Source organism: Streptomyces kronopolitis (genome assembly GCF_014646275.1).
Taxonomy (GTDB): Bacteria; Actinomycetota; Actinomycetes; order Streptomycetales; family Streptomycetaceae; genus Streptomyces; species Streptomyces kronopolitis.
Genome location: NZ_BMND01000013.1, coordinates 113,675 through 170,019, shown reverse-complemented (window position 1 = coordinate 170,019; position 56,345 = coordinate 113,675). Strand labels below are relative to the sequence as shown.

Genomic DNA, 56,345 nt, shown 5'->3' with positions numbered 1-56,345 from the left:
CAAGCGGGCTGCGAGACCGGCCGTGGCCGTACGCAGCACGGACAGGTAGGCACCCGCAGCGGGCAGACGGACTTCCACGAAGTCCTGAGTCCCGGGCTCGCCTGCGATCTGGGACACCCTCACCTCCAAGGTGGCACAAGCTGGTTGAGCTGGAAATGCGCGATATTCGCGTTGTTCGGGATGGGCGCCGGCCCTTTTCTCCCCTCGGGTGAAAGGAGAACGATCAGGCGCGACGCATGGTTCGGCTGTGACGCTATCGCGATCTGCGGGCCGGTGTCGCCCGGAAGGAGGACGACTGCCGTCCCGGGGCGATCCGGCCCCGGTTCTTCCGGCGCCACCGCTGTCACTGATTGTAAATCGACGGGTACGGAAAGTGGCTAGGGGTGTGCACTGCCAAATCGATGCCGATTACGCTCCGTTGACGCGCGAGGTGGCCGCGAGGTCGTGCAGCGCCTCCCCAGTGAGCCGGAAGACCGTCCATTCGTCCATGGGGCGGGCGCCGATCGACCGGTAAAGGCCGATGGACGGTTCATTCCAATCCAGGACCGACCACTCGAAACGCTCGTATCCGCGGGCCACACAGATCTCCGCGAGGGCCGCGAGCAGCGCCTTGCCGTGGCCGTCGCCGCGGGCCTCGGGGCGGACGTAGAGGTCCTCCAGGTAGACACCGTGTGTGCCCGTCCACGTCGAGAAGTTCCGGAACCACAGGGCGAAGCCGACCGGGGCGCCGCCGGCCTCCGCGATCAGCGCGAAGGCGGCCGGCTGCGGGCCGAAGAGGGCCTCTTCGAGCTGCGGCCCGGTGGCCCGGGCGGCCTGGGGCTCGCGCTCGTACGCGGCCAGCTCGCCGATCATGGCCAGGATGACGGGGACGTCGTCGGGGGTCGCTCGGCGGATCATGCCTGAAGGCTAGACCGATCCCGTCCGGCGGCTCACACCAGCTGCTGGTCGACGAAGCACCAGCGCCAGGAGTCGCCCGGCTCGAAGGTCCGCATCACGGGGTGGCCGGTCTCCTCGAAGTGCCCGGTGGCGTGCCGGAACGGCGACGAGTCGCAGCAGCCGACATGGCCGCAGACCAGGCACAGCCGCAGCTGCACGGGGTGGCTGCCGACGGCCAGGCACTCCAGGCAGGTGGCGCTCAGCGGGGCCGGCTCGGCGCGCGGCAGTCCGGGAACGTGCGTGCACTCGCTCATGATGGCCAGGTTAGATCGCCGGGCCGGCCGGCACAGGACATGGGGACGGGACGGGACCGATGGCTGTCATGCCGCTGTTGTTGCTGGTCGCGGGGAGCGCCGCGGTCGCCGGACTGGCGCGCCGCACGCCGGTCCCCGCGCCGCTGCTGCTGGTCGCCGCGGGGCTCGCGGCCTCCGCCGTCCCGGGCCTGCCGGACTACACCCTCGATCCGCACATCGTGTTGCCGCTGGTGCTGCCGCCCTTGCTGCACACCGCGGCGCTGGACAGCTCGTATCTGGACCTGCGGGCCAATCTGCGGCCGGTGGCGCTGCTGTCGGTCGGCTACGTCCTGTTCGCCACGCTGGTGGTGGGCTACGCGGCCTATCTCGTCATCCCGGACCTGCCGCTGACCGCCGCGCTCGTCCTGGGCGCCGTGATCGCCCCGCCGGACGCGGTCGCGGCCACCGCCATCGCCCGCCGGCTCGGGCTGCCGCACCGGATCACCACGATTCTCCAGGGCGAGTCGCTGGTCAACGACGCCACCGCGATCACCGCGTACAAGGTCGCGCTGGCCGCCGCCCTCGGCGCGGCCACCACCTGGGGGGAGGGGGTCAGGGAGTTCGCCGTCGCGTCCCTGGGCGGCATCGGCATCGGTGTCGTGCTGATGGTGCCGCTGCACTGGCTGCGGGTGCGGCTGTGCGAGTCGGCGCTGCTGGAGAACACCCTCTCGCTGCTCATCCCGTTCGTCGCCTACGCGAGCGCCGAGCAGTTCGGCGCCTCCGGGGTGCTGGCCGTCGTCGTGGTCGGCCTCTACCTGGGGCACCGGTCCTGGCAGGTCGACTTCGAGACCCGGCTCCAGGAGGAGGCGGTGTGGAAGGTGGTCTCCTTCATCCTGGAGTCCGCCGTCTTCGCGCTGATCGGGCTCCAGCTGCCGGTGGTGCTGCGCGGCCTGGGGCGGTTCGGCGGGCCGCAGGCCCTGGGGTACGCGGTGGTGCTGTTCCTGATCGTGATCCTGGCGCGCTTCGTGTGGGTCTTCCCGGGCACCTATCTGCCGCGCGCCCTGTCGGCCCGGATCCGGGCCCGCGAACCGGGGGTCAACTGGACCTCACCGGTCATCATCGGCTGGGCCGGGATGCGCGGGGTGGTGTCGCTGGCCATCGCGTTCTCCATCCCGGTGGGGCACGGCTCGGCGGCCTTCCCGGCCCGCAACCTCGTGCTCTTCCTGGCCTTCACCACCGTCATCGCCACCCTCGTCGTCCAGGGGCTGACGCTGCCGCCGCTGATCCGCCTGCTGAAGCTGCCCGTCCGGGACACCCAGGCCGAGACGCTGGCCGAGGCGCAGGCGCAGAACGAGGCCTCGCGGGCCGCCGAGGAGCGGCTGGCGGAGCTGCTGCGGGACGACCGCAACGCGCTGCCCGGGCCGCTCGCCGACCGGCTGCGCACGATCATGGAACGGCGGCGCAACTCCGTGTGGGAGCGGCTGGGCGCGGTCAACGAGGCGACCGGGGAGTCCGCCGACGAGACCTACCGGCGGCTGGCCCGCGAGATGATCGCCACCGAACGGCAGGTCTTCGTCCAGCTGCGGGACGCCCGGCGGATCGACGACGAGATGCTGCGCACCCTGCTGCGCCGGCTGGACCTGGAGGAGGCGACGGCCTACCGGGAGGTGGCGTCCTAGGGGGTGGGGCCCGGCGTGCCGGGCGTGCCGGTGATCACGGCGGCGACCGTGCTGCCGGGGGCGAAGGCGCCCTCCCCGGCCAGTGTCGTCAGCCCGTACAGCAGCTTGGCGACGTAGAGCCGCTCCAGCGGCAGCCCGTGCCGGTCCTCGAAGGCGTCCGCGAACGCGTCCAGCTCCGGGGTGCGGCGGGCGTAGCCGCCGCAGTGGAAGCGGTCGTCCAGCCGCCAGTCGCCGCGCGGGCCGCCGAACGCCGCGGTCTGCAGCGCCCCGATCGACTGCTGGAGGAAGTGCGGGCGGCCGCCCTTGAGGACGGGCAGGCCCAGGGCGCGCTGCCGCGGACCCAGCCCGGCGGCGAGCCCGGCCAGGGTGCCGCCGGTGCCGCAGGCCACCGCGACCGTGTCCGCCACCCCGCGCAGCTCCCGGCCCAGCCGCGTACAGCCCCGGGCGGCCAGCGCGTTGCTGCCGCCCTCGGGTATCACGCGGAACGCGCCGAAGCGGTCGTGCAGGTCGGCGAGGACGTCCCCGTCGCCGGCGCGGCGGTAGCGGGCCCGGTCCAGGAAGTGCAGCCGCATCCCGTCGGCGGCGCAGCGGGCCAGCGACGGATTGAGCGGCCGCCCGGCCAGCTCGTCGCCGCGGACCACGCCGATGGTGGTGAAGCCGAGCAGCCGGCCGGCCGCGGCGGTGGCCCGCAGGTGGTTGGAGTAGGCCCCGCCGAAGGTCAGCAGCGCGCGGTCGCCGGCCGCGGCGGCGGCCCGCAGATTCGGCTCCAGCTTCCGCCACTTGTTGCCCGGCAGGTCCGGGTGGATCAGGTCGTCCCGCTTGAGCAGCAGCCGCACCCCGCGGCGCGCGAACGGCTCGTCGGTGAGCTCCTGGACGGGCGAGGGCAGGCGCGGGCGCAGGGTGTGGGGGTCCGGCTGAGGGCCGGGGACGGTGCGGGTCACCCGGCCCATTGTCGCGGGTGCCGGCGCGGCGGGCCGGTGCCGTACCGCCGCCCGCTCATTTCAGCCGGTCGGCGATCCGCTCGCGCAGCCAGTCCATCGTGTAGCCGCGCGGGTCGATCTTGCCGGGCTGCCACTCCAGATGCCCGATCACCGAGCGCTCGGTCCAGCCGTGCGCCCGGCACAGCGCCGCCGCGGCCTTCTCCACGGCCTCCAGCTGCGCCGGCGGCCAGGGGTCCTTGCCGTCGCCGAGGTTCTCGCACTCGAAGCCGTAGAAGCAGGGGTTGCCGTCGGTGTCGGCCTCGTCGTCCGGCGGCAGCCGCTTCTCGGCGATCACCGCGCGCAGGACGTCGCCGTCGCCGAGGCCGGCGTGATTGGCGCGGCCGCAGCCGACCAGATGCACCGTGCCGTCCTTGGTGATCACGCCGTGGCACAGCGGCCCCGGCAGGTCCGGGCGGCCGTCGTAGCAGAGCTGGACGGTGCTGTCGGCGCCGGAGGTGCCGGTGTGATGCACCATCACCCCGTGCACCGGGCCCCAAGGGCCCTTGCTGTTGCGGTTGTGCGTCTCCCAGCCGTCGACCTCGGCGAGCCGCAGGCCCTCGGCGGTGAGCGCCTGGCGGAACCGGGCGGCGGACAGTGGTGCGGACATGGCCCACTCCGATGCGGACACGGCGGCCGCCGACGCGCACCGCCTCCTGTCTCGCTTGTACGGGACAAGGCCGTGCGGCGGGAGGGGAACGGACAAAAGCGGGCCGGCCGTTCGGAGGATGAGCGAGCGATTTTGGCCCCGCCCGTGCCCCCGGGCCGGACCCGCCCGGTCCGGCTATCCGTGCAGAAAGGCGTCGCCGTGCGCGTTGACGTGCGCCTCCAGGGCGTTGAGGGCGTCCTGGGTCGCCTCGGGGGAGCCGCTGCCCCGCCGTTCGGCGAAGTACGCGGCGCCGAGTCTCTTCAACAGGTCGTTGCCGGCCCGTTGCTGCTGCACCTCGTCGACCTTCTGCTTGCCTGCCTCCAGCCCCTGCCGTGCCTGCTCCTTGGCGCGGTCGAGAAACCCTGACATGTGCCACCTCCGTGAGGTCCGTGTCGTAAGGGATCAACGGCGCGGACCGCCGTGGGGTTCCCGTGCCAGGCTCGGCGATGCGGGCACGGGGCGCGAGACGGATGGGCCACCCGGCGTAGCCCTTGGGAACGGGGGGCTCCTCCGGTGCCGCAGGTCACGGCGGGTTAGCGTGTGCGCATGGACTACCAGGCCGTTCTCGAGGAGGTAGCGGCCTTTGCCCGGCCGCTGGTGCGCCACGGGCGCGTCGCCGACTACATACCGGCCCTCGAACGCGTCTCGGCGGACCGCTTCGGGATGGCGGTGGCCGACATCCACGGTGCGGTGTACGGCGTCGGCGACTGGGAGGTCCCGTTCTCCGTCCAGTCCATCTCCAAGACCTTCTCACTGGCGCTGGTGATGGCGCAGAGCCCCGGCAGCCACGGCGAGGACGGCATCTGGAAGCGGGTGGGCCGCGAGCCGTCGGGCACGCCGTTCAACTCGCTGGTCCAGCTGGAGGCGGAGAACGGCATCCCGCGCAACCCGTTCATCAACGCGGGCGCGCTGGTGGTCACCGACCGGCTGCAGACCCTGACCGGCGACGCCAGCACCTCGATGCTGCACTTCCTGCGGGAGGAGAGCGGCAACCCTGACCTCGCCTTCGACCAGGTGGTGGCGGACTCCGAGGCCGGGCACGGCGACCGCAACGCCGCGCTGGCCCACTTCATGGCGTCCTTCGGCAACCTGGAGAACCCGGTCCCCAGCGTCATCGAGCACTACTTCTGGCAGTGCTCGATCGAGATGAGCTGCCGGGACCTGGCGGTGGCCGGCGGGTTCCTGGCCCGGCACGGGCTGCGCGCCGACGGCAGCCGGCTGCTGGAGGCCCGCGAGGCCAAGCGGATCAACGCGGTGATGCTCACCTGCGGGACGTACGACGCGGCCGGGGAGTTCGCCTACCGCGTCGGGCTGCCCGCCAAGAGCGGGGTCGGCGGCGGCATCATCGCCGTGATACCCGGCCGCTGCACCCTGTGCGTGTGGAGCCCCGGCCTGGACGCCCGGGGCAACTCCGTGGCGGGCGCCGCGGCGCTGGACCACTTCACGACGCTGACCGGCTGGTCGGTGTTCTGAACCGGTGCGGGCGGGCGGCCCCGGCTGGCGTTGTGGCCCCCGGCCCGCTGGCGCATCGTGGGCGTAAGGAGGTGCAGCGCCCATGGAGCACGAGATGCGCGCCGAGTACGAGGAGGGCGTCCTGCCGCACGCGGACACCCCGGTGAAGATCTGGCACATGGTGCGGCTGGAGGGCACCATCGCGATGTGCGGGCGGGAGCTGCCCCCGACGTCCGCCACCCAATCGGCCCAGGTCTGGGGCACGCCCCGGGGGGAGCCGTTCTGCCACTCCTGCGGAGCGCTGTACCTGCGCGAGCACCCGGGCGACATCGGCTGACGGCCCGCCGCCGCGGTCCGGTGCCGCTCAGGGGCAGCGGATGACCTGGCCCGCGTAGGAGAGGTTGCCGCCGAAGGCGAACAGCAGCACCGGGTCGCCGGAGGCGATCTCGCGTCGTTCGACCAGCTTCGACAGCGCGAGCGGGACGGAGGCCGCCGAGGTGTTCCCGGAGTCGACGACATCCTTGGCGACCACCGCGTTGACCGCGCCGAGCCGCTCCGCGACCGGCTCGATGATCCGCAGATTGGCCTGGTGGAGCACCACCCCGGCGAGGTCGGCGGGCGTGAGGCCGGAGCGTTCGCACACCTGGCGGGCGATGGCCGGCAGCCGCGTGGTCGCCCAGCGGTAGACGGTCTGGCCCTCCTGGGAGAACCGCGCCGGCTCGCCCTCGATCCGGACCGCGCCGCCCATCTGCGGCACCGAGCCCCACAGCACCGGCCCGATCTGCGGCTCGGGAGCGGCACTGACCACGGCGGCGCCCGCCCCGTCACCGACCAGCACGCAGGTCGAGCGGTCGGTCCAGTCGACGACGTCGGTGAACTTCTCCGCGCCGATGACCAGCGCATGCGTCGCGGAACCGGCCCGGATGGCGTGGTCGGCGGTGGCCAGCGCATGGGTGAAGCCCGAGCAGACGACGTTGAGGTCCATCGTGGCCGGGGCGCCGAGGCCGAGCCGGGCGGCGACCCGGGCGGCGGCGTTGGGGCTGCGGTCGGCGGCCGTGCAGGTGGCGACCAGCACCAGGTCGATGTCCTCGGGGGCCAGTCCGCTCGCGGCCAGCGCCTTGGCCGCGGCGGCGGCCGCCATCGAGTCCACGGTCTCGTCCGGGGCGGCGACATGGCGGGTGCGGATACCGACCCGGCTGCGGATCCAGGCGTCGTCGGTGTCGACGATCCGTGCCAGGTCCTCGTTGGTGAGCACGGCGGAGGGCTGGTAATGGCCGAGGGCCAGGATGCGTGACCCGGTCATGAGTTCCCCTGTACGTCGTGGGCGGTATGTCACCAGTCTCACCCCTCGCCCCCGGCCGGTGGCTGCGTGAACTGCCAAGGTTCCGTCGTCAGAACTGGAGACAGTTGTCAGAACCGAAAGCCCGCCCTCCGCCGCGCCGGGCCCGCGGGCGCCCGTACGGTGCGGGCGGCCCGCGGGCGGCCCGCGGGCGGCGACGCGGGATCGCGCAGGGGCAGCAGCCCGCCCGATCCAACGGCAGAGCGGGGGCCCGCGGGGGGTATTGCTCCGCTCGCGGGCGCGTCCCCCCTTGGTTACCCGGCGAGCGGCCGGAAGCGGCGCAGCCGCAGGCTGTTGCCGACCACGAAGACCGACGAGAAGGCCATCGCGGCGCCGGCGATCATCGGGTTGAGCAGCCCGGCCGCGGCCAGCGGCAGCGCCGCCACGTTGTAGCCGAAGGCCCAGAACAGATTCGTCCGGATGGTGCCGAGGGTGGCGCGGGCCAGCCGGATGGCGTCCGCCGCGGCCCGCAGGTCGCCCCGCACGAGGGTGAGGTCGCCGGCCTCGATGGCGGCGTCGGTGCCGGTGCCCATCGCCAGCCCCAGGTCGGCGGTGGCCAGCGCGGCCGCGTCGTTGACGCCGTCGCCGACCATGGCGACCGAGCGGCCCTCGGACCGCAGCCGCTCCACCACCGCCACCTTGTCCTCGGGCAGGACCTCGGCGATCACCTCGTCGATCCCGACCTCGGCCGCGACCGACTCCGCGACGGCCCGGTTGTCACCGGTCAGCAGCACCGGGGTCAGCCCCAGCGCGCGCAGCCGGCGCACCGCCTCGGCGCTGGTGGGCTTCACCGCGTCGGACACCACCAGGACCGCGCGGGCCGCGCCGTCCCAGCCGACGGCCACCGCGGTACGGCCCCGGGCCTCGGCCTGCGCCCGGGCCGTCGCCAGCGCGGGCGGCAGCGGCTGCTCCCGGCGCTCCAGCAGCTGGGCGCGGCCCACCACGACGGCGTGCCCCTCGACCTCGCCGGTCACGCCCAGCCCCGGCACGTTCGCGAACCCGGCGGGCGCGGGCAGGGTGCCGGTGCGGGCTTCGGCCTCCGTGGCGACGGCGCGGGCGACGGGGTGCTCGGAGGCGTGCTCCAGCGCGCCGGCCAGCCGCAGCACCTCGGCCTCGGTGGCGCCCTCGGCGAGATGGATGCCGGTCAGCGTCATGATGCCCGTGGTGACCGTGCCGGTCTTGTCCAGCACGACGGTGTCCACCCGCCGGGTCGACTCCAGCACCTCGGGCCCCTTGAGCAGGATGCCGAGCTGGGCGCCGCGCCCGGTGCCGGCCATCAGCGCGGTGGGCGTGGCCAGGCCCAGCGCGCACGGGCAGGCGATGATCAGGACCGCGACCGCCGCGGTGAAGGCGGCCGCCGCGCCCGCGCCGGTGGCCAGCCAGTAGCCGAGGGTGCCCAGGGCGAGCGCGATCACGACCGGGACGAAGACCGCGGAGATCCGGTCGGCCAGCCGCTGCGCCGCGGCCTTCCCGTTCTGCGCCTCCTCCACCAGCCGCCCCATCCGGGCGAGCTGGGTGTCGGCGCCGACCCGGGTGGCCTCGACGACCAGCCGGCCGCCCGCGTTGACGGTGCCGCCGGTGACGGTGTCGCCGGGGGAGACCTCGACCGGCACGGACTCGCCGGTGAGCATCGAGGCGTCGACGGCCGAGGAGCCCTCCCGCACCGTTCCGTCGGTGGCGATCTTCTCCCCGGGCCGCACGGTGAAGCGGTCCCCGGGGCGCAGCTCGGCGGTCGGCACCCGGATCTCGCGGCCGTCGCGCAGCACCGTGGCGTCCTTCGCGCCCAGCTCCAGCAGCGCCCGCAGCGCCGCGCCCGCGTTCCGCTTCGCGCGGGCCTCGGCGTAGCGGCCGGCAAGGATGAAGGTCGTGACCCCGGCCGCGGCCTCCAGGTAGAGGGCGCTGCCGCCGTCGGTGCGGGTGAGGGTCAGCTCGAAGGGGTGGGTCATCCCCGGCATGCCGGCGGTGCCGAGGAACAGGGCCCACAGCGACCAGCCCATGGCGGCGAGGGTGCCCATCGAGATCAGGGTGTCCATCGTGGCGGCGCCGTGCCGCAGATTCGTCCAGGCCGCCCGGTGGAAGGGCCAGGCGCCGTACGCCACCACCGGCGCGGCCAGCGTCAGCGACAGCCACTGCCAGTAGGTGAACTGCAGCGGCGGCACCATCGCCAGCACCACCACCGGGACGGAGAGCACGAGCGAGATCAGCAGCCGCTGGCGGAGGGCGGCGAGCGGGTCGGCGGCACCGCCGGTCGCTTCCGCCCGGCCGTCCGCCCCGCCGTCAGCCGTGTCGCCGGTGGGCTCCGCGGGAGCCGGCGGCCGGGGGAGGGCGGCGGTGTAGCCGGTCCTCTCCACGGTGGCGATCAGGTCCGCGGTGCCGACGCCGCTGCCCTCGGCGAGGGTCACCTTCGCCCGCTCGGTGGCGTAGTTGACGGTGGCGGTGACGCCCTCCATCCGGTTGAGCTTCTTCTCGATGCGGGCGGCGCACGAGGCGCAGGTCATCCCGCCGATCTGCAACTCGACGCCGTGCTCTCCGATCGCGGTGGCCATGGCTGCTCCTCGGTGTGCTGCGGGTGCCTGTCCCCCGGGAGAACCATATACCCCCGAGGGGTATTCCCGCTGTGTCGCCCCTCACGCTCCGTTGTGTCCGCCCGTGCCGCCCCGGCCGACCGGCGCCGGCCCCGGGCATCGCCACCGGGGGTCCGCCTGCCGCCACGCCGAGTGAAAACGGGTGCTTCGCCGTACCGCTCCCGGGCCGTCGCGGGCCATACTGGCCCGGTGTCGATGATCAGCAACCTCCGCAAGGCCGTCCGGCTGCCGCAGCCGCGCACCCGGGGAGTCGACCTCAGCCACCCGGCCCGCTCGCCGCTCGGCACCGCGGTGGTGAACTGCGCGGTGTACGTGGACGGGGTGCGGCAGCACGGCGACCACCCGGCCGACGTGGCGATCCGGCGGGTCCGGCGCTCCGGCAACGGTTTTGTCTGGATCGGCCTGCATGAGCCGTCCGAGGCGGAATTCGCCGGAATCGTCGAGCTGTTCGGGCTGCACCCGCTCGCCGTCGAGGACGCGGTCCAGGCCCATCAGCGGCCCAAGCTGGAGCACTACGACGACTCCCTGTTCACCGTCTTCAAGACCGTCCGCTATGTCGAGCACGACCGGCTCACCGACAGCAGCGAGGTCGTCGAGACCGGCGAGATCATGGTCTTCACCGGCACCGACTTCGTGATCACCGTGCGGCACGGCGGGCACGGCTCGCTGGGCCCGCTGCGCGAGCAACTGGAGTCCGTGCCGGAGCAGTTGGCGCTCGGCCCGTCCTCCGTCCTGCACGCCGTCGCCGACCTCGTGGTGGACGACTACCTCGATGTGACGGCCGACGTGCAGATCGACATCGACGACGTCGAGAGCGAGGTCTTCTCGGTCCGCGGCAGCGGCGGCGCCGGCCGGATCTACCAGCTCAAGCGCGAACTGCTGGAACTGCGGCGCGCGGTGGCCCCGCTGGACGGGCCGATGCAGGAGCTGGCGACGCGGCCCATGCGGGAGGTCGACCCCCGGATCACCACGTACTTCCGGGACGTCGCCGACCACCTCGACCGGGTCACCGAGCAGATCACCGCCTTCGACGAACTGCTCAACTCCATACTCCAGGCCCACCTCGCCCAGGTCACCGTCGCCCAGAACGAGGACATGCGGCGGATCAGCGCCTGGGTCGCGATCCTGGCCGTACCGACCATGGTCTGCGGCGTGTACGGCATGAATTTCGACCATATGCCGGAAAAACACTGGACGTTCGGGTATCCGCTGGTGATGGCGCTGATAGTCGCCGCCTGCTGGGTGATCCACCGCGGCTTCAAGCGGAACGGCTGGCTGTAGCCGCGCACTCCATGTGAAAGCGGTAAGAGCGGTAAGAAGTGAGAAAGCGCCGCCCGGCCGTGGCGTGTTACGGCGACGCGGGCGGTTGCGCTGGACCACCATGCCCCTGACCAGTTCTCCGGTGCCCGGCCGTCGCGCCACGGGGCCCTCCCGCGCTCCCGGGCCCGCCCCGGACACCGGACCGGCCCTGGCTGCCGGTTCTGCTAAGGAGCACCACATTGCGGTACGGACCAGCGCTGCGCGACGAGATCGCGGCCGAGGGGACGACGCCCCTGATCGGCGTCCACGACATGTACTCGGCCTCGATCGCCGCCGGCCACTACGACGGCTTCTTCGTGTCCGGCTTCGGCTTCGCCGCCTCCTACTACGGGCTGCCCGACATCGGGTTCATCGCCTGGCCCGACATGGCCGCCTTCGTGGAGCGGCTGCGCGGCGCCTTCCCCCGCCACCATCTGCTGGTGGACATCGACGACGGCTATGTCGACCCCGAGGTGGCCTGCCATGTGGTGCGGCGCCTGGAGCGCAGCGGCGCGAGCGGGGTGATCCTGGAGGACCAGAAGCGGCCGCGGCGCTGCGGGCACGCGGACGGCAAGCTGGTGCTGCCGCTGGAGGAGTACCTGGAGAAGCTGCACCAGGTGCTCGCCGCCCGCAGCGACCTGGTCGTCGTGGCCCGCACGGACGCCACGGAGGAGGACGATATCCTGCGGCGGGCCGCGGCGCTGGCCGCCACGGACGCGGACGTGGTGCTCGTGGACGGGGTGCGCAGCGTCGAGTGGATCCGCCGGATCCGTGCCGTCACCGGCGCCAAGCCGCTGCTGTTCAACCAGATCGCGGGCGGGAAGTCCCCGCGGCTCTCGCTGTCCGAACTGACCGCGCTCGGTGTCGACGTGGCCATCTACAGCACCCCGTGCCTGTTCGCCGCGCACCGGGCCATGGAGGCCGCGATGGCCGAACTGGCCTACGCGGACGGGCGGTTGCCGGATGCCGGGGAGCCCGGCGGGGAGATCGGCGTCAAGGAGGCCACCGAACTGCTGGCCCGCAACCTCGGCCGGCCGCACCCCGTACCGGCGGCCCGGACGGTCTGACCCGCCCGGCCGCCGGCCGCGCCGGCGCCCAGGCGCTGTGGGGCTGACCGGCCGGCGGCGCTGACCGGGCGGTCGCGGACGCACGAAAGCGGTGGGGCTCGTCGGTGACGGGCCCCACCGCACGGGCGGCGCGTGGAAGCGAGGACTGGTGGGGTTACGAGCGCCGTCCGCCAGGTACCGGTACTCGTCAGTCCCAGGCCGTACGCGGTCCGGCCGGCGTCAGCCGGGCCGGGGCCGCCGGGCCACCGCCGGGACTCCGTCGTGCGCGGAGGTCTGCGGGCGGGTCAGGAGGCCGTGCCGAGGCGGATGCCCGCCAGGCCGTTGGCCCAGAGCTGGTCCACCTTGGCGCGCTCGTTGGCGTCCGGCTGGGTGTTCTGGCAGGACGTGCCGGGGCCGCCGCCGGACATCAGCTCGCTGCACGGGCCCTCGTAGTGGTCCGGCAGGCCCAGCACATGGCCGGTCTCGTGCGCGGCCACGCGGGTGGAGTTGTACTCCTGGTTCTGCTTGTGGTCCAGGAAGACGTAGCCCTTGCCGTGGCCGTCGGTGCTGGCGTACGAACCGCGCGGGTCGTCGCCCTCCTTGTACTGGAAGTCGCCGCCGCTGCCTTCCTGGAGCTTCACGTTCTGCACCGCGCCGTTCCATATGGAGGCGCTCTCGGCTATCTGGCTCTTGTACGTCGGGGCCGCGCTCGCGTCGTAGGTGACGGTGACCGAGGCCGCGTCCGGGTGGGCCTTCATCTTGGCCCGGGCCGACTTGATCACCGCTTCGAAGAAGGCCTTGGTGTCGGCCTTCTCGGCCGCCGAACCCTGGTAGGCGGCGATCGAAGCGGGGCTGCTGTGGTGGGAGTTGGCGTAGGAGGAGGGGGAGGCTGCCGACACCGGCGCCGCGGCGGAGAGCGCGGCGGCGAGGCCCAGGCCCAGCGCTGCCGACAGCACTGTCTTGGGAGATCTCATGTGGGGGGCTCCTTAATTTCCGAGGGCCGTACGGTCGCCGTGTGGGGCGGCGACCGGGGCCCTGCGGATTTCTTGGTGCCGTTGAGTCTGGACGCAGTTCGCCCGCCGGGCGGAGATGCCAGGTGGCGATAGCGCAGGCCAATACCCCGGAAAAAAGGGGAGTTCAGGCAGGTTTGAGAGTCTGGTGTGACGTGTGCCGACCTCGTTATGCTCCGGACGTGGAGCTAGAGGTCAGGCATCTTCGCGCATTGTGCGCCATCGCCGACACCGGCAGCGTACGCAAGGCGGCGCGGCAGCTCGGCATGACCCAGCCCTCCCTGACGACCCAGCTCCACCGCATCGAGAAGGCCCTTGGTGGCCAGCTGTTCTTCCGGGAGCCGACCGGCAGCCGACCCACCCCGCTGGGGCACTCGGTGCTGTGCCGGGCCCGTCCGATCGTGGCCGAAATGCGGGCACTTATCGACGAAGTCGCATCGGCCGCACACCACGAACGCGGCGCGCGGCTGCACATCGGCAGCACCAACAGCCCCGCCGTCGCCGGCTGGCTGCGGCGGCTGCGGGTGCGGCTGCCGGAGACGGACACGACGATAAGGGCCGATGTGTCCGCCAACGCACTGCTGCACATGGTGGCGACGGGACAGCTCGACGCCGCCTTCGTCCACGAGGTCGAGGGCGCGCCGCTGCGGATCCCCGACGGTCTGACCGAGCGGGAACTCGTCGTCCGGGAGCCGCAGTTCATCGCCCTGGCGGACAGCCATCCGGCCGCCGCCTCGTCGGTGGTGCGGGTGGCGGACCTCGCCGACGACCAGTGGATGGTCGACCCGACCGTGGACGGCGAGTGGGCCGGGCTGCGCCGCGTCTGGGGCGCGGCCGGCATCGCGCCCCGGGTCGTGCACGGCGACTACCTCACCGCGGTCGACCTCGTCACCGCCGGTGAGGTGGTCACCCCCTGCCAGCCGACCGCCCGCTCCCGCCACGGGATGGCGATCCGCCCCCTGTACGGCGACCCGCTGGCCGTCCGCCTCTTCATGGCCTGCCGCCAGGACGGCACCCCGGCCGCCTCCGCGGACGACCTGTTCGCCGACCTGACCGCCTCGTACATGGAGATCGCCTGGGCGAGCGAGGCGTACCGGGCCTGGCTGGTGCGCCATGACGGGCTGCTGTCGGTGGGGATCTAGGGGCTGTCGTCCGGATCAGGCCGGGCTCGCGGGTCCGGCCCTTCGGCCAACCGTGTGAAAGGCGGCGCCGCGGGCCGCCGCGCGGCGCCCGGTGCCGGGTGCGATGTCCGAGAGTGGAGTGCCCGAAGGCCGACGAGGCCGAGCCCTGGAGAGCCCCCGTGGACGGCACCCTTTCCCTGGTCCTGCTCCTGCTGTTCCTGTGGTGCCTGTGCTCCCGGCGGATGGAGCGCTTCGAACTCACCGCGCCGGCCGCCTTCGTGCTGCTGGGCCTGCTTCTGGGCGAGGTCACCGGGACCCTCCACCTCGCGCTGCCGCACGAAACGGTCAAGGCGCTGGCCGAGGTCACCCTGGTGTGGGTGCTCTTCACCGACGCCGCACGGCTCTCCTTCCGCGCCCTGCGCCCCGAACTCGGCCTCTACGTGCGGCTGCTGGGCATCGGCCTGCCGCTGTGCACGGCCCTGGGCGCGCTGCTGGCGGGCGTCCTGCTCCCCGGCGTCTCGGGCTGGGCCGCGCTGTACGTCGGGGCCGCGCTCGCGCCGACGGATGCCGCGCTCGGCGCCACGATGATGGTCAACCCCGAGGTGCCGGTGAAGATCCGCCGCGTCATCAATGTGGAGAGCGGCCTCAACGACGGCATCGCCACTCCGCTGGTGGTGCTCGCCCTGGCCGGGATGGCCGCGGCCGAGGGGGCCGCCGGACCGGGGGCCTCCGGCCGCGCACTGGTGGAGCTGGCCGTGGGCGCGGCGTACGGGGCGCTGGCCGGGCTGGTCGCCGGGTGGCTGCTGCGCACGGCGCTGCGCAGCGGCTGGGCGGCCGAGGACTTCGCCGGGGCGGGCGTCCTGGCCCTGGCCCTGCTCGGCTACACCTCCGCGCTCGCCGTCGGCGGCAACGGCTTCGTCGCCGCCTTCGTCACCGGGCTGGCCTTCGGCACGGTGCACGGGGCGCCGCAGCGGGTGCTGCTGTACGTCGAGCAGTCCGCGGCGCTGCTGTCGGTGCTGGTGTGGCTGGTTTTCGGCGCCCTCCTGCTCCCGGAGCTGGCCGCCCACCTCACGTGGCAGGCCGGGCTCTACGCCGTCCTGAGCCTGACGGTGATCCGGATGGTGCCGGTGGCGCTGTGCCTGGCCGGCAGCGGTCTGGACGCCCGGACGGTGCTGTTCGTCGGCTGGTTCGGGCCCCGCGGGCTGGCCTCGGTCATCTTCGGCCTGCTCGCGGTCGAGGAACTCGGCCCGGCCGGGGCGCGGCCGGTGCTCCCGGTGATCGCCTGTACGGTCCTGCTCAGCGTCCTCGCCCACGGCATCAGCTCCGCCCCGCTGGCCCGGCGCTACGGGAGGGCGGCCCGGGGCACCGGCCTCGCCGGCGCCCCGGCGGACGAACTGCCCGTGCGGGGCATGGCCGCCGGGGGACTCCACCTGCTGCGGCGGCGACGCGGCCCGGCCCCGCCGTGACCCCCGCCCCGCCCCGCCCCGGTCGTGGACGGGGCGGGGATCCGTGGGCGACTTCCGGACACCGGCCGTTCGGCACACGTTCCCGCGCTGTCCGCTCATGGCGTTCATGGCGTTCATGGCACTCACGGCGTCCGCATTTCACCCGGCGTTCAACCCGCGCGGGCACCATGGCCGCCGTCCCGACGAACTGCCCCTGAACCAGGGTGAGATGGCCGTGCTCCGCTCCCCGCTCCAGGCCGTTTCGCCACCCCTACGCCCTGATGGCGCCGCGAAGGAGAAACGCACCATGTCCCGAGGAACGAAGGCCGCTCTGATAGCCGGTACGGTGCTGTGCACCCTGGCCACGCTTCCCACGGCGGCACAGGCCGCCCCCGCCGCGGACTCGCCGCCCTCGAAGAGCCACTGGCTGCGGGACGTCGCGCCGGTGGCCGCCGATCTGCACCACTACCTGGAACAGCGCCTGGCGCAGGTCCCCAGCGGCGAGAAGCCCGCCGTCGTCCTGGACATCGACAACACCTCGCTGGCCACGTACTACGACGAGGGAAACCCCGTCGAGGCGGTCCTCGACGCCGCGGAGTACGCCCACGCGCACGGCGCGGCGGTGCTCTTCGCCTCCTACCGCGACGCCGACTCGCGGCGCTCCACGACCGAGCAGCTCACCTCGGCCGGATACACGTCGACGGGCTCTGCCTCAAGCCTGGCGGACACAGCCCCGGCAAGGCCCAGGTGAAGCTCGGCTGCCGCAAGCAGTACGAGGGGAAGGGCTACACCCTCATCGCGAACGTCGGCAATCGCAGCACCGACTTCGAGGGCGGCCACTACGACAAGGGCTTCAAGCTGCCGGACTACGACGGCGCACTGAGCTGACCGTCCGCCCACGGAGAAAAGCGAAAGAAGCCCACAAAGAAGAAGCCCGCAAAGAAGACCGCACCCGCTCCGTCAGGCGCGCCGTGGGTGGCGTGCTGCGGACCGGGTGCGGACAGGTGGCCGGGACGGCCTGCGAAGGTGCAGGTCGCACTGGCCGGACCGGGTCAGGCCTTCTTGGTCTCCCAGAAGATCCGGTCGATCTCGGCGATGAGCTCCAGCGCCTTCTCGCCCGTCTTCGGGTCGTTGGAACCCTTGGCGGCGCTGAGCGCCTTGAGGGTGTCGTTCACCAGCTGGTGGAGCTGGGGGTACTTCTCGAAGTGCGGGGGCTTGAAGTAGTCGCTCCACAGCACCGAGACGTGGTGCTTGGCCAGCTCGGCGCGCTGCTCCTTGATCAGAACGGCGCGAGTGCGGAAGTCCGCGTCCTCGTTGGCCTGGTACTTCTCCTGGACGGCCTTGACCGACTCGGCCTCGATGCGGGCCTGGGCCGGGTCGTACACGCCGCAGGGCAGGTCGCAGTGGGCGCTGACCTTCACCTTGGGGGCGAACAGGCGCGAAAGCATGTTCAGTCCTTCCTCGTGATCGTCTTCTCAGGTGCGAGATTACTCGGTGCGGGAAGGCTTTTCTCGGGCGGCCCGGGGGTCTTAGGGCAAAAGTCCGGTGTCACACCGCGACTGTTGGAGGATGGGCCGGTAAGCGGGTCGGACCGGGAGGTAAGGGATGCCGGAGCAGGTGCACGCGCGCGGCGCCGGGCAGGGCGAGGGCGCGGACGCGGGACGGGGGCGGGGCCGGCTGCTGCGGGCGTTCGGGCTGGCCGAGGTGTACAACCCGTCGATGGTGCCGACGCTGCGGCCCGGCGACCAGCTGGTGGTGCAGTACGGGGCGGCGGTGCGGCCCGGTGCCGTGGTGGTGCTGCGGCATCCGTTCCGGCAGGACCTGCTGATCGTCAAGCGGGCCGTGCGGCGGCTGGACGGCGGCTGGTGGGTGCAGGGCGACAACCCGTTCGTCGAGAACGACAGCCGGGAATTCGGGGTGGTACCGGACGAACTGGTCATCGCCCGCGCCTGGATCCGGGTGCGGCCGCCGCGCGAGGTTCAGCGCTCGGTGGCCGGGGTGCTGTCCTGGGCGGCCTCGGCGGTGCGGCCGGTGCGCGCCGAGCGCTCGCTCTCCAGCCGCTTGCGGGCACGGTAGGCGGCGACGTTGGCGCGGGTGGCGCAGCGGTCCGAGCAGTAGCGCCGGGAGCGGTTGGTGGAGGTGTCCAGGTAGACGTTGCGGCAGGGGCGCGCCTGGCAGATGCCGAGGCGGTCCACGCCCAGTTCGGTCAGGTGGAAGGCCAGGCCCATGCAGGCGGTGGCGGTGTAGCCGGCGGTGGCGTTGGCCGCCTGCTCGGCGATGTGCATGTGCCAGTCGGGGCGGCCTCCCGCGTCGTCGCGCTGCTCGTGGCCGGAGATCTGCGGGCTGACCGGGAACTCCATCATCAGGGCGTTGAGCAGGTCCACGGCCAGCACCTCGTCGCCGGCGTCGGCGGCCTCGAAGACGGCGCGCAGCCGGGCGCGGACCGTGCGCAGGCGGGTGACGTCGCTGTCGGTCGCGCGCCGGGCCGCCTGCTGGGCGGGGCCGAAGAGTTCCCGTACCACCTCGACCGAGGTCAGGCTGTCGGTGCCGCGTTCGGGCTGCTCGGTGTTGACCAGTCGCACGGCATAGTCCGAGTAATAGGCCAGTTCCACTTGTAGTCCTTACGAGCGGGAGTTAAGGTACGGAGTGCTGGGTGAAGTAATAGGCTCTATGGCTATCAGGGTATTACAGTCCGGAAGGGAAGCGATGACCGAGACCGTCGCCGGCGCCGACTGGCAGGCGTGGCAGCACAGTTGGGACCGCCAGCAGGAGTGGTACCTCCCCGACCGCGAGGAGCGGTTCCGGGTGATGCTGGACATGGTCGAGGCGCTGGTGGGCCCCGAGCCCCGGGTCCTGGACCTCGCCTGCGGCACCGGCAGTATCTCCGACCGGCTGCTGAAGCGGTTCCCCGGGGCCGAGAGTGTGGGCGTCGATCTGGATCCCGCGCTGCTGGCCATCGCGGAAGGGTACTTCGCCGGCGAGCGCCGGGTCCGCTTCGTACGGGCCGATCTGAAGGACCCGCAGTGGACGGCGGCGCTGCCGCACACGTCCTACGACGCGGTGCTCACCGCCACCGCCCTCCACTGGCTGCACAGCGGGGAGCTGCGCGGGCTCTACGGGCAGCTCGGCACCCTGGTGAGCGACGGCGGGGTCTTCCTGAACGCCGACCGGATGCCCGACGAGGCCACTCCCCGGATCAACGCCGCCGACCGCGCCCTGCGGCACGCGCGCCAGGACGCGGCGAAGGCGGCCGGCGCCGTCGACTGGGCCGAGTGGTGGCAACTGGCCGCCGCCGACCCGCTGCTGGCCGGGCCGACGGCGGAGCGCTTCGAGATCTTCGGCGAGCACGCGGACGGCGACACGCCCTCGGCGGCCTGGCACGCCCAGGTGCTGCGCGAGTCCGGTTTCGAGGAGGCGCGCACGGTGTGGTCCTCGCCCACGGACGCGCTGGTGCTGGGCCTGAAGTAGGCCCGGCGGCCGGGCCGCGGGGGAGTGCCCCCCCGGCCCGGCGGCGGTGCCCCGTGCGGACGCCGCCGCACCGGGCACCCCGCGGGGGACGGGCGCTACAGCACCTTCGACAGGAACGACTTCGTGCGCTCGTGCTGGGGGTTGCCCAGCACCTCGCGCGGATGGCCGGACTCGACGACCACGCCGTCGTCCATGAAGACCAGCGAGTCGCCGACCTCGCGGGCGAAGCCCATCTCATGGGTCACGACGATCATCGTCATCCCGTCCGCCGCCAGGTCCTTCATGACGTCCAGGACGTCACCGACCAGCTCCGGGTCGAGCGCCGAGGTCGGCTCGTCGAAGAGCATCAGCTTCGGCTCCATCGCCAGCGCACGGGCGATGGCCACCCGCTGCTGCTGGCCGCCGGAGAGCTGCGAGGGGTAGCTCGCGGCCTTGTCGGACAGCCCGACGCGGTCCAGGAGCTTGACCGCCCGCTCCCGCGCGGCGGACTTCGACTCGCCCTTGACCTGGATCGGCGCCTCCATGATGTTCTCCACCGCGGTCATGTGCGGGAAGAGGTTGAAGCGCTGGAAGACCATGCCGATGTCGCGGCGGCGGGCGGCGACCTCCCTGTCGCGCAGCTCGTAGAGCTTGCCGTTGTGCTCGCGGTAGCCGACCAGTTCGCCGTCGACGGACAGCCGGCCGGCGTTGACCTTCTCCAGGTGGTTGATGCAGCGCAGGAACGTCGACTTGCCGGAGCCGGACGGGCCGATCAGGCAGAAGACCTCCCGCGGCGCCACCTCCAGGTCGATGCCCTTGAGGATGTGGGCCGCGCCGAAGGACTTGTGGACGCCCTCGGCCCGCACCATCGGGCCGCCGCTGCTGCCCGCGGCCTTGTTCGTCGTCAGCTTGCTGGTCATGCCGCACCTCCGGCGGAGCGGTGGAAGCCGCCCGACAGCTTCGCCTTGGCGCGCTGGAGCGGGGTGGGCGGGAGCTGGCGGCTGGAGCCGCGGGCGTAGTAGCGCTCCAGGTAGTACTGGCCGATGCTCAGCACCGTGGTGGCGATGAGGTACCAGGCGGCGGCGAGGATCAGCATCTCCACCACGACGCCGGAGTCCCGGCCGACGTTCTGGGCGGCCTGCAGCAGGTCGTAATACTGCACGGCGATGACCAGCGAGGAGGTCTTCAGCATGTTGATGACCTCGTTGCCGGTCGGCGGCACGATCACCCGCATCGCCTGCGGCACGATGATCCGGCGCAGCGTCTTGGCGTGGCTCATGCCCAGCGCGTGCGCCGCCTCGGTCTGGCCCTCGTCGACGGCGTTCAGACCGGCCCGGCAGATCTCCGCCATGTACGCGGCCTCGTTGAGCCCGAGGCCCAGCAGCGCGCACAGGAACGGGGTCATGAAGTCCGACCACTCGTCCTTGTAGATCGGCATGATGTCGATGTACTGGAAGACCAGGCCCAGGTTGAACCAGAGGAACAGCTGGACGTAGACCGGCGTCCCGCGGAAGAACCAGACGTAGAACCAGGCGACCGTCGAGGTCACCGGGTTCTTCGACTGGCGCATCACGGCCAGGATCACCCCGAGGACGATGCCGATGATCATCGACAGCACGGTGATGATCAGGGTGTTGCGCAGGCCCTTGAGGATGTCCGCGTTGAACATGTACTGGGGGATCGCGTCCCAGTTGACGTTCCCGGAGGCGAAGGCCCGGCCGAGCAGGGCGACCAGTCCGAGGACGACGACCGCCGCCACCCAGCGCCCGTAATGGCGGACCGGGATGGCCTTGAGGGGCTCGGGCTGGGGCGGCGGAGCGTCCGCCGGCGGCTGGGCCGACTTGTCGACGTCAACTGACACGGGTGTTGCCTTTCAGCATTCGGCGGGAGGTGCGCGGAGCGGACGGGAGAGCGGCCGGCGGCTCAGGAGCCGCCATTGATCTGCACGTCCTTGACCGCGGCATCCTTGACGTCCCACTTGTCCAGGACCTTGGCGTACGAGCCGTTCTTGATCGCGAGTTCCATCGCGGCCTTGAGCGCGTCACGCAGCTGCTGCTTGCCCTTGGGCACCGCGATGCCGTACGGGGCCGCCTTGAGCGGGGCACCGCCGACCATCTGGAAATCCTTGCCGTGGCCGGAGACCTTCACCGCGTACGCCGCGACCGGGTAGTCACTGGAGACGGCGTCCACGCCGCCGGTACGCAGCCGGGTCTGGGCCTCGGAGTCGTTGTCGAACGCCTCGATGGAGATGGCCTGCTCGCCGTTCTTCTCACAGGCCTTCGACTTGTCCTTGGCCAGGTCGTCCGAGACCGTGCCGCGCTGCACCGCGATCGTCTTGCCGCACAGCGTCTCCCAGCCGTCGACGCCCTTGGTCTTGCCCTTCTGGGTGTAGAGCGAGACGCCGACGTTGAGGTAGTCGATGAAATCGACGCCCTGGCCGATCTTCTTGCCGGTGTTGCTGTCGATGCCCTGCTGGCGCTCCTTGGTGTCCGTCATCGCCGACATCGCGATGTCGTAGCGCTTGGACTTCAGACCGCCCATGAGGGTGTCGAAGGTGGCGTTGTTGAAGTTGAGCTTGATGCCCAGCTCCTTGCTCATCGCCTCCGCGAGGTCCGGGTCGATGCCCTCGACCGCGCCGTTGGAGCGGAACTCCACCGGCTTGTAGGTGATGTCCGAGCCGACCTGGAGCAGCGCCTTCTCCTGGACGTCCTTGGGCAGCATCTTGAACAGCGGCGCGTGCTCGTTGCGGTTCTTCTTCGCCTCGCGCTTGGCGATCGCCGCGTCCGTCTGGTCACCGCAGGCGCTGAGCAGCAGCAGCGAGGCCGCCACCGCGGCCGCCGTGGCCACGGCTGTACGAGACCTGCCGAGGGCCGGGCGACGGGTGGTGCGTGCGGTCATGCTGATCCTCCTGCGGATGGAGAAGCCGACGTGACAAAGGCCGGGGTACACACCCTGGAGCGCCGTGACCTCGGTTGGTGACGGGAATCCTGCCACCCGGACTCCGGTATTCGGACTGTCACACAGGTCAAAATCGCATAACGGACGACGGCGGCCGGGCGTCGGCCTTGTCGGGCAAGGGGGCCGCACCGGCGGCGGCATGCGAAGGACGCCCTGCTCGACGGGGGCGTCTCGGCATACGGACCGTGCGGAGCGCCGCTCCTGATCCCCCTGTGCGCTTCACGCTTTTCCTACGCTTCGAGGTTATTGTCTGGTCTCTGAAGCCGAGGGTAAGCAATCTGACTCGTCGGGGCCCGCGCCCGTCGGGTAGAAAGGTGCGTTACACCCCTCATCCGGGGCTCAGGGCGCGTGTGCGGCGCGCCCGGCGTCCGATCCTCCCCCCGTACGGCGGCCATCTGCCGTGCCGGGTCCGGACGCGGTGCCCGCCCACCCCTCAACCAGGGAGTGGCCACCCTCAAGCAGATTTACGATAAAAGGGGTAAGACAAGTGGCAGCGGAGATCGTCAATCCTCGCAGCGACAGCACGACAGGCGCGGGCGCGGGCAGTGCGCCCGACGACGCCTTCGATCCGGCCTTCGCCCTGCATCGCGGCGGCAAGATGGCCGTTCAGGCGACCGTGCCGGTCCGGAACAAGGACGACCTGTCCCTCGCGTACACACCGGGCGTCGCCAAGGTGTGCAGCGCCATCGCCGAGCAGCCCGAGCTCGTGGACGACTACACCTGGAAGTCCCACGTCGTCGCCGTCGTCACGGACGGCACCGCGGTGCTGGGCCTGGGCGACATCGGCCCGGAGGCCTCCCTCCCGGTGATGGAGGGCAAGGCCATCCTCTTCAAGCAGTTCGGCGGCGTCGACGCGGTGCCGATCGCGCTCGGCACCACCGACACCGACGAGATCATCGAGACCGTCGTCCGGATGGCGCCGTCCTTCGGCGGGGTCAACCTGGAGGACATCTCGGCGCCGCGGTGCTTCGAGATCGAGCGCCGGCTCCAGGAGCGGCTGGACATCCCGGTCTTCCACGACGACCAGCACGGCACCGCCGTGGTCACGCTGGCCGCGCTGCGCAACGCCGCCAAGCTCACCGACCGGGCGCTCGGCCAGCTGCGCGCGGTCATCTCGGGCGCCGGCGCGGCCGGTGTCGCCATCGCCAAGATCCTCATCGAGGCGGGCATCGGAGACGTCGCGGTGTGCGACCGCAAGGGCATCGTCTCCGCCGACCGCAGCGACCTCACGGACGTCAAGCGCGAGGTCGCCGGTTTCACGAACAAGGGCGGGCTGACCGGCTCCCTCCAGGACGCGCTGGACGGCGCCGATGTCTTCATCGGGGTCTCCGGCGGCACGGTGGCGGAGGAGGCGGTGGCGAAGATGGCGAAGGATTCGATGATCTTCGCGATGGCCAACCCCACCCCGGAGATCCACCCGGACATCGCGCACCGGTACGCGGCCGTGGTCGCCACCGGACGCAGCGACTACCCCAACCAGATCAACAACGTGCTGGCCTTCCCCGGCATCTTCGCCGGCGCCATGCAGGTGCGGGCCTCGCGCATCACGGAGGGCATGAAGCTCGCCGCCGCCGAGGCGCTGGCCGCCGTCGTCGCCGACGAGCTGAGCGCCGACCGGGTCATCCCCTCGCCGTTCGACGAGCGGGTCGCCCCGGCCGTCACCGCGGCGGTCGCGGCCGCCGCCCGCGCCGAGGGCGTGGCGCGCCGCTGACGCCACGGCAGATCCAGTCACGGGCCGGGCCCGCACCCTCGCAGGTGCGGGCCCGGCCCGTTGCCGTGGCCGTGCGCGGCGCGTGTCACACCCCTGCGCGGTACCGCGGCGCCCCCGCGCGGCCTACGTTGGGATCATGTTTGCTGCCTATGCCGCCCGCATCGACCGTGACCAGCCGCTCAACGGCCTCGAATTGGGGGAGCGCCCGGCCCCCGAGGACCGCCCCGGCTGGACGACCGTCACCGTGAAGGCCGCCTCCCTCAACCACCACGACCTGTGGTCGCTGCGCGGGGTGGGCATCACCGAGGACGCCCTGCCGATGATCCTCGGCTGCGACGCCGCCGGGATCGACGCGGACGGCAACGAGGTCGTGCTGCACTCCGTCATCGGCCAGACCGGCCACGGCGTCGGCCCCAAGGAGAAGCCCTCCATCCTCACCGAGCGCTACCAGGGCACCTTCGCCGAGCAGGTCACCGTGCCCGCGTGGAATGTGCTGCCCAAGCCGAAGGAGCTGTCCTTCGCGGAGGCGGCCTGCCTGCCGACCGCCTGGCTGACCGCGTACCGGATGCTGTTCACCAACGGGGGCGTACGGCCCGGCGACAGCGTGCTGGTGCAGGGGGCGGGCGGCGGCGTGGCCACCGCCGCCATCGTGCTGGGCGCCGCCGCGGGGCTGCGGGTCTTCGCCACCAGCCGCGACGAGGCCAAGCGCAAGCGGGCGCTGGAGCTGGGCGCGGAGGCGGTGTTCGCGAGCGGGGAGCGGCTGCCGCACCGGGTGGACGCCGTGATCGAGACGGTCGGCGCCGCCACCTGGTCGCACTCCGTCAAGTCCCTCAAGCCCGGCGGCACGCTGGTGATTTCCGGCGCCACCAGCGGCTACACCCCCAAGAGCGGGGAGCTCAACCGGATCTTCTTCCTGGAGCTGAAGATCGTCGGCTCCACCATGGGCAGCAAGGAGGAGCTGGCCTCGCTGCTGAGCTTCTGCGCCGCCAAGGGCATCCGCCCGGTCATCGACTCCACGCTGCCGCTGGACCGGGCGCGCGAGGGGTTCGCGAAGATGGCGGAGGGCGAGCTGTTCGGCAAGGTCGTGCTGACGGTCTGACCCCCGCACGGGCAGCCGGGGCCGCGCACCGGCGGCCCGCCACTTCCCCGGAAGGGACCGGAGACATGCGGATCCTGCGGGCGCGGGAGCGCGCCGCCGCGCCGTGGAGCAACGGCGGCGGGGTGACCCGCGAGGTCGCCGCCCATCCGCCGGGCGCGGGCTGGGACGGCTTCGCCTGGCGGGTCAGCCTGGCGGACGTCACCCGCGACGGGCCGTACTCGCCGCTGCCCGGCGTCCGGCGGATCCTCACCGTCGTCGACGGCGCCGGGCTGGAGCTGACGGTGGACGGCACCGTGCGGCTGCTGCCCGGCGGCCACCGCCCGTTCGCGTTCCCCGGCGGGGCCGCCACCGGCTCCCGCCTCCTGGACGGACCCGTCGTCAACCTCAACGTGATGCTGCGGGAGGGGCGGGCGGACGCGACGGTGGAGATCGTGCGCGGCACTTGGGCGCCGGGGCCGTTCCCGTCATCGCCGTTGGCTTCGTCGCCGCCGTCGCCGTCGCTCTCGCCCTCGCCGGGAGGTGGGTCGGACCCCGTGGGCGGGCTGCTCGTCGTGGCGCTGGAGGGGGCCACCCGGCTCACGGCCCCTGGGGAGACGGGGGAGTCCGCGGTGCTGCGGATGGAGCGGTTCGACGCGGTGCTGTGGCCGGGGCCGGACGCGCCGCCGGGCGGGCTGCGGGCGGACGGCACCGTGGCGGTGATCCGGCTGTCCGGCCCGCCCTCTCCCCTCACCTGACGTCTCAGCGCACTTGACGCACCCGGGACGCACCCGAGACGCATCGAGACAGATCTGTCAATGAAGGTTGACGCGCCCTCTCGTGTCAACCTAAATTGACATCATGAGCGAAGCAACGGATCTCGCCGAGCGGGCGGGGGACCGCGACCCGCGGGTCGGACTCCGTGCCGTGGCCGCGCTCCGCCGGCTGCTGGAGCAGCTCGAAGCCGTGCAGGTGCGCAGCGCCCGGGCGAAGGGCTGGTCGTGGCAGGAGATCGCGGCGGAACTGGGGATCAGCAGGCAGGCGGTCCACAAGAAGCACGGGAGGCGCTGATGTTCGAGAGGTTCACGGCCGAGGCCCGCGCCGTGGTGAGCGGCGCGGCGGAGCAGGCGGAGCGCACGGGCAGCGACACGATCGGCGAGCCGGAGCTGCTGCTCGCCCTGCTGGACCGGACGGATTCGCCGGCCGCCGCGGCACTCGCCGCCCTCGGCCTCCAGGCCCGGCGCGCCTCGGTGGCGGACGCCCTGGCGGCGGTGCGGCGGCGCGGCGGGGTCTCCGCGGCCGACGCGGCGGCGCTGGCCGGTCTCGGGATCGACGTCGACGCGATCGTGGCGAGCGTCGAGCGCGAGCACGGGGTGGGCGCGCTGGCCGGCGGGGCGCCCGGGCGGCGCCGGGGGGTGCGCCGCCGGTTCACCGCGGAGGCGAAGTCCGTGCTGGAGCGGGCCCTGCGGATGGCGGTCGCCCGCGGCGAACGCGCCCTCGGCGACGAGCATCTGCTGCTCGCGCTGACCTGCGGGCGCGGACCGGCGGCGGTGGTGCTGGCCGACCACGGGGTGACCCATGCGGCGGTGCTGCGGGTGCTGGACGCCGACGGCGGCCGCCGGGCGGGGTGAGGCGCCGGGCGGGACCGGCGCCGGGCCGCCCGGGTGCGGTGCGGGCGCGCCGGACGGTGCGTCGGCGCCCCGCCCCGGTCACGGGTAGGCGACCTTGACCGTGCCGATGCCCAGCGTGCTGTGCCGGGGCAGGTATCCGGCCTCGAAGACCGCGCCGAGGACCGGGGTGAGCAGCTGCGCCAGCCGTTCGGCGCGGGAGTGGCCCAGGGCCCGCCACGGACCGGCCGCCAGCCGGTCCGTGGTCCGCTCGATCGCTTCGCGTTCCGTGCGGGCGCGCTCGGTCGCGGTGCCGTCGGGGGCGATCCAGCCGCGGGCGGCGAGGCGGTGCCGGGCGTCGCTCCACTCCTGGGCGCTCCAGCCGCGCCCCACGAAGTCGGCGGCCGGCGCGGCGCCGATCGCGGCGAACGACACCAGGGCCTCGCACGGATCGAGACCGCAGGTCAGCAGGGCCGCCAGATGGCCGTCGCCGCGGTGCTCGCGGAGTATCGTCGCGGCCTGCCAGAGCGTCAGATGCGGGGCGTCCGGCCAGGGCAGATCGCGGTTGGCGGCGGCGAGCGGGCGGGCGGCCGCCCCGGCGTTCTCGGCGGCCTGACGGGCGAGCCGGGCCGCCTCGGCGAGCTGCGCGGCGCTCAGCCGGCCGCCGATCAGGGTCGTCAGCGCGCGGTCCACGGCCAGCAGTCGCGCGTCCAGCACCTTGGCCGGGTCCGCCGCGGTCCAGATCCGCGGGAGGTAGCGGGCGATCATCCGCGGACTGAAGGTGTAGTAGGTCGCGGCCACCAGCTCGGGCCCGGCGGCGCCCAGCGGAGCCGTGCGCCAGGCGAAGTAGCGGGGCCAGCGGGAGGCGACGTCAAGGCCGAGACCGGCCGCGACCCGGCGGGCCTCGGGGGCGAAGTACAGCGTGGAGTGCAAGGGTTCCAGCAGGTGCCACATCCGGCGGGCGACCGAAAGGTATTCCGACATCGCTTTACCTCATGGCCTTCACGATGCGTGCGCAGACAGGAGGGTGGGGCGGTGGTCCGGGGCACGGCCCGCCGGTCCGCGGGGGCGGGGCCCTGAAGCCCGGTGCCGGGCGAAAAGCCGTACGACGTAGTGAGTTCCCCGATTACGCCGCGTGAATCCAGACCGCTGATGGCAACTGTCGGTAACAGGGGCGGGGTTCGGGCGCGTCCGGATCCCGCCGCCGTCCGCCGGCTGCTCGGCCCGCGCTCGTTCGCGAACAGTGCTGAGGGCGTCCAATTCGCCTTCGGTGACGACGAGTTAGGCGTCGGCACTGCCCCCTGGCCTGCCCCCTCGGGTTGAGTCGATGGGCGGGGCGGGCACGGCTGATGTGGCCGCCGTGCCCGCCCCGCCCGTTATGGCCCCCGCCCGTCATGTCCCCGCCCGGTCCGCCCGCTCAGGCGTCCGGATCATCCGTCCCGGGCCGGTACCGCTCCGGTGCCCGCAGCAGCGCGCCGATATGGGCGGCGGCCTCCGACAGCCGGCGGCGGGACTCCTTCGCCTGCTCGGCGGTGACGCCGTGATCGCGGGCCGCGTCCCGCAGATCGTCGCGGAAGCGGTCCAGCAGCCGGTCGAAGTCGCGCGCCGGGTCGTCGCCGGCCGGCTCCTTCGCCCACTCCGGGGCCGGCGGCGCCCCGGCCGCCGCGTCCGGTCCGGCCTCCGGCTTGCCGAGGTCGACGCGCTCGACCGTCACCCGGGCCCCGCCGTCCGCGCCGCCCCGGCCGGAGCCGCTCTTCCCGGCGCCCTCCTGGCCCGTCCCGGACATGCCGCCGGTGAAGCGCCCGACCTCGCGGGACATCTCGGACAGCGCCTCGCGCACCGCCCCCGACCAGTCGCCGGACCGCACCGCGCCCTGGGCCTGCTCCTGGACGCGCCGGATGACCCGCTGGACCTCCTCGCGCGCGAACTCCTGGGCGTCCCGCGCCTGCTTGCGGGCCCGCTGGGCGTCCTGCCGGGCCCGCCGGCTCTCCTCCTTGGCCCGCCGGGCCTGTTCCTTCCACTCGTCCTTGGCGCGCCGGAACTCTTCCTTCGCCTGCCGCCAGGACTCCGCGTCGCCGAACACGCCGTCGAAGTAGTCCCCCACCTCGGGGTGGGGCCGCCCGGCGCCCTCCTCCTCGGCGTCCGGCTCCGTGCCGGTCCGCCCGGCCTTCCCGCGTCCCGTGTCCCGGCGGGCCTGCTGGGCGGCCTCCTGCATCTCGCGGCGCAGATCCCGCGCCGAGCCGCTGACGTCCTCGCGGATGTCGGAGGCCAGGGCGGCGACCGACTCCCGGATCTGCAACTCCAGATCCGCCAACTCGCCTCCCCTGTCGGCGAGTTCGGCCCGGCCGGCGTCGGTGATCGAGTAGACCTTGCGGCCGCCCTCGGTCGTGTGCGTCACCAGGCCCTCGGCCTCCAGCTTGGCCAGCCGCGGGTAGACCGTGCCGGCGGACGGGGCGTAGAGGCCCTGGAAGCGCTCCTCCAGGAGGCGGATGATCTCGTAGCCGTGCCGCGGCGCCTCGTCCAGCAGCTTGAGGAGGTAGAGGCGCAGGCGGCCGTGGGCGAAGACGGGGGGCATGGTCAGCGCACCTTCTTCCTGGTGGTGGGGGCGGTGGGGGAGTCCTCGTGCGGGCCGGAGCCGTGGCCGGCGTCGGGAGCGCCGTGGTCCTCGTCCTCGCGGGCGGGGCGGCGCAGCAGGGCCAGGCCGCCGGAGACGGTGGTGGCCTTGAGCGAGCCGGTGCCGGCGCCCAGGGAGCCGGTGATCCGCTTGGTGCCCCACTGGCCGCTGACCCGCAGGTCGTCGAAGGCGTTGGCGATCGTGCCGGAGGTGGTGTTGGCCTCCACCCGGGCGTCGGCCGGGTCGGGCAGCCGGATGGCGACCTCCCCGGAGACCGTCGTCAGGGCGATGTCGGCGCCCTTGCCGGGCGTCAGGTCGAGGACCATGTCGCCGCTGACGGAGTCCGCCTGCACCCCGCCGCCCGCACCGTCGATGACGGTCAGGTTCCCCGAGACGGAGTGGAAGCGCAGATCGCCGGTGAGCGACTGCACCTCGACATCGCCCGAGACGGTCTCGGCGAGCACCGTGCCGGTCAGGCCGACCAGGGTGCTGTCGCCGGAGACGCCGCGCACGTCGGTCCGCCCCGAGATGCCCGAGACCACCGCGCCGGCGCGGATCACGCCGACCTCGACGCGGGTGCCGGCCGGCACCGTCACGGAGACCACCGCCCTGCGGTTCCAGGCCCGGCGGTCGAGGAACTTCAAGAAGCCCCGCCAGGGGAGGTCCTCGTACGCGACGGACAGCACACCGTCGTGGCACGAGACGGTCAGCGGCGAGCCGTCCAGCTCGCTGACCTCCACCCGGGCGGGGCCGCCGTCCGTGGTGCCGACGACATTGACCGTGCCGCCGTACACCCGCACGGTGAGCACCTCGACGGGGTCGGTGACCTCCAGCGTGCGTGGTGCGGACACCTGCATCGGATTCTGCGTCCACCCGGTCCCGGCTGACATCTGGCCTCCCCTGTGAGCCCTGCAACGGTGAGGAGCGCGACGGCGGGTACCGCGACGGCGGGTACCGCAACGCAACATATCGCGTCCTCGGTGGACACGATATATCGCGGATTCTCGAAGTCAAGCAGTATGTCGCGAGGGGGTCATGTCGCGAGGTGGGCGGGCCCCGGTCCCGGGCCGTCCCCTAGTCGTCCTCGTCCTCGTCGTCCAGCCGGGCCAGCCAGGTGGCCAGCCGCTCCACCGGTACCTCGAAGTCCGGGTTCAGGTCCACGAACGTCCGCAGCTGGTCGGCCAGCCAGCCGAGGCTGACCTCCTCCTCGCCGCGTCGGCTCTCCAGCTCTTCGATGCCACGGTCAGTGAAATACACGCGCTCTCCACAAGGGTTCATGGGTCATTCCCAGCCAGGATAGGCAGGCTCATGGACCTCTCGCGCCACAGACGGCCGGGGGCTAGCCTGATCACCTGTCAACGGTCGGGCGGTGATGGGGACATCGCCGCTCACGGGGAGCAGGAGGCCGTGATGCAAGAGCGCGCGCAGCGCATCGAGCTGCCCGACGGCACGGAGGTCTGGGCCCGGGTCTCCCGGCTCGACGCCCCCGGGCTCGACGCGGCGGACGACCCGGGTGCTCCGGACGCCGCGGACGGGGAGTTCGAGGACGTCGGGGTCTGGGACGCGCTCGGCGCCCGGGTCGAGGGGCTCCGCGAGGTGATCGGCGGGGTCGCCACCAGCGTCCGCCGGGCCGCGGCCCCGATCGCGCCGCACGAGACCAGCGTGACCTTCGGCGTGGAGCTGTCGGCCAAGCCGGGCAAGGCCGTCGCCCTGCTCGCGGACGGCGAGGCGAAGTCGAACCTCTCCATCACGCTCACCTGGCGGCGCGAGGACCGGGAGCATCACGAGGACCGGGAGCATACGGGCGACCGCCGGGAGCCGGACGATCCGAGCCGCTGATGGCCACCCCCCAGGGCCGTACCCCCGGCGACCGCGCCCGCTACGCACAGCTCCTCGACCACGCCGGACGCGCCACCGTCGGGCTGCGTCCCGCACCGGGCGCGGCCGCCCCCCGGATGTGGGGCAGCGGGGTGTTCATCGCCCCGGGATGGGTGCTGACCTGCGCCCATGTGCTGGCGGCCGGTGACGGGCGGCGCCGGGAGACGGGACCGGACGGGGTCGTCGGGGTCGCGTTCGGCGGCCGGGTGGCGGCCGCGCGCCCGGCGTACGACCTGAGCCGGCCCGCGCCGGAGGCCGCTCCCGGCGCTGCCCGCGCCGACCTCGCCCTGCTCCGGCTGCTCGACCCGGAGCCCCGCCACCCCTGCGCCTGGCTCAGCGACCAGCCGGCGACGCTCCTGGAGGACGCCTACATCTTCCGCGGCCACGACCGGTCGGGCGGGGAGGCGGCCGGGGAGGAGGGCGACGGGGCGCGCGGGGGCGCGGCTTGGCCCGGCGCGCGCGCCGAACGCGACGCCCCCGCTTCCCCGGTGGACGCCTTCATCGCGGTCCGCTTCGGTGCCCGGGACGCCCGGGGCCTCCAGTTCGGCAGCGATGTCCGGGTGGCGCCCGGCGCCTCCGGCGGGCCGCTGATCGACTGCGACCGGGGCGAGGTGGTCGGCATCGTCAAGGGCCGCCACCTCCAGGACCACGTCGGGCTCGCGGTGCCGGTCACCGCGCTGCGCGGGCTGGGTCCCGAGCATCTGGTCGCCGGCGCCGAGGGGCTCGGGCCCGACCCGTACCACGCGCTGATGAGCCTGCACGACCGCTGGCACTGGGCCGGTCAGGAGCTCGGCCGCGCCACCGGACCCACCTGGTTCGACGCCCAGCACGCGATCATGGCGGGCCGCGGCCGGCTGTGGGGCATCCAGGAGCGGCTGCAGGCGCTGGACCTGCTCGCCCGGCTGCCCGCGCCGCGCGATCCGCTGGTCGTGGAGGCGGCCGTGGGGGAGGCGCTGGAGCGCGGCGAGCGGCCCGCGGCCTGGGCGCTGCGCACCTGGCGGGACGGGCACGGCGCGCTCTACCAGGGCAGCGACCCGTACACCGAGCTGCGCACCTTCGTGCACTATCTGCGGATCGTGGCGCAGCTGGCCGCCGACGAGGTGCGCGACGAACCGGGCGAGGCGGCCGCCGCGGTCCGCGCGCAGGCGGTCCGCCTCGCGGAGTTCGTCCAGGCCAAGGCGGTGGTGCTGCAGCCCCAGGACCGGCGCCGGATAGGGCCGGTGCGCCGCCGGCCGCGCTCCGTCCTCGTCGAGTTCGAGCCGCTGTTCTACGACGAGGGCGCGGCCGAGCTGTTCAACTGGTCGGTCAGCGAGGGCTACGGGCAGGGGCAGTGGCTGCGGGTGGACGTGCAGGAGTCGGCCGGCGGCGTGCCGTTCGAGCAGGCCCGGGAGCAGGTGCTGCGGCAGCTCGGCGGGCGGCTGCTGCGGGCCGACGGGGCGGCCGGGCCGGGCGCCCGCGTGCGCCTGGAGGTTGCCGTCCCCGAGGGGCGCTGGCACACCGCCGCCGGCCAGTGGGAGGTCGCGGCCTCGGCCCGGCGCACCGCGCGGCTGCGGCCGGTGGGCCCCGGCCGTGCGGTGATCCTGCGGGACCAGGGGCGGCGCGAGCAGGTCGACCCCGCCTGGTGGCAGCGCTGGCAGGGCCTGCGCACCGCCCCCGCCCTCCAGGCGCTGCGGGTCGGGCCGCGCGAGGGCGCCGGCGCGCGCCTCGGCGCCTGCGCCGAGTCGGTCTGGCGGCTGCTGGAGACGGCCGGCGAGGGTGCGCTGCCCGCGCTGTGCCACTCCGTCGCCGACGGGTTCGGCCGGGACGCGGTGGGCGTCGCCCTGGACACCGGCTTCCCGGCCGGGTTGTGGCCGGCCCGCGGCCACGGCGAGGAGCGGGACTGCGACGCGGTCTGCGAGGAATTCCACCGCGGGGTGCGGGAGTTGCTGGAGGGGTCGGGCGGGGTGGCCCGGCTGCCGGAGCTGGTGCGGCAGCTGCGGGCGAAGGCCGCCGAGGCCGCGGAGGAGGGCACGCACTGGGCCCGTGACCTGGTGCTCCTCTACGACGACCCGGAGGACCCGATCCCGCCGCTGTTCACGGACCGGCCCCAGCTGTCGCCGGGGTGAGCACCACCGGAGCCGCCCCCGGGTCCGCCGGGGCGCGGCGTACGCCCCGTACACCTCCCGTGCGCCCGGGGCCCGGAGCGGCCGCGTCCGCCCCTCGTGCGGCAAGTGGCGCCCCGGGCAGGGCACTTGAGTCCCCTGAACGGGTGCACGGGAGACCGGAAACCGCCCCGTGTGCTTCCGCGGGCGTGGGTACTGTCATAGCTTCGTGGAAGACTTGTTCGTGAGGACCTGATGGCGCTTCGTGAGGACGTGACGGCGCGAGGCGGGTGGCGACGCGGGGGAGGCGGAGCGGATGCCGAGGACCGCGGCGATGGGCCATGACCATCGCTCGTGACCGATGCCTGGCCGGCGACGAGGAGTTCCGACGTGAGCGACTGGCTCATCTACCGCGGTGCGGGGGCACCGCACGACGGAATTGAGCATCTTCCGCCACCCCCGCCCTGGCGCGATTTCGACGGTGGCCCCCTCGTGGCGCCGCCCGCCGCCCTCGACCCGTCCTCCGAACGCCGGCTCGGTGTGCAGCACCGCGAGGCCAGCCACCACCGCCCCGGCGAGACCGAGCGCGAACTGGTCAACGCCGCCCTGTATCTGCGCCGCCCGCTGCTGGTGACCGGCGCCCCGGGCAGCGGCAAGAGCACCCTGGCGCATTCGGTGGCCTACGAACTCGGCCTGGGCCGGGTGCTCGGCTGGCCCGTCGTCAGCCGCAGCACGCTGCGCGAGGGCCTCTACGACTACGACGCCATCGGCCGCCTCCAGGACCTCCAGATCGCCCGCGCCATCCCGGCCGGCGCGCAGAGCGCGGCACCGCCCGGCGACGACCCCACCGACGAGCCGGGCGGCGGCATCGGCCGCTACATCCGCCTCGGCCCGCTGGGCACGGCCCTGCTGCCGTCCGCCCGCCCCCGGGTGCTGCTCGTCGACGAGCTCGACAAGAGCGACATCGACCTGCCCAACGACCTCCTCAACGTGCTGGAGGAAGGGGAGTTCCGGATTCCGGAGCTGGAGCGGCTGGCCGGATCCGCCCCCGAGGTGGAGGTGCTCAGCGACGACGGCGCGCAGGTGACCGTGCGCGACGGCCGGGTGCGCTGCCACGCCTTCCCCTTCATCGTCCTCACCAGCAACGGCGAACGCGACTTCCCGGCGCCCCTGTTGCGCCGCTGCATCCACCTCCACATCCCGGTCCCCGACAAGGAGCGGCTCGCCGCCATGGTGCGGGCGCATTTCGGCGAGGGCGCCGCCGAGCGCTACGACGCGGTGATCGACCGGTTCCTGGACCGCGAGCCCGGCGACGTCCGCGCCGTCGACCAGCTCTTCAACGCCATCCACCTCACCCAGAAGGCCGGCTGGACGGACGAGGACGAGGAGGAGACCCGGCGGCGTCTGACGGCGGAGCTGATGCGTCCGCTCGATCGGACGAGGTGAGCGCGGTGCCTCCCGGGGAGCCCGGCCCGGGGCCCCTCGACGAACTCGTCGCCCGGCTGACGGCCGCGGGACTGCCGGCCGACGCCCGCGGGATGGCCGACGCCCTCTGGCTCGCCCAGTGGATCACCCCGGAGGCGCCGCCCGACGGTGCCGGGGACCCCGGGCCCCCGGAGCCGGACCCTCCCCGCCGCGCGGATCCGGCCGCCTTCCGGGTGGGACCGGCCGCCACCCCGTACGCCGACGGGGCCTCGCCGCCCGGCCGCGAGGACGGTGCACGGGACGGCCCCGGGGAGGAGGGGGCCGCCCCCTCCACGCTGCGGGACGGCGCCCGGCGCCGGGTCGCGGAGCTGCTGCCCGCCCTGGACGAGCGGACCGCCGACCGGGACCGCCGGCTGCTCGGCGACATCGCGGCCCCCGCCGCCTCCGCGTTCCCCGGACTGCTGCCGCTCCAGCGGGCCCTGCGGCCCATCCAGCGCTACCGCCCGCCGGTCGCCCCGGCCCGCCGGAAGCTGGACGAGCCCGCCACCGCCGAACTCTCCGCCCACGCCGAAATGATCATCCCGGTGCTGCGCGGGGTGCACCGCCGGGCCGCCGCGCTGCGGCTGCTGATGGACGGCTCGTCCTCGATGGCCGTCTGGGAGCAGATGCTGCACGACCTGCGCCAGGTCTGCGAGCGGGTGGGCGCCTTCCGCGACGTCACGGTGCACTACCTCCATCCGCACGGCCCGGACGTCGGGGTCGCCGCGGCCCCCGGCCCCGGCCGCCCGCTGCGCCCCGCCGACCAGCTGCACGACCCGACCGGCCATCACCTCACCCTCGTCGTCAGCGACTGCGCGGGCCCCCTCTGGCGGGACGGCCGGATGCAGCGGTTGCTCTACCGCTGGGCCGCCGACGCCCCGCTCGCCGTCGTCCAGCCGCTGCCGCAGCGGATGTGGGCGCGCACCCTGCTGCCCGCCGTCGCCGGCACCCTCGTCCGCCGCCAGGGCTCGTACCAGGCGCTCGATTTCCGCCCGGCCCGCCGCCGGCGGCCCCCCGCGGCGCCCGGCGGCCCCGGCGCGCCCCGTGAACGCGCCGTCCCGGTCCTCTCCGCCACCCCCTCCGCCCTCGGCGCCTGGGCCCGGCTCGCCGCCGCCCTCGCGGAACTCGCCCTGCGCGGCGCCGCCTGCGTCGTACGGGCCGACCACGGCGCCGACTTCGCCGCCGGCCCGCCGCCCGCCGCCGGGCGCGCCGCACCGGCCGGGATGGTCCGCGACTTCGACCGGCAGGCCTCGCCGGCCGCCCGGCTGCTCGCCGTGCACCTGTCGGCCGTGCCGCTCGCGCTGCCCGTCATCCAGCTGGTCCAGCGGGCGATGCTGCCGCAGACCGGCCCGGCCGAGCTGGCCGAGGTGCTGCTCAGCGGCCTGGTGACGCAACTCCCGCCGCAGGAGCGGCAGTCGGGGGAGCAGGCCGGGATGAGCGGCCCCTGGTACGACTTCGCGCCCGGGGTGCGCGACGAACTCCTCGGCCGGCTCAGCGCGGGCGAGGCCGCCCTGGTCCTCAAGCACTGCTCGCTCTACATCGAGCGCACCTTCGGCCGCAGCGCCCGCAACTTCCCGGCCGTCGCCGTCGCCATGCTCTCCGGCAGCGGACGCGAGCCCGAGACCGGCCGCCGCGCGGTGCCCGAGCCCTTCGCCCGGGTCTCCGAACGGGTGCTGCGCCGCTTCGAACCGGCGCTGCGCCCGCCCGCGCCCAGCCCGTACGCCGGTGACGGCCCCGCCGCGGAGGGCGCCGCCCTCCTGGAGCGCTACGAACAGGACCGCACCGTCCGGGACCTGATCGAGGCCGTCCGGCTGCTGCGCGCCGCCGCCGCCCGGCTGCCCGAGGCCGGTACGGACCTCGCCCGCGCGCTGCTGCACGCCTGGGCGAGATGGGGCCAGCCGGACGCCCTGGAGGAGGCCGAACGGGCGGTGCGGGCCGCGGAACGGGCCACGGCGGGTGCGGCCTCCGACGGCGACGAGGAGGCCGTCACCGCCGGGCGGGAGGCCGAGCGCACCCGGGCGCTGATCGTGCTGGGCCGGGTCGGCCACGCCCGCGCCCGGGAGCGCCGGGCCGACGGCACACCCGAGGAGGAGCGCGGCGCCCTCGCCGACGCGGCCCGCCATCTGCACACCGCCTGCGGGCTGATGAGCCTGCTCGACCCCCGTGTCCTGGAGAGCATGGTGCTGCGCACCGAGGTGCTGCGCCGGCTGGCCGCGCTGCCCGCGCCGGCGCCCTTGCCCGGCGCGTCCGCGGAATCGGCCGCCGCGCCGGACCCCGACCCCCTCGACGAGGCGGAGTGCGCCCTGACCACCCTCCTCGACCGGTGGCCCAGCGGCGAGGAGGTGCCCGGCGAGGTCTACGCGGCCCGCGGCGGCGTCCTGCTCGACCAGGCCCGCCGGGCCGCCGGGGGGCAGGGCGCGGCCCCCCGCGCCGCCGAGGCGCTCGCCATGCGCGCGGCCGACGACCTCGATGCCGCCGTCGTCCTGCTGCGCCGCCGCGGCAGCGCCGCCGACCGGCTGGTGTGCGGCACGCTGCTCGACCTGGCGGCGGCCCGCCAGCTGCACGGCGGCGCGGGAGCGGCCGCGGTCCTGCCGACCCTCGAACGCGCCCGGGAGATGGCCCGGGCCCTCGACGACCGGGCCCTGGAGGCGGACAGCCTGCGCCGTACCGCCGCCGCCCAGCGCGCGGTGCACACCCGCACCGGCGCCCTGCCGGCCCTGGACGCCGCCATCGCCGCGCTGGCCGCCGCCCTCCGGCTGGCCACCCCCGATTCGCCCGAGCACAGCGCGCTGCTCGCCGAGCGCGGCGCGGCGCTGCTGCTGCGCGCCCGGCTGGAGCCGGCCGACGGGCCGGGCCGGCGGCTGGCCGACGAGGCGGTGCACGTGCTGCGCGAGGTGCTGGGCCGGGCCGCGCCGCAGGACCCCGACCTCGGCAGCCACCGCCTGCTGTTCGGCCGCGCCCTGCGGCTGCGCCACGAGCGCCGCCCCTCGCTCGCCGATCTGCACGAGGCCGACTGGATCCTGGAGCTGGCCGCCCGCGGCGCGGACGTACCTCCCGCGGTCTCCGCCGAGGCCTGGCTCGAAGTGGGCGACGTCCAGCTGCTGCTGGACCGCCGCTTCGACTCCCGCGAGCGCCACGACCGCGCCGCCGCCTGCTACCGCCGGGCCGCCGCGGCCGCCCGGCGGGCCGGCAGCGCCCTGCTGGCCGCCCGGGCCCACCACCGCCGCGGCGAGGTCCTGGAGGCCACCGCGGGCTCCCGTTCCGCGCTGCACGCCTACCGCGAGAGCTGGGAGCAGTGGCAGCGGGCCGGGGAGGACACCGGCCCCGAGGCGCAGCGCACCCGCGCCCGGATGCGTGCCCTGGAATCCGCCGCCTGACCGCCCCGGCGGCCCGTCGGCGGCGGCCGCCCGTCCCCCGGGGCCTGTGTTTCTGCGGACGGGAGTCCGGGAACACCCCCGTCCAGCCGGCCCAGAGGAGAACAGCGTGGCGACAATCCCCCGCACCGAACCGGCGGTGGCCGCCCCGCCGGGGCCGTCGGCCGAGCGGCTGCCGGACTTCGCCGGGGTTGACGTGGGCGTTCTCGCCGCGCGGACGGACCACGCGAGGCTGGCGGAGGTGGCGGCGCTGCTGCTGCGCAACTGGCCGTCGGCGCAGGAGGCCGTGGCGTACTACGAGGACGGCCCGGAAATAGCCGTGCATTGACGATCAGAGACGGTTGTTTTTGGGCAAACGTGCAAGGGAACCGGCCAGTTGCCGGGGGCACTCGGTTCCTCGATCGGGGGCGGAGCCATGTATCAGTCGACGGGCGGGAGTTGCGCGGGCGGCCCGTTGACCGGGGATGACGGGGACGACGGGCAGGGGGCGACGCCGTGGCGGGGGAGACGACCGGCCGGGCCGCCGTGGTCCCCTTCCGGCAGTTCGTCCTGAAGGTCCACAGCCGCTGCAACCTCGCGTGCACCTACTGCTACATCTACGCCGGCCCCGACCGCAGCTGGCGCACCCGCCCGCCGGCCGCCCCGGCGGCCACCGTCCGGCAGACCGCCCGCCGCATCGCCGAACACGCCCGCACCCACCGGCTGCGCGCGGTCCGGATCGATCTGCACGGCGGGGAGCCGCTGCTCACCGGCCCCGGCCCGCTGCTGGCGCAGGCCGCCGCGATCCGCGCCGCGCTGCCCGCCGGCTGCGCCGCCGACTTCGGCGTCCAGACCAACGGCACCCTGCTGACCCCGGAGATCCTCGACACCCTCGGCGCCGCCGGGTTCCGGCTCGGCCTCAGCCTCGACGGCGGCACCCCCGCCCTCAACCACCGCCGCCTCGACCACGCGGGACGGCCCTCCTGGCCCGCGGTCTCCCGCGCCGCGCGGCTGCTCCGCGACCGCCCCGGGGTGTTCGCCGGCATCCTGTGCACCATCGACGTCACCGCCGACCCCGCCGAGGTCTACGGCTCGCTGCGCGCCCTGGACCCCCCGATGCTCGACTTCCTCCTGCCGCACGCCAACTGGTCCAGCCCGCCCCCCGCCGCCGCCGGCCGCACCCCGTACGGCGACTGGCTGTGCGCCGTCTTCGACCTGTGGTGGGACGGCGGACCCGGCCCCCGGGTGCGCGTCTTCACCGAGATCCTCGGCCTGCTGCTGGGCCGCCCCGGCTCCAGCGAGGCGGTCGGCCTCTCCCCGGTCGTCGCCGTGATCGTCGACACCGACGGCGCCATCGAACAGGTGGACTCGCTCAAGTCCGCCTACGAGGGCGCCGCGGCCACCGGCCTCGACGTCTTCCACCACACCTTCGACCAGGCCCTGGCCCACCCCGGCATGGCCGCCCGCCGCACCGGCCGCGACGGCCTGGGCGACCGGTGCCGCACCTGCGCCCTGGTGGAGGTCTGCGGCGGCGGCAACTACGCCCACCGCTACCGCGCGGACGGCAGCGGATTCACCAACCCCTCCGTCTACTGCGCCGACCTGGAGCGCCTCATCCGGCACATCGCCGCCCGCCTGAAGACCGCGATCACACCCAACTGGCGCCACCCCCATATGACCTGACGCACTGTCGCCACCAGGGGGGACACTTGGGCTATCGTGCCCAAAAGCCAGGGCGTGCCCGGGGAGACAGCCTGCGCACGCGCGCACCCTCGCACCCCAGGGAGACGGTCGCATGGTCGGTCAGGCCCCATCTTCTGGTCCCCACGGCTCTCCGGGCTCCGCCGCTCCTGACGGCTCCCCCGCGCACATCACCATCAGCTACGCCGGCTTCACCCGCCCCTGGGCCGCGTGGATCTCCCACCAGCTGGAGCAGCAGGGCCACGGCACCACCCTGCTGCGCTGGGACCCGCGCGCCGACACCGCGCTGGTGGCGGAGCTGTCCGGGCTGCTGGCGGCCGAGGGCCGGCTGCTGATGGTGCTGGACGACTGGTACTTCCGGCTGGGCCCCAAGACACCGCAGGAGTGGACGGCCGCGCTGCGCGAGGTGGTGGCCCCGCACGCCGAGCGGTTCGCCGCGGTGAGCGTGGCCACCCAGTCCCTGCCCGCCACGGCCGCCCTGCTGCGCCCCGCCGACCTGCGCGACCTGGACGCGCGCGAGGCCAACCGCCGGGTGCTCCAGCGGCTGGGCATCGGGGCCCCGCACCGCCCCGTGGACGAGGACGAGCCCGGCGCCCCCCGCTTCCCGAACAACCCGCCCGAGGTGTGGAACATCCCGCGCCGCAACAACCGCTTCACCGGCCGCGACGGCGTGCTGGAGGAGCTGCACGGCAAGCTGGCCGGCTCCCGGACCGACCCGGGCCCGCCGCTGGAGACCCGGCTCGCGCTGTACGGCACCTCCGGCGTCGGCAAGAGCCAGATCGCCGCCGAGTACGCCCACCGCTTCGGCAACGACTACGACGTGGTGTGGTGGATCAGCGCCACCAACCGCGGCGCCGCCCGCGAACAGCTCGCCGAACTCGCCACCCGGCTCGGCCTCCCCGTCGGCCGGGAGCTGGGCGACCGCATCCGCGCCGTCCACGAGGCGCTGCGCGTCGGTCGCCCCTACCGCCGCTGGCTGCTGATCTTCGACAGCGCCGACGACATGGAGCAGATCGAGGACCTGGTCCCCGACGGCCGCGGACACGTCCTGATCACCACCCTCACCCGCGACTGGTCGGGCTCCGGCAGCGCCCAGGAGACCGAGGTGCTGCCCTTCGACCGCGCCGAGAGCGTCGCCTACGCCCGGCGGCGCGCACCACGGCTGACCCCGATGGAAGCCGACCTGCTCGCCGACGCCGTCCAGGACCTGCCGCTGCTGCTCGCCCAGACCGCCGCCTGGCTCGACGCCAACCCGATGTCCCCCAAGGAGTACATCGAGCTGATCCGCCGCGGCGAGCCCAGCCTCGTCGGCATCCGGATCTCCTCCGACTACCCCATGGCCTTCCAGACCAGCTGGGCCATAACCCTCAACACGCTGCGCGAGCGCAGCCCCGCGGCGGTCGAACTCCTCAAGCTCTTCGCGTTCTTCGCCCCGGACACCATCCCCGTCCCGATGCTCGCCCAGGCCCGCCGCGGCGACCTGCCCGAACACCTCGCCGACCTCGCCGCCGAGCCGATCAGCTGGAACACCGCGCTGCGCCGGCTGACCGAGTCCACCGCCGTACGCCTGGACTACCAGGTCTCCGAGGACGCCGACCCGGCCGTCGAGACCGCGCTGATGCACCGGCTCTACCACCGCTTCCTGCGCAGCGACATGTCCGAGGACGAGCGCGACCAGATGTCCGCGACGGCCTGCCGGGTGCTGGTCACCGCCGACCCGCAGAACCCCTCCGACACCCGCTGCTGGGAGCGCTACGCCGAGCTGATCCCGCATCTGGAGCCGGCCGGCGTGCTCGACAGCCCCGAACCGGCCGTCCAGCAGCTGCTGCTCAACTGCGTGGAATATCTGCGGGTCCGCGGCGAATACCGGATGGGCCTGCGGCTGTGCGAGCAGTTCATGTCCCGCTGGCGCACCCGGCTGGCCGCCACCCAGCGCACCATGCTCGTGCTGACCCACCAGCACGCCAACATGCTGCGCAGGCTCGGCCGCTACCGCGAGGCCGAGGCCGTCGGCAGCGCCGTCGTCGACCAGCTCGCCACCGAACGCGGCCCCTCCGACGCCGATCTGCTGCGGGCCCAGGACGGCCTGGCCGGCACGCTGATGGCGCTGGGCTCCTACGCACAGGCCTATGACCTCTTCGACGCCGTCTGGCGGGCCTACACCGAACTCCTCGGCCCCGAGGCCCCCCGCACCCTCTCCTCGCGGCACAACCTCGGCAACGTCCTCGCCCTGCTGGGCCGGTACGAGGCGGCGCTGACCACCCACCGCGAGGTGCTCGCCTTCCGGGAGCGGGAACTGCGCGCCCGCCACCACCTGACGCTCAACGCGGGCACCGCGCACGCCCGTACCCTGCGGCTGCTCGGCCGCTACCGCGACGCCGCCTCCGGCCAGGAGCTCAACGCCCGGCTGCATCTCCAGGTGATGGGCCCGCACACGCCGCAGACGCTGCGCGCCGAGCACAACCTCGCGCTGTGCCTGCGCCGCTCCGGCGAGGTCACCCGCGCCGCCACCCTCCTCGCCGACCTCGTCGAACGCTCCCGCCGGGTGCAGGGCCCCCGCCACCCCGAGACGCTGATGGTGCGCGCGGACCACGCCACCTTCCTGCGCGAGCACGGCGACCTGGGGCACGCCCGCGACCTGGCCGAGGAGGTCGCCGAGCGCTACCGCGCGCTGGCCGGCGAGCGCCACCCCTACACCGTCGGCACCCTGGGCAACGTCGGGCTGGTCCGTGGCGAGTTCGGGGACCAGGCCGAGGCGCTGGACCTCGCGGAGGCCGCCCTCGCCGGGATGACCGACGCGATGGGCCCCGACCACCCCTGGACGCTGGGCTGCGCGCTGAACGCCGGCGCGGCCCGCAACCGGACGGACGACGAGGAGGGCGCGGTGGAGCTGGGCCGCGACACCCTGCGGCGCGCCAAGGCGGCGCTGGGGGACGCCCATCCGCTGACGCTGTCCGCGAAGACGGCGCTGGCCGAGGACCTGCGGGCACTGCGCCGCGGCCAGGAGGCGGCCAAGCTGGAGCAGGAGGCCATCGGGCAGCTCTCCGAGACGCTGGGCGCCGAGCACCCGCACACCCTCTCCGCCCGGCGCCGCCGCCGCCCGTACTGGGACTTCGAACCGCAGCCCGTCTGACGGACGGCGCGCCCCGGGCACGCGGAAGGGCCCGCCCCCCAGGGGGACGGGCCCTTCCGCTGTTCCACCGGTCACTCCGGCGGCCTGCCGACTCAGGCGTCGAAGGCCTCCGCGACCAGCTGTGCCTGCTCCGCCTGGTGGCGCTTGGCGGAACCGACGGCCGGCGACGAGGAGTGCGGCCGGGAGATCCGGCGCAGCCGCTCGCCGTGCGGCACATCGGCGCCGACGGCCAGGTCGAGGTGGTCGATCAGGTTGAGGCCGAGGAACGGCCACGCACCCTGGTTCGCCGGCTCTTCCTGGGTCCACAGGTACTTCTCGGCGTTCGGGAACTTGGCGATCTCCGCCTGGAGCTCCTTGCCGGGAAGCGGGTAGAGCCGCTCGATGCGGACGATCGCCGTGTCGGTCGCGCCGCGCTTGTCCCGCTCCGCCTCCAGGTCGTAGTAGACCTTGCCGGAGCAGAAGATGACCTTGCGGACGTCCTCGGCCTTGACGGTGTCGTCGCCGATGACCGGGCGGAAGCCGCCCGTGGTGAACTCCTCCGCCTTCGACGCCGCGGCCTTCAGACGCAGCATCGACTTCGGGGTGAAGACGACCAGCGGCTTGTGGTGCGGGTTGTGGACCTGCCAGCGCAGCAGGTGGAAGTAGTTCGACGGCAGCGTCGGCGCGGCGACCGTCATGTTGTTCTGCGCGCACAGCTGGAGGAAGCGCTCGATCCGGGCCGAGGAGTGGTCCGGGCCCTGGCCCTCGTAGCCGTGCGGCAGCAGCAGGGTGACGCCGGAGGTCTGGCCCCACTTCTGCTCCGCCGAGGAGATGAACTCGTCGACGACCGTCTGGGCGCCGTTGACGAAGTCACCGAACTGCGCCTCCCACATGACCAGCGCCTCCGGGCGGGCCAGGGAGTAGCCGTACTCGAAGCCCATCGCCGCGTACTCGCTCAGCAGCGAGTCGTAGACGTTGAAGCGGGCCTGGTCCTCGGAGAGGTAGAGCAGCGGCGTGTAGTCGTCGCCGGTCGCGCGGTCGATCAGCACCGCGTGGCGCTGGCCGAAGGTGCCGCGGCGGGAGTCCTGGCCGGCGAGCCGGACCGGGGTGCCCTCCATCAGCAGCGAGCCGATGGCGAGGGTCTCGCCCATGCCCCAGTCGATGGTGTCGTCCTCGACCTGGGCCGCGCGGCGCTGCAGCTGGGGCAGCAGACGCGGGTGGACGGTGACCCGCTCGGGGATGTTGACCTGCGACTCGGCGATCCGCTTGACGACCTCCTGGGAGATCGCGGTGTCCACGTAGACCGGGAACTCCGCCTTGGGCTGCGGCACCTCGGGCGCGGCCGGCGTCGTCGTGGCGTCGCGGACCTCGGTGAAGACCTTCTCCAGCTGGCCCTGGAAGTCCTGCAGCGCCTGCTCGGCCTCTTCCAGCGTGATGTCGCCGCGACCGATGAGGGACTCGGTGTAGAGCTTGCGCACCGAGCGCTTCTTGTCGATCAGGTCGTACATCAGCGGCTGGGTGAAGGCCGGGTTGTCCGACTCGTTGTGACCGCGGCGGCGGTAGCAGATGAGGTCGATGACCACGTCCTTGTTGAACGCCTGGCGGAACTCGAAGGCCAGCCGGGCCACGCGGACGACGGCCTCGGGGTCGTCACCGTTGACGTGGAAGATCGGCGCCTCGATCATGCGGGCCACGTCGGTGGCGTACATGGACGAACGCGACGACTCCGGGGCGGCGGTGAAGCCGACCTGGTTGTTGATGACCACGTGCACCGTGCCGCCGGTGCGGTAGCCGCGCAGCTGGGACATGTTCAGCGTCTCGGCGACCACACCCTGGCCGGCGAACGCCGCGTCACCGTGCAGCTGGATCGGCAGGACGGTGAAGTCCGTGCCGCCCTTGTTGACGATGTCCTGCTTGGCGCGCGAGATGCCCTCGACGATCGGGTCGACGGCCTCCAGGTGGGAGGGGTTCGCGGCCAGCGAGACCTTGATCTGCTCGCCGTCCAGGCCGGTGAAGACGCCCTCCTGGCCCAGGTGGTACTTCACGTCGCCGGAGCCGTGCATCGACTTCGGGTCGAGGTTGCCCTCGAACTCCCGGAAGATCTGCGCGTAGGACTTGCCGACGATGTTGGCGAGGACGTTCAGCCGGCCGCGGTGGGCCATGCCGATGACGCACTCGTCCAGGCGCGACTCGGCCGCGGCGTCGATGACCGCGTCCAGCAGCGGGATGACGGACTCGCCGCCCTCCAGCGAGAAGCGCTTCTGGCCGACGTACTTCGTCTGCAGGAACGTCTCGAACGCCTCGGCGGAGTTCAGCCGACGCAGGATGCGCAGCTGCTCCTCGCGCTCGGGCGACTTGTGCGAGCGCTCGACCCGGTCCTGGATCCACTTGCGCTGCTTGGGGTCCTGGATGTGCATGAACTCGATGCCGGTGGTGCGGCAGTACGAGTCGCGCAGTACGCCCAGGATGTCGCGCAGCTTCATCATGGACTTGCCGGAGAAGCCGCCGACCGCGAACTCGCGCTCCAGGTCCCACAGGGTGAGACCGTGCTCGGTGATGTCGAGGTCGGGGTGCTTGCGCTGGTGGTACTCCAGCGGGTCGGTGTCGGCCATGACGTGGCCGCGGACCCGGTAGGAGTGGATCAGCTCGAAGACCCGCGCGGCCTTGGTGACGTCGTCGTCGTGCGAGGCGTCGATGTCCTTGAGCCAGCGGACCGGCTCGTAGGGGATCCGCAGCGACTTGAAGATGTCGTCGAAGAAGTCCTTCTCGCCCAGCAGCAGCTGGTTCATGATCCGCAGGAACTCGCCGGAGGCGGCGCCCTGGATCACGCGGTGGTCATAGGTGCTGGTCAGCGTCATGACCTTGGCGACACCCAGCTTGTTCAGGGCGTCCTGCGAGGTGCCCTGGAACTCCGCGGGGTAGTCCATCGAGCCGACGCCCATGATCATGGACTGGCCGGGCATCAGGCGCGGCACGGAGTGCACCGTGCCGATGCCGCCCGGGTTCGTCAGCGACGCAGTGACCCCGGTGAAGTCGTCCATCGTCAGCTTGTTGTCGCGGGCCCGGCGGACGATGTCCTCGTAGGCCTGCCAGAACTCGAAGAAGGTCAGCGTCTCGGCCTTCTTGATGGCGGCGACGACGAGCTGGCGCTCACCGTTCGGCTTCACCAGGTCGATGGCCAGACCGAGGTTCACGTGGTCCGGCTTGACCAGGGTCGGCTTGCCGTCCTTCAGCGCGAAGGAGTAGTTCATCGACGGCATGGCCTTGAGGGCCTGCACCATCGCGTACCCGATGAGGTGGGTGAAGGAGACCTTCCCGCCCCGGGCGCGCTTGAGGTGGTTGTTGATCACGATGCGGTTGTCGAAGAGCAGCTTCACCGGGATCGCGCGGACGGACGTGGCCGTCGGCAGCTCCAGGGAGGCGTTCATGTTCTTCGCGACGGCGGCCGAGGGGCCGCGCAGCGTGACGAACTCGGGACCGTCCGTGGCCTCGGCGGCCGGCTTCGCGGCCGGCTTGGCCGGCGCGCTCTTGGCCGGCGCCGGAGCGCTCGCGGCGGGCTTCGCCGGCTTGGCCGGCTCGGCTGCGGCGGGCTTCGGCGCGGCGGCGGGTGCTGCCGGGGCCGACGGGGCCGGGGCGGCCGGCGCGGAGGGCTGCGCGGCGTCAGCCGCTCCGGTGGAGCCGGAGCCCGCACCGGGAGAACCCTCCGCCGGCTGGCTCGGCGCGCTGGCGCCGCCCGGCTTGTAGTCGGCGAAGAAGTCCCACCAGGCTCGGTCTACCGAGTTCGGGTCCTGGAGGTACTGCTGGTAGATCTCGTCGACGAGCCACTCATTGGGACCGAACGCGGCGGCAGGGTTCTTTCCCTGCCCCTCGTGGTCGGTCGAGATGCTCGAGCTGTTGGGGGACTGTAGCGACACGGCGGCAACCGCCCTCTTCCGCTTCCTAAGGTGGTGGACAGCGGGAATAAAGGCTACGCCTGTTGTGGCCCCGGATGCAGGCCGGGAGGGGCACTCGTCGCGTACGTCACATTCCCGGACGGGTTTCGGGGCAGGACTTGGCGGGAAACACACGGAGTTTGCCTGTGTGCGGGTAGGCGGCATCGCCGCAGCACCCCGGACGGAGCGCTTCCACCACCGACCCTACGTCAGTGACCGTCAGCCTCTGGCTGACTCCAGCCCCGGAAGAGTGACCCGGATCCGGCAACCACGTGGTGATTCGGCCACGCGGATGCGTCCGCCGTGCAGATCCACCGCCCAGCGCGCGATGGCCAGGCCCAGACCCGTACCGCCGTCGGAGCCGGGCCCCGAGGGGGCCGGACCGCCGCGGTTGAAGCGCTCGAAGACCCGGTAGCGCTCCGACTCGGGGATGCCGGGCCCCTCGTCCTGCACGTCCAGCTCCAGGCTCTCCGGCCCCTCCCCGCGCCGCGCGTGCACCGTGACCCGGCCGTGCCGGGGGCTGTGCTTGATCGCGTTGTCGATGAGATTCGCCACGACCTGGTGCAGCCGCTCGGCGTCCGCGTGCGCGGTCAGCTCCGGGGGCGAGACGTCGAGGTGGAGGTGGACGTCCGTACGGGTGTGGGTGCCCGAGCCGGCCGTCCCGGAGAGCGTGGAGGCGCCGCGGCTCATGTTGGCCTCCTTGAGCACCCCGGACAGATACGGCCAGACCTCGAAGCGCCGGGCGTGCAGCGGCACCACGCCGTTGTCCAGCCGGGAGAGGTCGAGGAGGTGCTCGACCAGGCGGCCCAGCCGCTCGGTCTGCCGCAGGGCCGTGCGCATCGTCTCGGGGTCGGGCTCACTGACCCCGTCGACGACGTTCTCCAGGACGGCGCGCAGCGCGGCGATGGGGGTGCGCAGCTCGTGCGAGACATTGGCCACCAGTTCCTTGCGGTGGGTGTCCACCGCCTCCAGGTCGGCCGCCATCCGGTTGAAGGCGTCGGCCAGGTCGCCGAACTCGTCACGGCGCTCGGAGCGGACCCGGCGGCTGTAGTTGCCGTGCGCCATCGAGCGGGTGACATCCGTCATCTCGTCGAGCGGCGCGGTCAGGCTGTTGGCCACGAACTGGGTGATCAGCAGCGAGGCGATGATCGAGAAGATCGTGATCACCCGCAGCTCGGTCGCGGAGTGCATCGCGACGAACACCAGCAGTGTGGTGATGATCACCGAGACGCTCACCAGCGCCCCGAGCGCGGCCTTGACCGAGCGGTACGGGTCCAGCGGGCGCAGCCCCTCCCAGACCCGCTGCCACAGCCGGCGCAGGGGCGTTCGCCACCACCGCCGCGTCATGCGGCCGGGGTCTCCAGGGCGTAGCCGACGCCGTGCACCGTGCGGATCCGCTCGGCGCCGATCTTGCGGCGCAGCGCCTTGATGTGGCTGTCGACCGTGCGGGTCCCGGAGGCGTCCGCCCAGTCCCACACCTCGGCCAGCAGCTGCTCACGGGAGAGCACCGCGCGCGGGGTGTTCGCCAGGCAGACCAGCAGATCGAACTCGGTGGGCGTCAGATGGACGTCCGCGCCGCGCACCCGCACCCGGCGCTGGGCGTGGTCGACCTCCAGCTCGCCCAGCCGCAGGATGCCGCTGCGCGGGGTGTGCGCGGCCAGCGCGGCGCGCTCGACCCGGCGCAGCAGGACGTGCACCCGGGCGGCCAGCTCGCGCATCGAGAAGGGCTTGGTCATGTAGTCGTCGGCGCCGACGCCGAGGCCGACCAGCATGTCGGTCTCGTCGTCCCGGGCCGTGAGCATCATCACCGGCACCGGGCGCTGGGCCTGGACCCGGCGGCAGACCTCCAGGCCGTCGAAGCCCGGCAGCATCACGTCGAGGACCAGCAGATCGGGCTGCCAGGCCTCGGCGGTGTCCACCGCGGCGGGGCCGTCGGTGGCCGTCTGGACCTGGAAGCCCTCGGCGCGCAGCCGGGCCGCGATGGCCTCGACGATCGTGGGGTCGTCCTCCACGACCAGCACCCGGCGCTGGGCGCCCGGCGTGGCGGCGGTGGCGCCGCCCTGCGTTGTCTGAGTCTGGTCCATCGCCCGCCCCTGCATTGCCCCTGCGTGGTCGCGTCTTGCTGGGCAGCAGCGTACGGGCATGGTGTGACTGTCGGCTACGCGCCCTTGCGCGCAAGATGGACCACGTCGGGGACGCCTCGGACAACGGGGATCTCTTCCGTATGTACCCCGGTGAATCCGGCATTTCGCAGTGCTTCCTCGAATGCCGGGGAGGGCTGCGCGGACCAGACGGCGAGCACTCCGCCGGGCGTCAGGCGGTCGCGGCAGGCGGCCAGTCCGGCGGGGGAGTAGAGGCTCCCGTTGTCCTCGGTGACGGTCCAGTCGGGGCCGTTGTCGATGTCCAAGCACAGGGCGTCGTAGGTGTTTTGGCCCGCCCCGGTGCGCAGATGGGCGACGAGGTCGGTGTGCAGGATCTCGGTGCGCGGGTCGGCCAGCGCGTCCGCCGAGACGGCGGACAGCGGGCCCGTGCGGTGCCAGTCGATGACCGCCTCCTCGCGCTCGACCACGACGATCCGGCCCCAGCGCGGCCGGCCGGCCGCGCGCGCCAGGGAGAAGCCGACGCCGAGGCCGCCGATCAGCACGGCGGGGCGGGGGCGCCCGGCCGGCAGCGCGGCCAGCGCGGCGTCGACCAGCAGCCGTTCGGAGCGGCCGTCGGAGGTGTCCATCAGGAAGCAGCCGTTGGCGATGATTTCGTAGACCACCGGCTCAACGGGCTGCGCGGGCCCGCCCGTTCCCGGCTCCGCGGGGGCCGCGCCGCGCCGCCGCAGCACCACCTCTCCGTAGGGGCCTAAGCGGCGGTCGAGCGTGCACGGGACCGCGGAGTGGCCGTCGGGAGTCTGTGCGGGAGTAACGGGAACCATGACGACATGGTGGCCAAAAGGGACCGGGCCGGTCCATCGTTTTCGGGGAAGGCCCGCCATGATCACCCTCGACGCGGCGTCCGCGGTGACGGTTGCCTCACGTGAGGCATCTCACTCGCACAGCTTCCTCATGGGTTGAGCGTGCACGCTGGTCCGGAACGTTGAGCAGGGCAGAGGGATCACGGCCGGGCGACACGGGCGTGCCTCACCGCAAGCGCAGGGACGGAAGGGGCCTCGGACCGTGAGCTGGCTGGGAACCGCCGACAGAACGCGCGCCGGGCGCGCGCCGGCCGACGCCCCGGGGCGCACCCCGGAACCGCGCACCGGCCCGGACGACGGGGAGCCGGGCCTGCTGCCCGGGATCCCCCGGCAGCGCGGCGGCCGGGCGGCCGCGGCCGGGGACACCGCGACGCAGGCGGACACCGCGATCCACGGGGACACCACGAAGCCGGAGGCCGCGGCCCGTCCGCGCGGGACGGCGCCCGGCAGGCGGTGGCGGCCCTGGCGGCTGCTGCCCACCCCCGTCGGCACCCCCTTCACCTTCGGGTACGCCGTACTGCTCGTGGCCACCTCGCTGTTCGCCGAGTACGGCGACCCGGGGCTGGTCTCCGATCTGCTCCAGGGCTCCAGTACGGACGTCGCCCATCTCGCGCGCTCCCCGCTGATGGTGCTGGTCGCCAGCGCCCTGTGGATCGCCGGCGGGATGACCTCCGCCTACGCCTTCGGCTTCCTCTTCGTCCTGACGGCGCTGGAGCGGCGGCTGGGCGGACTGCGCACCGCCGCCGTCTTCTTCGGCGGGCACGCGGTGGCCACCCTCGCCACCGAACTGCCGGTCGCCTTCTCGGTGGCCGCCGGCCGGCTGCCCGAGACCTCCCTGCACCGCCTGGACTACGGCATCAGCTTCGGCGTGATGACCTGCATAGGGGCCCTGGCGGGCCTGCTGCCGGCCTGGCTGCGCTGGCCGCTGCTGGCCGGCGTCGGCTACCTGGCCGTGACCGATCTGCTCGCCTACACCGACCCGATGACCGACTGGGGCCATCTGCTCTCGCTCACCCTGGGCGTGGCCGCCTGGCCGCTGCTGCGCCACTGGCGCACCCACCGCGCCCGGCCCGCCCTGCTCCTCGGCGACCCGGTCCGGCCGGTCCTGCAGGGAGCCGGCCCGGCCTGAGCCGGCAGGGGGCAGAGGGGCGGGCGGCGTCACGGCCTGACGGCCTCATGGCGCCACGTGCTCACGGCCCCATGGCGTCACGGATTCACGGGTTCAGGGCCGTGAGGCCTCGCGGGGGCACGGCCTCACGGCCGCACCGCCGACCGGTACGTCTGGGTGATGGCGTAGGCGCAGCCGCTCAGCAGTGCCACGCCCGACAGCACGCCGCTGACGAACGGCACCCACACCACGGCGGAGGTCGCCGCCATGCCCAGCCCGGCCACTCCGAGCGCGGTCAGCGCGGCGCCGGGGACGGCGATGCTGCGCCGCTTCCAGACCGCGGTCAGCGCGAGGAAGTGCAGACCGACGATCAGCGCGATCCAGGCCACGGTGGTCTGCCGGGGCGCGCCGCCCTCCCGCAGCGCGAGGTTCCCGCCGAGCAGCAGCGCCGCCTCGGCCCCCACGACGAACGCGAACTTCCCCCGGAACCAGTCCGCCCGGGGCAGCTCGGGGCCCTCGGCCGCGGTCGGCACCACGCGCCCGGCCCGCACGGCGAGCGCCAGCAGCCCGGCGAAGGTGAGCACCGCGAGCACCCGCAGTGCGGTGCCGAGCACCGGATTCAGCGGGGCGTGCGCATTGGCGACCACGAAGACCGTTCCGAAGAATGCGCCGATGAAGACTCCGGACATCCGCTGCACCATGCCGCGAAGGTAGCAGTCATGACGGGGCGTGAGGCAGGACGCGACGGGGCGCCGCCCGGCCTCCCGCCCGAGTGGACCGCACCGCTATCCCAGCCACATGAGCACACCGTCCCCCTGCTCCGCGGCCGCGCGCAGGAACGGCCGCAGCAGCTCGTAGTACTCGCGTACCCAGTCCAGTGGCTCGCCCCGCTCCCAGACGATCGTCGGGTACACCTCCGCCGCGGCGAGGTCGGCCGGGCCGACACCGGCCGTCAGCCCGTCGCCGGTTATCCCTGCCAGCGCCTCGGCGGCCTTTCGCACCTGCTCGGGGGTCAGGTAGCGGGGCGGCCCGTAGCCCCAGTCGTCGGCGCCCGGGACGGGCTCCTCGCCGTGGACGATGTCCACCGGGAAGCCCGCGCGGCGCAGCAGGAAACCGAGCGCGTCCCAGGCCTTGTCCACGTCCAGGCAGCGCGCCGACGCCGGCTGCGGGCACGCGTCGGCCTCCACCTCCCGCCGGGCGCCGATCAGTGCCAGCGCCCACTCGGGGTCGCCGAGGGCGCGGTCGAGTTCGGCAGGGGTGACACGTGCGTACTCTCCGATCATGCTCATGGGACGAGGCTAGGGGCGACCACTGACAACGCCTCCCGCCCGACGGGCGGTTGCCCAACCGGCACCCGCTCCCGCCCGCCCGCGTCGCCTCCGCGGCGGCTGGGAGAATGGACCTCCCTTCCGCGCGCGGCCCCGGGCCGTGCCCGCCGGCCGCAGGAGTGCACGCGCCTTGTCCTCACCCCACGAATCCCCGCTCCCGGACACCGCCGATCCCGCCCTGCGGTCGGACTGCGCCAGCTGCTTCGGGCTGTGCTGTGTCGCGCTGCCGTTCGCCGCCTCGGCGGACTTCGCCCTCGACAAGGACGCCGGCACGCCCTGCCCGAACCTCCGCACGGACTTCCGGTGCGGCATCCACACCCGGCTGCGGGAGCGCGGCTTCAGCGGCTGCACCGTCTTCGACTGCTTCGGCGCCGGCCAGAAGGTTCCCAGGTCACCTTCGGCGGACGGGACTGGCGCGGCGCCCCGGAGACCGCCCGGCAGATGTTCGAGGTCTTCCCCGTCATGCGGCAGTTGCACGAGCTGCTGTGGTACCTGTCCGAGGCGCTGACCCTGCCGGCGGCCCGCCCGGTGCACGCCGCGCTGCGGGCCGCGCGGGAGAAGACCGAGGGCCTGACCCGCGGCGGCGCACGCGAGCTGGCCGCGCTGGACGTCCCGGCCCACCGGGAGGAGGTCAACGCCCTGCTGCTGCGCACCAGCGAACTGGTCCGGGCCGCGGTCCCGGGCCGCAAGAAGCAGCGGCGGGGCGCCGATCTGATGGGGGCCCGGCTCAAGGGGGCCGACCTGCGGGGCGCCTGCCTGCGCGGGGCCCGCCTGATCGCCGCCGACCTCACGGGCGCCGATCTGCGCACCGCGGACCTGATCGGCGCCGATCTGCGGGACGCCCGGCTCGCCGGTGCCGACCTGACCGGCGCCCTGTTCCTCACCCAGGCGCAGATCGACGCGGCCCGGGGCGACGCCGCCACCGTGCTGCCGCCGTCCCTGATCCGCCCCGCCCACTGGTAGCCGCGGGCTCGCCCCCCTGCCTCTGATCGCTCACAGCGAACGCGTCCGGGGGAACATCTCCGGGCTCCCCGGCATTGAGTGGGAAAAGCTCAACTTGCTTGCCGAAGGGGAGATCATGGCTTCGACGTCCACCTCGCTCACTCTGCCCGTGCTGCCCCTCGACGACGAGGTCGTGCTCCCCGGCATGGTGGTGCCCCTGGACCTGTCCGACGCGGACGTCCGCGCCGCGGTGGAGGCCGCGCAGGCCGCCGCCTCCTCGGGCAACAAACCGCGGGTGCTGCTCGTTCCCCGCGTCGACGGGACCTACGCGGGCATCGGCACCCTGGGCCGGATCGAGCAGGTCGGCCGGCTGTCCGACGGCGACCCCGGGGCCCTGATCCGGGGCCTGGGCCGGGTGCGGATCGGCTCCGGCACGACGGGGCCCGGCGCCGCCCTCTGGGTGGAGGGCACGACCGTCGAGGAGACGGTCCCCGACGCCCTGCCCGGCGCGGTGAGCGAACTCGTCACGGAATACAAGGCGCTGGCCACCAGCTGGCTGCGCAAGCGCGGCGCCTGGCAGGTCGTCGACCGCGTCCAGCAGATCGAGGACGTGGCGGCACTGGCCGACAACTCCGGCTACTCGCCGTTCCTGACCACCGAACAGAAGCTCCGGCTGCTGGAGACCACCGACCCGGTCGCCCGCCTGAAGCTCGCCACCGAGCTGCTGCGCGAGCACCTCGCCGAGCAGGACGTCGCCGAGTCCATCGCCAAGGACGTCCAGGAGGGCGTCGACAAGCAGCAGCGGGAGTTCCTGCTGCGGCGGCAGCTGGAGGCGGTCCGCAAGGAACTCGCCGGGCTCAACGGCGACCCGGAGGACGAGGGCGACGACTACCGCGCCCGCGTCGAGGCCGCCGACCTGCCCGAGGACGTCCGCAAGGCCGCCCTCAAGGAGGTCGACAAGCTGGAGCGGTCCAGCGACCAGAGCCCCGAGGGCTCCTGGATCCGCACCTGGCTGGACACCGTCCTGGAGCTGCCGTGGAACGAACGGACCGAGGACGCCTACGACATCGCCGGCGCCAAGGAGGTCCTGGACGCCGACCACGCGGGCCTGGAGGACGTCAAGGAGCGGATCACCGAGTACCTGGCCGTCCGCAAGCGCCGGGCCGAGCGCGGCCTGGGGCTGGTCGGCGGCCGCCGCGGCGGCGCGGTGCTGGCGCTCGTCGGGCCGCCCGGTGTCGGCAAGACCTCGCTCGGTGAGTCCGTCGCGCGCGCCATGGGCCGCAGCTTCGTGCGGGTCGCGCTCGGCGGCGTCCGGGACGAGGCGGAGATCCGCGGCCACCGCCGCACCTACGTCGGCGCGCTGCCCGGCCGGATCGTCCGCGCGATCAAGGAAGCCGGATCGATGAACCCGGTGGTGCTGCTCGACGAGATCGACAAGGTGGGCTCCGACTTCCGGGGCGACCCGGCCGCCGCCCTCCTGGAGGTCCTGGACCCGGCGCAGAACCACACCTTCCGCGACCACTACCTGGAGGTGGAACTCGACCTCAGCGACGTGGTCTTCCTGGCCACCGCCAACGTCCTCGAAGCCATCCCCGAGGCACTGCTCGACCGGATGGAGCTGGTCCGCCTGGACGGCTACACCGAGGACGAGAAGGTCGTCATCGCCCGCGACCACCTGCTGCCGCGCCAGCTGGAGCGGGCCGGACTGGAGCCCGGCGAGGTGGCCCTGGAGGACGGCGCGCTGCGCAAGCTGGCCGGTGAGTACACCCGCGAGGCGGGCGTGCGGAATCTGGAGCGCGCCCTCGCCAGGCTGCTGCGCAAGGTCGCCGCACGGCATGAACTCGGCGAGCAGGAATTGCCGTTCACGGTGGCCGCGGAGCAGCTGCGCCCGCTGATCGGCCGGCCGCACCACACCCCCGAGTCGGCGCAGGACCCGTCCGAGCGGCGCACCGCGGTGCCCGGCGTGGTCACCGGACTCGCGGTCACCGGCGCCGGCGGCGACGTGCTCTATGTGGAGGCCTCGCTCGCCGATCCGGAGACCGGCGCGTCCGGGCTCCAGCTGACCGGCCAGCTCGGTGACGTCATGAAGGAGTCCGCGCACATCGCGCTGTCGTTCCTGCGCTCCCACGGGGCGGAACTGGAGCTGCCGGTCGCCGATCTGAAGGAGCGCGGGGTGCATCTGCACGTGCCGGCGGGCGCCGTGCCCAAGGACGGCCCGAGTGCGGGCGTCACGATGACGACGGCCCTGGCCTCGCTGCTGTCGGGCCGGCCGGTCCGGCCGGACGTGGCGATGACCGGTGAGGTCTCGCTGACCGGGCGGGTGCTGCCGATCGGCGGTGTGAAGCAGAAGCTGCTGGCGGCGCACCGTGCGGGGATCACCACGGTCGTCATCCCGCAGCGCAATGAACCGGACCTGGACGACGTCCCCGCCGAGATCCTCGACGCCCTGGAGGTCCACCCGGTCGCGGACGTCCGCCAGGTGCTGGAGCTGGCGCTGACCCCGGCGTCGAACGGCGCCGCGCCGCAGGTGACGGTCGCGGCCTGACGGCCGGGGCCGGAACGAAGGCCGGCCCGTGCTCCCCTCGCGGAAGCACGGGCCGGCCGCAGCGCTGTACTCAGCCGTTGGCGAGGGCCTTGAGGCGGTCCGCCGTGCCGTTGAAGCGGTTGTGGTCGCCGACCGTCGGGCCGGAGGAGGTGTACTGCCAGAGGGTGTGGAAGTCCCAGCCGGCCGGGAGTTCGCCGACCGAGGAGCCGTAGCGCGGGATCCACAGCGGGTTGACGGCCCCGAAGGCCGCGGAGTTGCCGGTGCACTGCTTCCACCAGTTGGTGGAGGTGTAGAGGACGGCGTCGCGTCCGGTGCGCGCCTTGTAGGTCGCGAACCAGTCCTTCATCCAGCTGACCAGCGCGGCCGGGCTCAGCCCGTAGCAGGTGGACCCGTAGGGGTTGTACTCCATGTCGAGCGCGCCGGGCAGCGTCCGGCCGTCCCGGGACCAGCCGCCGCCGTGGCCGGTGAAGTAGGCGGCCTGGGCGGCACCGCTGGAGGTGTCGGGGGTGGCGAAGTGGTACGCGCCGCGGATCATCCCGGCGCCGTAGGACCCGTTGTACTGCTGCGCGAAGGACGGGTTGGTGTAGCTGGTGGACTCCGTCGCCTTCACATAGGCGAAGCGGACGCCGCTGCTCCAGAGCGTCGACCAGGACACGCTGCCGTTGTGGCTGCTGACGTCCACGCCCTCGACGGACGCGAGCGGGGCCGCGGGCGATGCACCGCCGGCCACCGTGCCCTCGTGCCGGGCGATCTGCG

50 protein-coding genes and 1 pseudogene (2 of these 51 running past the window's edge) are annotated in these 56,345 nt (G+C 73.5%); 26 read left to right on the top strand and 25 right to left on the bottom strand.

Annotated features, from left to right (window positions below):
* From IEY78_RS16875 to IEY78_RS16865, 3 genes are all read right to left on the bottom strand, one after another.
* Nucleotides 1–117 carry the start of an ATP-binding protein gene (locus IEY78_RS16875; protein WP_006603191.1) on the bottom strand. Its footprint begins 297 nt before the window's first position, so only the first 117 of its 414 coding nucleotides appear in the window; it begins with the start codon at nucleotides 115–117; the stop codon falls past the left edge of the window.
* A 291-nt stretch (nucleotides 118–408) separates the two neighbouring features.
* Nucleotides 409–897, bottom strand: coding sequence for a GNAT family N-acetyltransferase (locus IEY78_RS16870; protein WP_189099065.1), 489 nt, complete (start codon nucleotides 895–897; stop codon nucleotides 409–411).
* Nucleotides 898–929: 32 nt separating this feature from the next.
* A complete protein-coding gene (locus IEY78_RS16865) occupies nucleotides 930–1,190 on the bottom strand; it encodes a UBP-type zinc finger domain-containing protein (RefSeq protein WP_129244515.1) in 261 nt (86 codons plus the stop codon).
* 59 nt (nucleotides 1,191–1,249) lie between these two features.
* On the opposite strand from IEY78_RS16865, the gene IEY78_RS16860 reads away from it, so the two are divergent.
* A complete protein-coding gene (locus IEY78_RS16860) occupies nucleotides 1,250–2,848 on the top strand; it encodes a Na+/H+ antiporter (protein WP_189099063.1) in 1,599 nt (532 codons plus the stop codon).
* Here the strand turns inward: IEY78_RS16860 and IEY78_RS16855 are convergent.
* From IEY78_RS16855 to IEY78_RS16845, 3 genes are all read right to left on the bottom strand, one after another.
* The gene (locus IEY78_RS16855) at nucleotides 2,845–3,798 is read right to left on the bottom strand and encodes a 1-aminocyclopropane-1-carboxylate deaminase/D-cysteine desulfhydrase (protein ID WP_189099062.1); all 954 of its coding nucleotides are present in this window, start codon (nucleotides 3,796–3,798) and stop codon (nucleotides 2,845–2,847) included. The two genes, IEY78_RS16860 and IEY78_RS16855, sit on opposite strands and share 4 nt — an antisense overlap.
* A 46-nt stretch (nucleotides 3,799–3,844) precedes the next feature.
* The gene (locus IEY78_RS16850; RefSeq protein ID WP_189099061.1) at nucleotides 3,845–4,435 is read right to left on the bottom strand and encodes an N-acetylmuramoyl-L-alanine amidase; all 591 of its coding nucleotides are present in this window, start codon (nucleotides 4,433–4,435) and stop codon (nucleotides 3,845–3,847) included.
* A gap of 174 nt (nucleotides 4,436–4,609) precedes the next feature.
* Complete coding sequence (locus tag IEY78_RS16845; protein WP_189099060.1) at nucleotides 4,610–4,843, bottom strand: hypothetical protein; 234 nt, start codon at nucleotides 4,841–4,843, stop codon at nucleotides 4,610–4,612.
* 177 nt (nucleotides 4,844–5,020) lie between these two features.
* Here IEY78_RS16845 and IEY78_RS16840 point away from each other — a divergent pair, with 177 nt between their 5' ends.
* Complete coding sequence (locus IEY78_RS16840; RefSeq protein WP_189099058.1) at nucleotides 5,021–5,947, top strand: glutaminase; 927 nt, start codon at nucleotides 5,021–5,023, stop codon at nucleotides 5,945–5,947.
* A gap of 82 nt (nucleotides 5,948–6,029) precedes the next feature.
* Entirely contained in the window at nucleotides 6,030–6,263 is a 234-nt protein-coding gene (locus IEY78_RS16835) for a hypothetical protein (protein WP_189099056.1), read from the top strand.
* Between the two features lie 27 nt (nucleotides 6,264–6,290).
* Here the strand turns inward: IEY78_RS16835 and IEY78_RS16830 are convergent, their stop codons facing one another.
* Nucleotides 6,291–7,229, bottom strand: coding sequence for a beta-ketoacyl-ACP synthase III (locus tag IEY78_RS16830; protein WP_189099054.1), 939 nt, complete (start codon nucleotides 7,227–7,229; stop codon nucleotides 6,291–6,293).
* A 290-nt stretch (nucleotides 7,230–7,519) separates the two neighbouring features.
* A complete protein-coding gene (locus IEY78_RS16825; RefSeq protein ID WP_189099053.1) occupies nucleotides 7,520–9,811 on the bottom strand; it encodes a heavy metal translocating P-type ATPase in 2,292 nt (763 codons plus the stop codon).
* Between the two features lie 234 nt (nucleotides 9,812–10,045).
* On the opposite strand from IEY78_RS16825, the gene IEY78_RS16820 reads away from it, so the two are divergent.
* Complete coding sequence (locus IEY78_RS16820) at nucleotides 10,046–11,131, top strand: magnesium and cobalt transport protein CorA (RefSeq protein WP_189099107.1); 1,086 nt, start codon at nucleotides 10,046–10,048, stop codon at nucleotides 11,129–11,131.
* Nucleotides 11,132–11,349: 218 nt separating this feature from the next.
* Nucleotides 11,350–12,216, top strand: a complete 867-nt coding sequence (locus IEY78_RS16815) for an isocitrate lyase/PEP mutase family protein (RefSeq protein ID WP_189099052.1) — start codon at nucleotides 11,350–11,352, stop codon at nucleotides 12,214–12,216.
* 284 nt (nucleotides 12,217–12,500) lie between these two features.
* Here the strand turns inward: IEY78_RS16815 and snpA are convergent, their stop codons facing one another.
* Entirely contained in the window at nucleotides 12,501–13,169 is a 669-nt protein-coding gene (gene snpA / locus IEY78_RS16810) for a snapalysin (protein ID WP_189099051.1), read from the bottom strand.
* 218 nt (nucleotides 13,170–13,387) lie between these two features.
* Here snpA and IEY78_RS16805 point away from each other — a divergent pair, with 218 nt between their 5' ends.
* From IEY78_RS16805 to IEY78_RS34460, 4 genes are all read left to right on the top strand, one after another.
* On the top strand, nucleotides 13,388–14,347 hold the full coding sequence (locus IEY78_RS16805) for a LysR family transcriptional regulator (protein ID WP_229700000.1): 960 nt from the start codon (nucleotides 13,388–13,390) through the stop codon (nucleotides 14,345–14,347).
* 158 nt (nucleotides 14,348–14,505) lie between these two features.
* Nucleotides 14,506–15,792 (top strand): cation:proton antiporter domain-containing protein, encoded by a 1,287-nt coding sequence (locus tag IEY78_RS16800; RefSeq protein ID WP_189099050.1) that lies wholly within the window; start codon nucleotides 14,506–14,508, stop codon nucleotides 15,790–15,792.
* 286 nt (nucleotides 15,793–16,078) lie between these two features.
* The gene (locus IEY78_RS16795) at nucleotides 16,079–16,522 is read left to right on the top strand and encodes an HAD family hydrolase (RefSeq protein WP_229699999.1); all 444 of its coding nucleotides are present in this window, start codon (nucleotides 16,079–16,081) and stop codon (nucleotides 16,520–16,522) included.
* A complete protein-coding gene (locus IEY78_RS34460) occupies nucleotides 16,519–16,659 on the top strand; it encodes an HAD family hydrolase (protein ID WP_229699998.1) in 141 nt (46 codons plus the stop codon). The genes IEY78_RS16795 and IEY78_RS34460 overlap by 4 nt, the downstream gene beginning before the upstream one ends.
* A gap of 164 nt (nucleotides 16,660–16,823) precedes the next feature.
* On the opposite strand, the gene sodN is transcribed toward IEY78_RS34460, so the two are convergent.
* Complete coding sequence (gene sodN, locus IEY78_RS16790) at nucleotides 16,824–17,219, bottom strand: superoxide dismutase, Ni (RefSeq protein ID WP_129244482.1); 396 nt, start codon at nucleotides 17,217–17,219, stop codon at nucleotides 16,824–16,826.
* 157 nt (nucleotides 17,220–17,376) lie between these two features.
* Here sodN and sodX point away from each other — a divergent pair, with 157 nt between their 5' ends.
* Nucleotides 17,377–17,847: a nickel-type superoxide dismutase maturation protease gene (gene sodX, locus IEY78_RS16785; RefSeq protein ID WP_189099049.1), complete on the top strand. Its 471-nt coding sequence runs from the start codon at nucleotides 17,377–17,379 to the stop codon at nucleotides 17,845–17,847.
* On the opposite strand, the gene IEY78_RS16780 is transcribed toward sodX, so the two are convergent.
* Nucleotides 17,751–18,383 carry a CGNR zinc finger domain-containing protein gene (locus tag IEY78_RS16780; RefSeq protein WP_189099048.1) on the bottom strand — a complete coding sequence of 211 codons (633 nt, stop codon included), beginning with the start codon at nucleotides 18,381–18,383 and terminating at the stop codon, nucleotides 17,751–17,753. The two genes, sodX and IEY78_RS16780, sit on opposite strands and share 97 nt — an antisense overlap.
* Before the next feature lie 94 nt (nucleotides 18,384–18,477).
* On the opposite strand from IEY78_RS16780, the gene IEY78_RS16775 reads away from it, so the two are divergent.
* Nucleotides 18,478–19,239, top strand: a complete 762-nt coding sequence (locus IEY78_RS16775) for a class I SAM-dependent methyltransferase (RefSeq protein WP_189099046.1) — start codon at nucleotides 18,478–18,480, stop codon at nucleotides 19,237–19,239.
* Between the two features lie 95 nt (nucleotides 19,240–19,334).
* Here IEY78_RS16775 and IEY78_RS16770 read toward each other — a convergent pair whose 3' ends face one another.
* From IEY78_RS16770 to IEY78_RS16760, 3 genes are all read right to left on the bottom strand, one after another.
* A complete protein-coding gene (locus IEY78_RS16770) occupies nucleotides 19,335–20,087 on the bottom strand; it encodes an amino acid ABC transporter ATP-binding protein (protein WP_189099103.1) in 753 nt (250 codons plus the stop codon).
* A 47-nt stretch (nucleotides 20,088–20,134) separates the two neighbouring features.
* The gene (locus IEY78_RS16765; RefSeq protein ID WP_189099045.1) at nucleotides 20,135–21,079 is read right to left on the bottom strand and encodes an amino acid ABC transporter permease; all 945 of its coding nucleotides are present in this window, start codon (nucleotides 21,077–21,079) and stop codon (nucleotides 20,135–20,137) included.
* A 62-nt stretch (nucleotides 21,080–21,141) separates the two neighbouring features.
* Entirely contained in the window at nucleotides 21,142–22,116 is a 975-nt protein-coding gene (locus IEY78_RS16760) for an ABC transporter substrate-binding protein (RefSeq protein ID WP_189099043.1), read from the bottom strand.
* Nucleotides 22,117–22,663: 547 nt separating this feature from the next.
* On the opposite strand from IEY78_RS16760, the gene IEY78_RS16755 reads away from it, so the two are divergent.
* The 5 genes from IEY78_RS16755 to IEY78_RS16735 all read left to right on the top strand — a co-directional run bounded on the left by IEY78_RS16755 (nucleotide 22,664) and on the right by IEY78_RS16735 (nucleotide 26,593).
* Entirely contained in the window at nucleotides 22,664–23,887 is a 1,224-nt protein-coding gene (locus tag IEY78_RS16755) for an NAD(P)-dependent malic enzyme (protein WP_189099041.1), read from the top strand.
* A gap of 136 nt (nucleotides 23,888–24,023) precedes the next feature.
* Entirely contained in the window at nucleotides 24,024–24,986 is a 963-nt protein-coding gene (locus IEY78_RS16750; protein ID WP_189099039.1) for a zinc-binding dehydrogenase, read from the top strand.
* A 65-nt stretch (nucleotides 24,987–25,051) separates the two neighbouring features.
* Entirely contained in the window at nucleotides 25,052–25,720 is a 669-nt protein-coding gene (locus IEY78_RS16745) for a HutD/Ves family protein (protein ID WP_189099037.1), read from the top strand.
* A gap of 103 nt (nucleotides 25,721–25,823) precedes the next feature.
* Nucleotides 25,824–26,033, top strand: coding sequence for a helix-turn-helix domain-containing protein (locus IEY78_RS16740; RefSeq protein WP_189099035.1), 210 nt, complete (start codon nucleotides 25,824–25,826; stop codon nucleotides 26,031–26,033).
* Entirely contained in the window at nucleotides 26,033–26,593 is a 561-nt protein-coding gene (locus tag IEY78_RS16735; RefSeq protein WP_189099033.1) for a Clp protease N-terminal domain-containing protein, read from the top strand. Before IEY78_RS16740 ends, IEY78_RS16735 begins: the two co-directional genes overlap by 1 nt.
* Before the next feature lie 78 nt (nucleotides 26,594–26,671).
* Here IEY78_RS16735 and IEY78_RS16730 read toward each other — a convergent pair whose 3' ends face one another.
* From IEY78_RS16730 to IEY78_RS16715, 4 genes are all read right to left on the bottom strand, one after another.
* On the bottom strand, nucleotides 26,672–27,553 hold the full coding sequence (locus tag IEY78_RS16730) for an SCO6745 family protein (RefSeq protein ID WP_189099031.1): 882 nt from the start codon (nucleotides 27,551–27,553) through the stop codon (nucleotides 26,672–26,674).
* Between the two features lie 433 nt (nucleotides 27,554–27,986).
* The gene (locus tag IEY78_RS16725) at nucleotides 27,987–29,144 is read right to left on the bottom strand and encodes a PadR family transcriptional regulator (protein ID WP_189099029.1); all 1,158 of its coding nucleotides are present in this window, start codon (nucleotides 29,142–29,144) and stop codon (nucleotides 27,987–27,989) included.
* Between the two features lie 2 nt (nucleotides 29,145–29,146).
* A complete protein-coding gene (locus IEY78_RS16720; RefSeq protein ID WP_189099027.1) occupies nucleotides 29,147–30,073 on the bottom strand; it encodes a DUF4097 family beta strand repeat-containing protein in 927 nt (308 codons plus the stop codon).
* Nucleotides 30,074–30,257: 184 nt separating this feature from the next.
* Entirely contained in the window at nucleotides 30,258–30,440 is a 183-nt protein-coding gene (locus IEY78_RS16715; protein WP_189099026.1) for a DUF6104 family protein, read from the bottom strand.
* A 153-nt stretch (nucleotides 30,441–30,593) separates the two neighbouring features.
* On the opposite strand from IEY78_RS16715, the gene IEY78_RS16710 reads away from it, so the two are divergent.
* The 7 genes from IEY78_RS16710 to fxsT all read left to right on the top strand — a co-directional run bounded on the left by IEY78_RS16710 (nucleotide 30,594) and on the right by fxsT (nucleotide 42,793).
* On the top strand, nucleotides 30,594–31,022 hold the full coding sequence (locus tag IEY78_RS16710; RefSeq protein ID WP_189099024.1) for a CU044_2847 family protein: 429 nt from the start codon (nucleotides 30,594–30,596) through the stop codon (nucleotides 31,020–31,022).
* Nucleotides 31,022–33,166: a VMAP-C domain-containing protein gene (locus tag IEY78_RS16705; protein ID WP_189099022.1), complete on the top strand. Its 2,145-nt coding sequence runs from the start codon at nucleotides 31,022–31,024 to the stop codon at nucleotides 33,164–33,166. The genes IEY78_RS16710 and IEY78_RS16705 overlap by 1 nt, the downstream gene beginning before the upstream one ends.
* A gap of 366 nt (nucleotides 33,167–33,532) precedes the next feature.
* Complete coding sequence (locus IEY78_RS16700) at nucleotides 33,533–34,588, top strand: AAA family ATPase (RefSeq protein WP_189099020.1); 1,056 nt, start codon at nucleotides 33,533–33,535, stop codon at nucleotides 34,586–34,588.
* A gap of 5 nt (nucleotides 34,589–34,593) precedes the next feature.
* A complete protein-coding gene (locus tag IEY78_RS16695; protein WP_229699997.1) occupies nucleotides 34,594–37,983 on the top strand; it encodes an SAV_2336 N-terminal domain-related protein in 3,390 nt (1,129 codons plus the stop codon).
* A gap of 106 nt (nucleotides 37,984–38,089) precedes the next feature.
* Nucleotides 38,090–38,308, top strand: a complete 219-nt coding sequence (locus IEY78_RS16690; RefSeq protein ID WP_189099018.1) for a YxD-tail cyclophane-containing RiPP peptide — start codon at nucleotides 38,090–38,092, stop codon at nucleotides 38,306–38,308.
* A gap of 167 nt (nucleotides 38,309–38,475) precedes the next feature.
* On the top strand, nucleotides 38,476–39,642 hold the full coding sequence (locus IEY78_RS16685) for an FxsB family cyclophane-forming radical SAM/SPASM peptide maturase (protein WP_189099017.1): 1,167 nt from the start codon (nucleotides 38,476–38,478) through the stop codon (nucleotides 39,640–39,642).
* A 112-nt stretch (nucleotides 39,643–39,754) separates the two neighbouring features.
* The gene (fxsT, locus tag IEY78_RS16680; RefSeq protein WP_189099016.1) at nucleotides 39,755–42,793 is read left to right on the top strand and encodes an FxSxx-COOH system tetratricopeptide repeat protein; all 3,039 of its coding nucleotides are present in this window, start codon (nucleotides 39,755–39,757) and stop codon (nucleotides 42,791–42,793) included.
* Between the two features lie 92 nt (nucleotides 42,794–42,885).
* Here fxsT and IEY78_RS16675 read toward each other — a convergent pair whose 3' ends face one another.
* The 4 genes from IEY78_RS16675 to IEY78_RS16660 all read right to left on the bottom strand — a co-directional run bounded on the left by IEY78_RS16675 (nucleotide 42,886) and on the right by IEY78_RS16660 (nucleotide 49,627).
* On the bottom strand, nucleotides 42,886–46,686 hold the full coding sequence (locus tag IEY78_RS16675; protein ID WP_189099015.1) for a multifunctional oxoglutarate decarboxylase/oxoglutarate dehydrogenase thiamine pyrophosphate-binding subunit/dihydrolipoyllysine-residue succinyltransferase subunit: 3,801 nt from the start codon (nucleotides 46,684–46,686) through the stop codon (nucleotides 42,886–42,888).
* A gap of 237 nt (nucleotides 46,687–46,923) precedes the next feature.
* A complete protein-coding gene (locus IEY78_RS16670) occupies nucleotides 46,924–48,051 on the bottom strand; it encodes a sensor histidine kinase (RefSeq protein WP_189099014.1) in 1,128 nt (375 codons plus the stop codon).
* A complete protein-coding gene (locus IEY78_RS16665; RefSeq protein WP_189099012.1) occupies nucleotides 48,048–48,788 on the bottom strand; it encodes a response regulator transcription factor in 741 nt (246 codons plus the stop codon). The genes IEY78_RS16670 and IEY78_RS16665 overlap by 4 nt, the downstream gene beginning before the upstream one ends.
* 74 nt (nucleotides 48,789–48,862) lie before the next feature.
* Nucleotides 48,863–49,627: a spermidine synthase family protein gene (locus IEY78_RS16660; RefSeq protein ID WP_189099010.1), complete on the bottom strand. Its 765-nt coding sequence runs from the start codon at nucleotides 49,625–49,627 to the stop codon at nucleotides 48,863–48,865.
* A gap of 241 nt (nucleotides 49,628–49,868) precedes the next feature.
* On the opposite strand from IEY78_RS16660, the gene IEY78_RS16655 reads away from it, so the two are divergent.
* Nucleotides 49,869–50,795: a rhomboid-like protein gene (locus IEY78_RS16655; protein WP_189099008.1), complete on the top strand. Its 927-nt coding sequence runs from the start codon at nucleotides 49,869–49,871 to the stop codon at nucleotides 50,793–50,795.
* Nucleotides 50,796–50,920: 125 nt separating this feature from the next.
* On the opposite strand, the gene IEY78_RS16650 is transcribed toward IEY78_RS16655, so the two are convergent.
* Nucleotides 50,921–51,475: a hypothetical protein gene (locus IEY78_RS16650; protein ID WP_189099006.1), complete on the bottom strand. Its 555-nt coding sequence runs from the start codon at nucleotides 51,473–51,475 to the stop codon at nucleotides 50,921–50,923.
* Between the two features lie 84 nt (nucleotides 51,476–51,559).
* A complete protein-coding gene (locus IEY78_RS16645) occupies nucleotides 51,560–52,057 on the bottom strand; it encodes a YfbM family protein (protein ID WP_189099101.1) in 498 nt (165 codons plus the stop codon).
* A gap of 175 nt (nucleotides 52,058–52,232) precedes the next feature.
* On the opposite strand from IEY78_RS16645, the pseudogene IEY78_RS16640 reads away from it, so the two are divergent.
* Nucleotides 52,233–53,065: pseudogene (locus tag IEY78_RS16640) on the top strand (pentapeptide repeat-containing protein).
* Nucleotides 53,066–53,180: 115 nt separating this feature from the next.
* On the top strand, nucleotides 53,181–55,589 hold the full coding sequence (gene lon, locus IEY78_RS16635) for an endopeptidase La (protein WP_189099005.1): 2,409 nt from the start codon (nucleotides 53,181–53,183) through the stop codon (nucleotides 55,587–55,589).
* 70 nt (nucleotides 55,590–55,659) lie between these two features.
* On the opposite strand, the gene IEY78_RS16630 is transcribed toward lon, so the two are convergent.
* On the bottom strand, nucleotides 55,660–56,345 hold the 3' portion of the coding sequence (locus IEY78_RS16630; protein WP_189099003.1) for a lysozyme. Its footprint extends 190 nt past the window's final position; 686 of the gene's 876 nt are visible here — the last part of the coding sequence; its start codon lies beyond the right edge, outside the window — the gene reads right to left on this strand; it ends in the stop codon at nucleotides 55,660–55,662.

Coding starts and splice junctions, on each gene's coding strand:
- IEY78_RS16870 (WP_189099065.1), bottom strand. CDS start 897: ATGATCCGCCGAGCGACCCCCGACGACGTCCCCGTCATCCTGGCCATG.
- IEY78_RS16865 (WP_129244515.1), bottom strand. CDS start 1,190: ATGAGCGAGTGCACGCACGTTCCCGGACTGCCGCGCGCCGAGCCGGCC.
- IEY78_RS16860 (WP_189099063.1), top strand. CDS start 1,250: ATGGCTGTCATGCCGCTGTTGTTGCTGGTCGCGGGGAGCGCCGCGGTC.
- IEY78_RS16855 (WP_189099062.1), bottom strand. CDS start 3,798: ATGGGCCGGGTGACCCGCACCGTCCCCGGCCCTCAGCCGGACCCCCAC.
- IEY78_RS16850 (WP_189099061.1), bottom strand. CDS start 4,435: ATGTCCGCACCACTGTCCGCCGCCCGGTTCCGCCAGGCGCTCACCGCC.
- IEY78_RS16845 (WP_189099060.1), bottom strand. CDS start 4,843: ATGTCAGGGTTTCTCGACCGCGCCAAGGAGCAGGCACGGCAGGGGCTG.
- IEY78_RS16840 (WP_189099058.1), top strand. CDS start 5,021: ATGGACTACCAGGCCGTTCTCGAGGAGGTAGCGGCCTTTGCCCGGCCG.
- IEY78_RS16835 (WP_189099056.1), top strand. CDS start 6,030: ATGGAGCACGAGATGCGCGCCGAGTACGAGGAGGGCGTCCTGCCGCAC.
- IEY78_RS16830 (WP_189099054.1), bottom strand. CDS start 7,229: ATGACCGGGTCACGCATCCTGGCCCTCGGCCATTACCAGCCCTCCGCC.
- IEY78_RS16825 (WP_189099053.1), bottom strand. CDS start 9,811: ATGGCCACCGCGATCGGAGAGCACGGCGTCGAGTTGCAGATCGGCGGG.
- IEY78_RS16820 (WP_189099107.1), top strand. CDS start 10,046: ATGATCAGCAACCTCCGCAAGGCCGTCCGGCTGCCGCAGCCGCGCACC.
- snpA (WP_189099051.1), bottom strand. CDS start 13,169: ATGAGATCTCCCAAGACAGTGCTGTCGGCAGCGCTGGGCCTGGGCCTC.
- IEY78_RS16795 (WP_229699999.1), top strand. CDS start 16,079: ATGTCCCGAGGAACGAAGGCCGCTCTGATAGCCGGTACGGTGCTGTGC.
- sodN (WP_129244482.1), bottom strand. CDS start 17,219: ATGCTTTCGCGCCTGTTCGCCCCCAAGGTGAAGGTCAGCGCCCACTGC.
- sodX (WP_189099049.1), top strand. CDS start 17,377: ATGCCGGAGCAGGTGCACGCGCGCGGCGCCGGGCAGGGCGAGGGCGCG.
- IEY78_RS16775 (WP_189099046.1), top strand. CDS start 18,478: ATGACCGAGACCGTCGCCGGCGCCGACTGGCAGGCGTGGCAGCACAGT.
- IEY78_RS16770 (WP_189099103.1), bottom strand. CDS start 20,087: ATGGTGCGGGCCGAGGGCGTCCACAAGTCCTTCGGCGCGGCCCACATC.
- IEY78_RS16760 (WP_189099043.1), bottom strand. CDS start 22,116: ATGACCGCACGCACCACCCGTCGCCCGGCCCTCGGCAGGTCTCGTACA.
- IEY78_RS16750 (WP_189099039.1), top strand. CDS start 24,024: ATGTTTGCTGCCTATGCCGCCCGCATCGACCGTGACCAGCCGCTCAAC.
- IEY78_RS16745 (WP_189099037.1), top strand. CDS start 25,052: ATGCGGATCCTGCGGGCGCGGGAGCGCGCCGCCGCGCCGTGGAGCAAC.
- IEY78_RS16740 (WP_189099035.1), top strand. CDS start 25,824: ATGAGCGAAGCAACGGATCTCGCCGAGCGGGCGGGGGACCGCGACCCG.
- IEY78_RS16735 (WP_189099033.1), top strand. CDS start 26,033: ATGTTCGAGAGGTTCACGGCCGAGGCCCGCGCCGTGGTGAGCGGCGCG.
- IEY78_RS16730 (WP_189099031.1), bottom strand. CDS start 27,553: ATGTCGGAATACCTTTCGGTCGCCCGCCGGATGTGGCACCTGCTGGAA.
- IEY78_RS16725 (WP_189099029.1), bottom strand. CDS start 29,144: ATGCCCCCCGTCTTCGCCCACGGCCGCCTGCGCCTCTACCTCCTCAAG.
- IEY78_RS16720 (WP_189099027.1), bottom strand. CDS start 30,073: ATGTCAGCCGGGACCGGGTGGACGCAGAATCCGATGCAGGTGTCCGCA.
- IEY78_RS16710 (WP_189099024.1), top strand. CDS start 30,594: ATGCAAGAGCGCGCGCAGCGCATCGAGCTGCCCGACGGCACGGAGGTC.
- IEY78_RS16705 (WP_189099022.1), top strand. CDS start 31,022: ATGGCCACCCCCCAGGGCCGTACCCCCGGCGACCGCGCCCGCTACGCA.
- fxsT (WP_189099016.1), top strand. CDS start 39,755: ATGGTCGGTCAGGCCCCATCTTCTGGTCCCCACGGCTCTCCGGGCTCC.
- IEY78_RS16670 (WP_189099014.1), bottom strand. CDS start 48,051: ATGACGCGGCGGTGGTGGCGAACGCCCCTGCGCCGGCTGTGGCAGCGG.
- IEY78_RS16665 (WP_189099012.1), bottom strand. CDS start 48,788: ATGGACCAGACTCAGACAACGCAGGGCGGCGCCACCGCCGCCACGCCG.
- IEY78_RS16660 (WP_189099010.1), bottom strand. CDS start 49,627: ATGGTTCCCGTTACTCCCGCACAGACTCCCGACGGCCACTCCGCGGTC.
- IEY78_RS16650 (WP_189099006.1), bottom strand. CDS start 51,475: ATGGTGCAGCGGATGTCCGGAGTCTTCATCGGCGCATTCTTCGGAACG.
- IEY78_RS16645 (WP_189099101.1), bottom strand. CDS start 52,057: ATGATCGGAGAGTACGCACGTGTCACCCCTGCCGAACTCGACCGCGCC.
- lon (WP_189099005.1), top strand. CDS start 53,181: ATGGCTTCGACGTCCACCTCGCTCACTCTGCCCGTGCTGCCCCTCGAC.